Here is a 55,428-nt window from a genome sequence, read left to right on the forward strand (position 1 = left end):
CACGGTAGGCGCAGCTGGCCACGCTGAGTGACGTGAATCAGCAAACCGCCACCCCCATCCGCAGTTTCAGCGTCCTGCTGTCGCCCACCCCGCGCGGAGCGCGCCTGGTCCGGCTGCTGGCGACGGAACAACTGCGCGCCTGGGGGCTCCCGTTGGACCCGACGGCCCTCATCGTCGCCGAGCTCGCCAACAACGCCGCCACTCACGGCCGCGTATCCGGCCGGAACTTCCAACTCCTGCTCTACGTCGTCGGCGCCACCCTGCGCATCGAGGTCACGGACACCCGAGGCGACAGCCTGCCGCACACCCAACTCCCGGCTGCTGACGCCGAGTCGGGCCGCGGCCTCGTACTGATCGACGCGCCGGCAGACAAATGGGGAGTCACATCGGGACTACCGCCCCGCAAGACGGTCTGGGCGGAGTACACCGCGCACGGCATGTGAACAAGCGGTCACAGTAGGTCAGTTCAGCCGGTAGCATCGAGATGTGACGCACCCGATGGGTGCGTCCTCCCTTCACTCCGGGCCCCACCTGTTCGGGGCCCGGCCCGACGAGAGCGGTCCCGGGACTGTGTGTATGGCCGCCTCACGTCGAAGGGAGGACGCCCCCAGATGGGCGGTCACAAGGAGCAGAAGCCGACTCTCGTCATGCGTCTGATCCGGCTCGTGCCGGAGCGGACGGCGAAGCACGCGAGGAGGTGGCTGCTCTGGTGGCTCAGCAGGTAGCCGGATATCCCCACACACACTGGGGACATCCGACACGCTCCTGCTGAGCTTGGGCCTCCGCACGGATAACCGGTCCGGGCGGGGGCCCTCCTTGCGTCCAAGTACAGCACAGCCGACGCAGCGGCGGCACCCGGAATCACCGAAGCACAAGCCCCCGTGCTCCGGTCCGACCTGCGCTCCCTATGCACCACCCACCGGCGATAAAGCACCCCACCAAACCCCACCCCGCCCTCCCGCCGGGCAAACTCACTCCCGCGAGTGAACATGCCCAACTCGGCTGGATTTCGGACCGGTTGCCTGCCTTACGCTCACCGCAGCAAGACCGCAAGACCACGACACACAACCCCAGACATGCGACGGCCCCCGCCGGGACTGCCATCCCAGTGCGAGGGCCTGACCACCGAGGAAGACAGGACCTTCCCGATGGACACCGAAAACCCTAGCGCGCCCCCGCAAGGTGCTGCGCACGCCCCGCCGCGCGGCCCGCGTCGCCGTACTCGACCCCGACGGCGCGGTGTTCCTCTTCCGCTACGACAACCCCGAGGTCGGCATCCACTGGTCGCTGCCCGGCGGTGGCCTCGACGGGGACGAGACGCCACGCGAGGGCGCCCTGCGCGAGCTCCGCGAGGAGACCGGCTGGACCGACCTCGAACCCGGCCCCTTCCTCTGCACCTGGGAACACGGCTTCACCCGCATGGACATCCCCGTCCGCCAGCACGAAACCACTACGTCACCCACGGCCCCCGCCGCGAGCCCACCGGCCCCCACCTCGCCGCCGCCCACGCCGAGGACGGCATCCTGTCCTGGCGCTGGTGGACCCGCCGGGACCTCGCCGAGGAGCGTGAGCCGGTGTGGCCGCCCGGCCTCGCCGGGATGCTGGACGCCCTGGACGAGCGGGACGAGGCCTGACCGACCGTGGAGTGGACGACCCTCGCCGGCACCGGCCTCGGCGCACTGATCGGCGTCGGCTCGACCCTGCTCGCCGACCGGGTGCGCTGGCGCCGGGACGCGGCCGACCGCGACCAACGGGACCGCAGGGACATCTATGTCACCTGCCTGACGAAGTACCGGCTGGCCTACGAGGACATGCACGCGGCGGCCACCGAGCACCGGGACCGGGACACGCTCGACGCGGCCGTACGGCAGGCGTTCCGGACCTCGGGCTGCGACGAGGCCCGCGAGTCGGTCCTGATCCGCGCGCCCCAGGAGCTGGCCGACGTGCTGGAGGACGTCTACGCCACCCTGCGCGAGCTGCTGGAGGTGCTCGCCCTCGGCGTCCCGGCTCTCGACTCCCCCGAGTTCCAGGAACAGCGTCTGCGGCACGGGCGGGCGGTCTGGGCGGCCCGTGCCGCGATGCGCCGGGACCTCGAACGGCGGGTGTGACGGTGCCGTTCACGAGTGGGGCGGTTTGCCCTCGCCGTACAGCCACTGCTTCCAGACCGGGGCGAAGTCCTTGTCCGGGGCCGACTTCTCCACGTACGCTGTGAAGTCCGCCGTGTCCGCGTTGCCGTGGCGGTGGGCGGCGGCCCAGCCCTGGACGATGTCGTAGAAGGTGTCGTCGCCGACCGTCTCGCGGATCTTGTGCAGGACCATCGCGCCGCGTTCGTAGACCGGGGCGTCGGAGATGTGGGCGGCGCCGCTCGGCTCGGCGGGCGGGAAGGACCACAGGCCGGGGTGGTCGTCCTCGCCGTGGGCGTAGAGCGCGTCGAAGGTCTGCTGGGCCGTGCGGCCGCCGTGGTCCTCGTCCCACAGCCACTCGGCGTAGGTCGCGAAGCCCTCGTTGAGCCACATGTCCCGCCAGCTCTTCGGCGTCACGGAGTCGCCGTACCACTGATGGGCCAGCTCGTGGACGAGCGTGCCGGTGTCGGGGGCGGCGGGGAACACCGGCCGGTTCTGCGTCTCCAGGGCGTAGCCGACGTCCTTCGCGTCGTCGACGATCGCGCCGGTGGAGGAGAAGGGGTACGGGCCGAAGTTGTACTCCTCCCACTCGATGATCCCGGGCAGCCGCGCGAGCACCTCGCGGCTCGCCTTCGCCTGTGTCGGATCCACGGCGACGTACACGGGCAGACGGTCCTTGCCGATCGTGGAGCGGCTGATGTCGTAGTGGCCGACGACGACCGTGGCGAGGTAGCTCGCCATCGGTTCGGGCGTGTGCCAGGTGAAGGTCGTACGGTCCCCGGTGGTCGTCTCGCCGGTCAACTCCCCGTTGGACACGGCCTGCAGGCCCTTCGGCACAGTGACCGCGATGTCGTACGACGCCTTGTCGGACGGGTGGTCGTTGCCGGGGAACCACGCCATCGAGCCCGTCGGCTCGCCGAGGGCGAGGGCGCCGTCCGTGGTGGGCAGCCAGCCCTCCTGGGAGCCGTCCGGGTCGGTGATGGTCTGCGGGGTGCCGGAGTAGCGGACGGTGACGCGGAAGGTCTCCCCGTCGTCCAGATCGTCGTGCGGGCGGACGGTGAGCTCCTGGCCGGCCCGGTTGAAGCGGGCGCTGCGGCCCTCGACGGTGACCTTCTGGACGTCCAGGCCCTTGAGGTCCAGGTCGAACGCGGAGAGGTTCTGGGTGGCGCGGGCCGTGAGGGTCGCGGTGCCGGTCAGCCGGCCGGCGCCGTGCGGATCGTAGGCGAGCCGCAGGTCGTAGTGGCCGACGTCGTATCCGCCGTTGCCCGCCTTCGGGAAGTACGGGTCGTGCACACCCGGGCCGCCGGGGGTGCCGTGGACTCCGCCCGAGCACGCGGTCACGGTGAGTGAGAGGGCGAGGAGGGAAGCGGGGACGATACGCACGGATCGGGGCACCCCAGAGATCCTAAGGCGGCGTGACACCGATCCGGAGGCGGCGTGACACCATCTCGTACGTGCTCGACATCGGCTACGCCCTCTCCAACCGCTTTCCCGATCCGCCGCAGACGGACTACCGGCGTGCGGACGTCCACGCCCTGCGCCACGACCTGTTCTGCGGGGACGTCTACCTCGCCGACACCGACAAGGACCACGAACTGTCCACAGCCTGGGGATGGGTGCCGGTGCTGGACTTCGCGTGGGCGTTGTGCGACATCGTCGAGCGGCTCGACCGGGACCCGGCGGGTTCACGGGCGTCCCGGCCCCAGCACGCCGAGCTGGACTTCACCGAGTCCACCGACCGCATGCTCTTCGAGCGCCGCTTCGGCTGGGTGGACATCGAGGCCGACTGGATGCCGGCCGAGGAGCCCCCGCTGACCTTCTCCCACTCCGAACTGCGCCGTGAGGCACGGGACTTCCTCCACGACCTGATCGCCGACCTGGTCGACCTGCACGACGACCTCGGCGAGAACCCGGCGATCTGGACCCTGCAGGCCCGCTTCCCGAGGATCTCCTAGCCGATCGACAGCAGCTCCTCCGCCTTGGTCTCGTGCGGCAGCCCGCCCAGGGACAGATAGTGGTAGCCCGTGCTGAGCCGGCACGCGTTCAGGCCCAGGCAGAGCATCGCGTCGTAGTGCTGGGTGTTGGCGAAGACGTACCGCCCGTCCTCGCCGTCCCCCGGGTCGAGGGGCGTGCCCCGCAGCACGGACTCCAGCGCCTCCCGGTCCACCGGGCCGAAGGCCAGCGGGACGAAGGGCTCCGGATCGGCGCCGACAGGCTCGGAGTGTCCCCCGCCACCGTCGGGATCGTCGGCGGCGACCGGGTTCCCCTCCTCGTCGGTCTCCGTGTCACCGAAATACCCCGGCCACGAGTCGTACGCGTGCCTCAGCCGCCCGTCCTCGTACACCCGCATGATCAGTACGTCCGAGTCGAAGACGTACGCCCCCAGAGCCGGCGCCCCCAGCAGCCCGCTCAGCGGGCCCGCCACGTCGAGCGCGTCCGTCTCCGGGTCCGGGTACACGACGGTGTGTCCCGGCCCGACCGGCAGCGCGTACCCCCGGATGCCCGCCCCGCCGAGCCGCGGCACCACCTCGTCGCACGGCCGCGCCACCACCACGTTGCCGTAGAAACTCCCCACGTTCAGCCCTCCACCCGAATCCCCATCTGTGCCGCCAGCACCGGCGCCAGATCCATCAGTTGGGACGGACTGATCACCGCCCCCGCCAAGCGCTCCACCCCGGCCGAGATCCCCAGCTCGGCCGCCGCTCTCAGATCGACGTCCTTCAGCTCCACCCCCGTCAGGTCGGCGCCCTTGAGGACGCAGTCCACGAACTCCACGCGCTCGAGCCTGGCGCCCCCGAAGTCCGGCTCGACCAGGACGCAGCTCTCGAAGACGACGTCCTTGAGTCGGGCCGCGCGCAGGTTCAGGTAGTCGATCTTGCCGCCCCGGACCACCACCCGCTCCAGCACGGCGCCGTGCATCTGCGTCCCGCCCAGGCGCGCGTCGACCACCTCCACGTCCCGCAGCGTCGCCTCCGCGAGGTCCGTCCCCACGCCCCGCAGCCCCGTCAGCACGGAGTCCAGGACGCGCGCGTGGTGCAGCCGCGTCTCGTCCACCGCGCACCCGGTCAGCGCGCAGTCCATGAAGCGGGCGCCCCCACCGTCCTGCCCGGCCAGGTCCGCCACCCGGAACTCCAGGCCGTCGTAGTCCCCGTCCGGCTCCAGCTCCCCCTCCGCGAAGGGCTCCAGCGGGGGCAGCCGGATCTCCGGTCGCCGCGCGCCCTTCACCGCCGTACCGCCGGCCCCGCCCGTGCCACCAGCCGCTCGTCTCACCATGCCCCCCATGCTGCACCCCACCACTGACAACCGCCCTGACCTGCAAGAACCACCCTTCATGTCACATTCCGGGCCCGCGGACCGTCGTAGTCGCAGGAAACCGAGACGCGCAAACGCGTGACGCAGCGCGAGACCCCCGACAAGGAAGACGCAGAAAGGCGCCGCTTCCCTGACTCCGGTCCGACTCAGATCCGACTCCGATCCGAGGGAGAGCCCGAACCATGCACCGCCCCCGAACCACGCACCGCATCACCGTCATCGGCGGCGGCTTCGCCGGGCTGACCGCGGCGATCACCGCCGCCGAGGCGGGCGCCAAGGTGACCGTCCACGAAGCGCATCACACCCTCGGCGGCCGGGCGCGGACCGCCGAGGGGCCGTACCGCACGAACGAGGGGCCGCACGCCCTCTACAGCGGCGGCCCGCACTGGACGTGGCTCAGGCAGCGGGACCTGATCGGCCCGCTCGCCCCGATCCCGCCGCTGGAGGCGGCCCGGCTGCGGCTGCGGCACCACGGGGTCCTGCGCCGTACGCCGCCGTTCGCCATGCTCAAGCTGCTGCGCCCGGGGCTGCCGCAGGCGCCCGTCGACGTCGACTTCCTGAGCTGGGCGACCGGGGTCGCGGGCGAGGAGGGCGCGCGAGCCGCGGCCAACTACGCGGCCGTGGCGGTGTTCCACCACGATCCCGGTTCGCTGTCCGCCGCGTTCGTGCAGGAGCGGCTGCGGCGGGCCACCAAGCTGCCGCCCGAGGCGCACTACCCGCGCGGTGGCTGGGCGAGCGTGGTCGACCGGATGGCCGCGCGGGCGTGGAACCTCGGGGTGCGGATGGAGACCCTGTCCCGCGTCGACTCGCTGCCGACCGGTACGCCGGTCGTGGTGGCCACGTCCCTCGACGCCGCCCGGCGCCTGCTCGGCGACGACTCGCTGACCTGGACCGGCGGGCGTACGGCCCTGATCGACCTGGCGGTACGGACGCGGCGCGGGGACGCGTTCGCCGTGTCCGACCTGGACTCGCCCGGCTGGATCGAACGGTTCACGGCCCAGGACCGCTCGCTGGCCCCCGTCGGCGAGCAGCTGATCCAGGGGCAGGTTCCCATCGGGCCGCGGGAGGGCCGGGCGGACGGCATCGCCCGCGCCGAGCACCTCCTCGACCTGGCCTTCGGAGGCTGGCGCGGGCGCGTCACCTGGCGGCGCGAGGCGGTGGCGTACGGCCGTACCGGCGCCGTCGACCTGCCCGGCACCAGCTGGCGGGACCGGCCGGCCGTCGACCGCGGCGACGGCGTCTATCTGGCCGGCGACCAGGTCGCCGCCCCCGGCGTGCTCTCGGAGGTGTCCTTCAACAGCGCCCTCACCGCGGTGTCCCTGGCCCTCGGCCACCACCGCCTTGACCTCAAGCGCGCTTGAGGTCGAAGAGGGGGCGTCCGCCGGACAACCGGAAAGGTGGTACTGGAGCCAGGACCAGCCGTAAGCCGCTCCCAGATGCGATACATCCCGATACATGGTCTTCTGACCGGGAGGCCGTCACCCGAACAGGCGAACCCGTGGGCGCCGACCCCTGCCGCTGGTGGGGCCGAGACGCCGGTGCCGGAACCGGTGGCGTGACGGCGGGGGCACACAAGCGGGGAGGGGCCGCTCGGACCGCGGGCCCCTCCCCTTCGTGCCTCACCACATCAGTGGTTCACCCTTACTGGTTCACCGCAGACGCCGTACGTCGATCGCCCAGATCCCGCGGCCGTGCGTGGCCGCGTACAGGCGTCCGTCCGGGCCGGTGCGCAGTTGCATGACCGCTGTGGTCGGCAGGTTGTCGCCGGCCACCCGCCAGCCCTTCGAGCCCGGCGTCCGCACCAGCACCCCGAGGTCCGTGCCCAGGGCGATCGTGCCGCCCTTGAGCAGGGCGACGGAGTTGGCCGGTACGTCCGGCAGGTTCCCGGAGACGTCCTTCCAGGTCGCTCCGCCGTCCCGGGTCTCGAAGAGGTGGCCGACGCCCGCGCCGGGGCCCTCGGTCCACTTCCGGGAGAAGCCGTTGACGGCGAGCAGGACGTGGTCGGAGTTGTTCGGGTCGATGGCCAGCCCGGAGAGGTAGCGGTTGGGGACCGTCCCGTCGACGGGCAGGTTCAGCTGGTGCCAGCCGGTTCCGTCGGCGTTGCCGACCGCGATGCCGCGGGTGAAGCCCTGGTTGTTGCAGGGCCCGCACCAGGCGGCGTACACCCGGCCGCCGGAGGAGGCGACCGCCGTGGCGGTGTGCCCCTCGCCGAGGTCGTAGGCGTTGGTCCACTCGCTGCCGCTGCGGATCGCGTACCCCTTGGTGTTGATCCACACGTGCCGGCCGCCGGCGACCCAGGTGTCCGGGTTCTTGATGTCGGCGTTCAGCGGGGCGATGAAGCGGGCCTCGCCGGTGGCGTTGTCGGGCGGGGCGACCGAGTAGGTCGTCGCCTTCGACGGGTCTGTCACCCAACTTCCGTCGTTGACCGCACAGTTGTTGGTGACGGACACGGCGAGGTAGACGTACTCCTGGGCGATGTTGCAGCCGTTGGCGGGGTCCGTGATCGTGTCGCCGCCGTCGCCGCCGAAGTTGGAGCCCATCACCCGGTCGCCGGGCCGCAGTTGGGACTGCCCGTTGTCCTGCAGACCGCCGGTGATCGCGAGGCCCTTGCGGGACGGGTCGACGCCGACGCCGACCGAGTAGTACTGCAGGGCGTCCATCGTGCCGTCGTTGAGGGACCGCCAGTCGGTGGCGTGACCGGAGGCGTCCGCGCTGCCGTTGAGCGGGCGGCGGAAGGCTCCGCCGTCGTCGCCGACGACGACGTACGGCGCTCCGCCGTCGCTGCCGATCGCGACCGAGTGCTGGTCGGCGTGGACGGTCTGGTGGCAGTCACCGGTCTGCTTGCTCGGGTCGATGGACCAGCAGGGGAAACCGAAGTTCCAGTAAGGTCCGGGCACCGACCAGGACTTGCCGCCGTCCTTGGTCTCGAAGACCTCCTCCAGACCGGCGTAGACGTGGTCCGGGTTCTTCGGGTCGACGGTGAGGAACTGGTTGTACCAGGCCTGGATGCCGGGCTGGTATCCGGCGCCGGTGAGCGCCGAACCCGAGTCGCGCAGCTGCTGGTAGGTGGCGATGCGCGTCCACGGGCCGGTCGGCGAACCGGACTTGGAGACGAAGATGCCCTCCAGCCCGCTGTCCGGGTTGGTGTTGGTCATCTCCGGTGACTGGTCGATGGCGTAGTACCGCGAGCCGTCCGCGCTGCGCGCGAAGGTCACGTTGCCGACGTCCTCCGCGTTGCTCGGCAGGTCCCCGAGCCCGGTCAGCCGCTGCCAACTCCCGCCGGACTTCGCGTAGAAGCCGTTGTAGTCGTCGCCGCCGCGCCAGCCGACCGCGAGCACGACCTTGTCCGGGTTCTTCGGATCGACGGCGATGTCACTGGTGATGTTCTTGTACGGGGCGTCGGGATCGCTCGCCTTGGCGTGACCCGGCAGATAGTCCGGGTTGGGTGCGAACTCCAGCTTCCAGTGGCCCTTCAGCGTCCTGGTGCTGTGACTCCACACACCCTCGGTGGTCGCCGCCCACACCTTGTCCCCGGCGAACCGCAGCGCGTTGATCGACGTCGACTCCAGCTCGTCGCCGCCGACCCGGTCGTGCCGGCTGAAGCTGCCCTTGCGGGGATCGGCGAGCACGTAGACACCGGTCCCGAGGAAGGAGGTCGCGCTGGTGTTGGCCTCGCCGGTGGCGTACCAGAGCCGCCCCCGGCCGTCCAGCTCCAGGTCACCGGTGGACAGGGCGGGCAGCCCGTCGGAGATGTTCGTCCAGTGACCGCCGCCCGAACGGGACCGGAAGACACCGCCGTTGGCCGACCCGGCGTACACATACCCGTGGTTGTCGGCCGCGAGCCCGGTCACCCGCCCGGTCACCTTTCCGGCCCCGCCACTGGAGTTGGAGTTGATGTCCCGGTACCGCGGGTCGTCGGAGTCGTAGGGCAGCCGGGTCAGATCGCTCCAGCTCCCCTTGGTGTGCGGCAGGTCCGCCAGGGCGTCGTACGCCGCCCCGTACGCCCCCGGCGCCACGATCCCCGGCGAGGTGCGCGCCTCGGCGTACTGGTCGGCCTGCTCGGCCTCCTCCTGCGCCTCGCCGCCGTCATCGTCGTCCTTGGCCTCCGCGAAAGCCGACAGGCCCTTCTGCTGCTGATGCAGAAGGGCCTGATGCCGCAGTTCCCGGACGCCGAACGGCACCCCGCCACCCGAGGACGCCTGGGCCTGCGTGACCGTCAGACCCAGTGCCGCGGACGTCGCGAGCACCATCCATACCCGTCTTCTTCGCCAGCCGTTGGCCGCCATGAAGTGCCCTCCCCTGGGAGCGTGGCGTACATGTCACGGAGCTGTGGACCAGCTTTGAGGACAAGACAGGTGCGGGAGGTGGTGGAGACGGCAATGAGAGGGCAAAAACAAGCCATTTGGCTTACTGGACGGTTTACCGAGACCGGGCGTTTCACCGACGCCCGGCGGTTTACGACGGTCCGTCAGTGCCGCCCCGCCACCCGGTCCGCGAGGCGGGCCAGGCGGGAGGAGTCGGGGGTGTGGGTGGTCAGCTCGCGGCGGTCGGCGGCTCGGTAGGTGGCGTACATGCCGTGGACGCCCAGCCAGCGGAAGGGCTCCGGTTCCCACTTGCGGACCTTGTGGCCGACCCAGGGCAGTTCGGTGAGGTCGGTCCGGCCGGCCTGGCCGGAGTCCAGCTGGACCAGGTCGCGCAGGGTGCGGGCGGCGAGGTTGGTGGTGGCGACGCCCGAGCCGACGTAACCGCCCGCCCAGCCCAGGCCCGTCGAGCGGTCCAGGGTGACCGTCGCGCACCAGTCCCGCGGCACCCCGAGGACACCGGACCAGGCGTGCGCGATCCGCACACCGGCGAGGGAGGGGAAGAAGCCGACGAGGATGTCGCGCAGCGCCTCGATCGTCGTCTCCTGGGTGCGGCCGTCGTTGTCGGTGCGGGATCCGAAGCGGTACGGCGCCCCGCGACCGCCCAGCGCGATCCGGCCGTCGGCGGTGCGCTGCGCGTACATGTAGGCGTGCGCCATGTCGCCGAGGGTCTCGCGCCCCGCCCAGCCGACGGTCTCCCACTGCTCCTCGGTCAGCGGCTCGGTCGCGATCATCGAGGAGTTCATCGGCAGCCAGGTGCGCTTCTGCCCCTTGAGGTTCGCGGTGAAGCCCTCGGTGCAGCGCAGGACATAGGGCGCGCGCACGGTGCCGTACGGCGTGACCGCGTGCCGGGGGCGGATCTCCGTCACCGGCGTCGACTCGTGGATGGTCACCCCGAGCGCCTCGACGGCCGCCGCGAGCCCCTTCACCAGCTTCACCGGGTGCAGCCGCGCCCCGTGCGGGGTCCAGGTCGAACCGACGGCGCCCGCGACCCGGATCCGCTCGGCGGTCTCCTCGGCGCCGTACAGCTCCCGGTCCTTCTCGCCGTACGACAGCTCGTGCGCGTGGAAGTCCCTCAGCCGCGCCAACTGCGCGGGCGTACGCGCCACTTCGAGGACCCCGCCCTTGTGCAGATCGGCGTCGACGCCCTCCTCCTCGGCCACCCGTACGACCTCGTCGACGGTGTCGTTCATGGCCTTCTGCAGGCGTACGGCCGCCTCGTGCCCGTGCAGCCTCGCGTACCGGTCACGGCCCGCGATCCCGTTGTAGAGCCAGCCGCCGTTGCGCCCCGAGGCGCCGTAACCGCAGAACCTCTGCTCCAGGACGGTGATCCGCAGGAAGGGCGCCGCCTTCTTCAGGTAGTACGCGGTCCACAGTCCCGTGTACCCGCCGCCGACGATCACGACATCCGCCGACGCGTCACCGGACAGCGGCCCGCGCACCGCCGGAAGACCGTCGTCCGCGTACCAGAAGGAGATGCCACCGTTGACGACATCGCTTGCCGTAGGGCTCATGACCAGGACGTTAGCCCCTCAGAGCGGCCCATGTCTCCTTCGGATTCAGTGGTTCTCCGCGCCCTCTGGTGAGCGGATAACAGGCCAGCCCGATCAGCACGGAGGTGAAGTGGCCGAGGTCCGTGAAGGTCGGGGTGGAGGCCAGCGGAAGCCCGTACACGACGAACACGACGGCCAGATATCCGTACCGCCACGGCACCGCGATCCGGTACGCGAGCACCGCGACCACCCCCGCCAGCGCGTAACTCACCCCGATGTCCAGGGTTTCGGCCGCCGAGTGCGGCGCCATCCCGTCCCGGATCGCCCGCAGCAGCGCGCCCTCGCTGATCAGCGTCGCCAGCACGTGCGCCGCCACGCACACCATCAGCCAGCGCGCCGTCCCCAGCCAGCGCTCCGCCTGCGCGTGGAAGACCGTGTAGAGGACCACGTACGGCAGCCAGCGCCCGCCGTCGATCCACATCGCGCTCTGCAGCAGCACCCGCCCCGGGTCGTTCGACAGCTCGTGGATGTTGGTGGACCGCTGCCGCAGGAAATCCTGCTCGAACTCCGGCGACATGTGGTGCAGCGCGACGGTCGTCACGAACAGGACGCTCAGCCAGATGTACGTGCCGGGGGCGCCGCAGACATACCTCCACACCCTGTAGCCGATGCCCCGGTCCATTCGCATGAGGCGATTCACGCATGTGACTAACCTCGGACGGGTGATCGACATTCCGGACGCACTGATCGCCCGACACGAGCTGTACGGCGGGGAGGCGGGGCGTGCCTTCGTCGCGGGGCTGCCGGAGCGGGCCGAGCGGTTCCTCGACCACTGGGAGCTGCGGCTGGACGGGCCGTCGATGCACGGGCGGTGCGCGCTGGTGCTGCCCGTGCTGCGGGCCGACGGCACCCGGGCCGTGCTCAAGCTCCAGGACGTCGACGAGGAGACCGTCGGGGAGCCGGTCGCGCTGCGCGCCTGGGACGGCGACGGGGCCGCCCGGCTGCTGGCGTGCGACGGCGCGACGGGCACGCTGCTGCTGGAGCGGCTCGACGCGGGGCGCCTGCTGAACGACCTGGCGGACACCCGCGCGGCGACCCTGGTGGTCGCCCGGCTGCTGGCCCGGCTGACGGCAGCCCCCGCCCCGCCCGCCCTGCGCCGCCTCGGCGACCTCGTGCCACAGCTCCTGGACCGGGCCTCGGCGGTCCTTCCCCGGGTACCCGACCCGGCCGAGCGGCGGCTGCTCGCGGACTGCGCGGCGGCGGTGCGCGAGGTCGCCGACGAGCCCGGCGACCGGCTCCTCCACTGGGACCTGCACTTCGAGAACGTCCTCGGCGCCGACCGCGCCCCCTGGCTCGCCATCGACCCCAAGCCGCTCGCCGGCGACCCCGGCTTCGACCTCTTCCCGGCCCTGTGGAACCGCTTCGACGCGGACGAGGTGCGGTGGCGCTTCGACGCCATGACGGACACCCTGTCCCTGGACCGCGCCCGTGCCCGCGCCTGGACCCTGGCCCGGGTCCTGCAGAACTCGGTCTGGCAACTGGAGGAAACCCGCACCCCCGTCCCGGACCACCTGACCATCGCCCGCCGCCTACGGGATCACCCTGCGTAGGGGGTAGGGGGTGGCGGTGGGCGGTGGCGGTGGCGGTGGCGGTGCGCGGTGGCGGTGCGCGGTGGCGGTGCGCGGTGGCGGTGCGCGGTGGCGGTGGGCGGTGGCGGTGGCGGTGCGCGGTGGCGGTGCGCGGTGGCGGTGCGCGGTGGCGGTGGGCGGTGGCGGTGCGCGGTGGCGGTGGGCGGTGGCGGTGCGCGGTGGCGGTGGGCGGTTCCCAGCCCAGCCGCACTGCCAACCGAACACGCCCCCGGCCGCACGGAAGCACCGCCGCCCCGTCCACACGGGAGGCCACCACCCACCCCACCGCACGGGAAACCACCGCCGGCCCCCGCCGCCCGGAACACCGCCCACCGTCCCCGCGCCCCTGGGTGCCCGTGCCCCCGCGAGTTAGCCTCGCCGCATGATCCGTACCGCGACACCCGCCGACGTACCCGTCATCCGCGAGCTCATCCAGGAACTGGCCACCTACGAGAAGGTCCCCCACGAGGCCAGGGCAACCGATGCCCAGCTCCACGACGCCCTCTTCGGCGAGCGGCCCGCCGCGTACGCCCACATGGCGGTCGACGACAGCACGGGCGACCCCGTGGGCTTCGCGCTGTGGTTTCTGAACTTCTCCACCTGGCGCGGAGTCCACGGCATCTACCTGGAGGACCTCTACGTCCGCCCCACCGCCCGCGGCACCGGCCACGGCAAGGCCCTCCTCGCCGAACTCGCCCGCATCTGCGTCGAACGCGGCTACCAGCGCCTGGAGTGGGCCGTCCTCAACTGGAACACCCCGTCCATCGCCTTCTACGAGTCCCTCGGCGCCCGCCGCCAGGACGAGTGGTCGGTCTACCGCCTGACGGACGACGCCCTCACGACCCTCGGCACCGCCCTCGACACGAAGAAGCCCATGTCAGAACATCCCTGACCTGGGATGGCCACGTCGATCCGCCTGACCTGTCCCCCACCGAAGGGCCCCCGCGTGCCACAGTCCCTGTGGAGGCGCCACGGCCTGGCGCCGGCCGTCGGCGCCGCGTACATCCTCGTCAACGGCAAGGGCACAGGACCGTTATGGCTCCTCGCACTCACCCTGCTGGCGACAGGTCTGCTCATGCGGCAGGCGATGACACGAGCCCAGCGCCCGCCGAGCGAGGCCAGGCCACGGACCATGTGACCTGGACCTGGACCTGGACCTGAGAGAGCCCCCTGTCGGATTCCGACGACCTACGCATTACAAGTGCCTGCAAGATCATCCCGCTAGGTGCCAGCCAGTGCCACAGAATCCCGTTTCCCCAGTTCAGACGCCCATGACGCACAACCCCTCATGCCGACCTATCCACCTCATGCCACCCCGTCCGCTCACGCACCGCTCACGCACACTGGACGCGTCATCGCCCGCTCGCAGAGGTCCCGGAGTACCGGCGCCGTCGGTGTTCTGTAGCGTTCTCGCGCGGAAACCTGGGATGATGGCGCTCAACAGCACGTGGCCGGGAGGGGAGGGAGCAGATGGCGTACTCGACGCGTATGGCTGCCGCCCTCTCCGGGGCGACGGTCGGGCAACTGCGCACGTGGCGACAGGACCGGGGCAACGGACCGATCCTTCGGCCCGAGCTGGCGACCAGGCCGGCCCTTTACTCCTTCCGAGACGTACTCGGGCTACGCGCGTTCGCCCACCTCCGTCAGGACGTATCCCTCCAGAAGATCCGCGTGGCCCTGGCCACCCTGAAGAAGATCGGGGAGGTCGAGCACCTGTCCAGCTACTCCCTGGTGGCCGAGGGCGACTCGATCGTCCTCGCGGGCCACGATGACCACGGCACCGATCTGGTCAAACATCCTGGCCAACGAGTGATCGCCACCATGGCCGACATCCTCCAGGAGTTCGCCCCCCGAGCCGGCGTCGTGGTCCCACACCTCCTGCAGCCGAAACACCACGTCACGGTCGATCCCGAGACCCAGGGCGGACAGCCCGTGATCACGGGCACGAGGATCCCCTTCGACGCCGTCGCGGAGCTGGTCGAGGACGGCATCCCGCCGGAGCGGATCGCCGACTACTACCCCGGCGTCACCGCGGACGCCGCACGCGACGCGGCTTCCTTCGCTCTCTACGTGGACAGCTACAGCACGGGAGCGCGCGCCGCCTGATGCGGATCCTCATCGACGAGAACGTTCCCGTACAGGTGCTGGAGATGCTCAGACGGCTCCTGCCCGGCCACGAGGTCAAGCACGTCAGTGAGATCAGGTGGGCGGGTAAGAAAGATCTCGCCCTTCTCCCCGATGCCGCGAGAAAGGGCTTCGACGCCTTTTTGACCAGAGACGCCCGGCAACTGGAGGATCCGTCGGAGACGGAGGCCATCAAGAAGTCGGGCATGCACCACATCCGGTTCAGCCAGGCCCACAAGGGTATGGCGGGCCTCGGCCTGGCGATGGGCGCGGTGGTCGCGGCGATGCCGCTGATCGTCGGCGAGCTCGGTGAAGCAGACACACAGCAGCTGATCCACATCAAGGGCTTGAACCCAGTGAGCAAGCACCGGTTCGAGCGTGTGGACCCATCGGTCTCACCGCCGTCCTACTGGCCACGGTAGGCGAGCAACTCTTCCCAGGGCTTCGACGAAGACCCCGCTTCCCGCCACATACCGGACGCGGCGGAAAGCTGAGACGACTACCCGGTTCAGGGCCGGACGACGGTCCCTTGGGTGCGAAGCAGGAAGGAGGCTGCGTCAGTCGTCCGGCATATCTGGATGGTAGGAAGCTCACCCGCTCTTCTTGTCGCCTGGCTCGTCGTCCCCGAACAGACGGCGGGCTCGCTCGGCGATACAACTGGAGAGCTTCTCCGTCACCGATCCGGCCCGGTCGAGGGTCTCGTTGCCGAGGCTCATGGCGGCATCGACACCCTTCGCTCCTGTCTCGAGCGCCTTGTCCCTCGCCTCCGTGGCCGCGTCCACCCATCGCCTCGGCTGGGACGACTGATGACCGGACTCGATCCCGAGTCGCGTGTGGAAGCCGTGGACGCCGGCAGAGACGTGATTGATCGACGTGACCAGGGCCGGGGACTTGTTCGGGTTCAGCAACACCTTGGCGTTGGCCGTGCCGACAGCCGCGTTCATCCTGGCCACCAGACGCTCGGTGGTTCGCGAGATGTGTCCCAGTCGGGTCTGCCGGGCGGCCTTCAGCCCGAGACGGTGTCCGTTCAGCTCCTCCGGCGACGCGTCCAGCACCCGGTCGAGTTCGAGCACGGCAATCGCGTCCTGCAACTGGAAGCACCGGGCCAGAACGGCGAGCCACTCCCGAACCGTGGACTCAGCGTCCTTGGCCGTCGCGGCCAGGTCGCCGATCTTGGTCTTCTGTTCCATCTTCTCTGCGAGCGCGTCGAGTTGACGCAAGGCGTAAGCCTGAGTGTCCGCGATCGTCGTCGGCGCGTTCTGCACTTTCGACCACATGACGTCGTCGACCCTGCCTCTCCGCTCTCGAATGATCATGGTTTCCTCGATGACGAAGCCCACGCCGATCATGCGGGCCAACGCGGCATCCTTCTGGGCGCGAAGCACGTCGTCGACCTTCTCGTCGATCGTGGCGAGGTAGTCGGTGATCTCGGTCATGGTTTGCTGCATGGCGATCTGCGCCATGATCCCTGCCGCACCAGCAAGAATCTTCGGGTTGGTCAGAAGCGATCGCGGCGCCTTCGCGAATTCGACGAATCCTCTGATCTGGCCTTTCTGCCCCTTCAGCACACCTGTGCTACATCCTGTCTTCGCACTCTCCCTCAGCCCGTACTTCTTGACGACCTGCGCCGACTCCCGGGTCAGCTTCACCCAGCGGCCGGACTCAGCAGCGATCTCCGAGCCTGCCTGCGCGGCTGCAGCCCCGGTGCCGAAAACGGACTTGAGCCGCTGGAGTCCGAGGTCCTTCGACGGCAGCCCCTCCGAGACGAGGAAGCGTTCGACATCCGTCGGATCCCCGATGACCGCCAGTCCCTCACCGTCACTGATCAGCTGAATCTCGTTGCCCATCGCCCGCTCCCGAAGTGACTTCTCACAATTTGAAGGTGCACTGCCCTTGCACCGGCGTGGCCAGGTGTCTCAGCTGTCCGGTATACCGGTAGTGGACCACTCGTTGGCGAAGTGCTCCATCTGCTTCAAGACCAGGTCTACGGCCTCCAGGCGTCGGTCCGGCGGGTAGTTGTGCCGGGCCAGCAGGCGCTTGATGGCGCTGCGGAGGCCAGCGCGGACCGGTTCACGGGCGATCCAGTCCGGCTTGAGCTTCTTCTGCACCTCCGCGACGAGATCGCGGGCGATCCTCGCCAGGACCTCGTCACCCATGAGTTCCTGCGCCGTGCCGTGGTCGGCCACGGCGTCGTAGAAGGCGAGCTCGCGCCAGTTCAGCGGCGGGTCGAACTTCTCGCCGCGCCTGGCGTCCTCGCGTGATCACGGGCACCAATACGCAAGGAGCACACGCGCATGCAGACGGAGAGCCTGGGGGAGCGGACCCTCACCTTCTTTCCACAGTTCCTCGCCACGCTGCGCGAACGTGTGGCCCCTGATGCCACCGTCGCGGTCATCGGCGCGAGCGACGGCAAGTTCGTTCTGCCCCTCGCCGCCGCCGGCTACCACGTCGTCGCCATCGAGCGCGACGCGGTCGCCCTCCACGGAGCCGACATCCGCCTCCCGGGTGACAGCCAGGCACACGCGCTGGGTCTGATCGATCGACTGAAACTCGAAGAACTCCACTCACGCGTAGAAGTCGTTGAGGACGACTTCCTCGACGGCGCGCCCCTGGGCCTCCAGTGCGAGGCAGTCTGGACGAGCTGTTCGTGGCACTACAGTGCCAACCACCACCGCCCGCTCGCCGAGTTCGTCGACCGCATGCAGCGCCTGGTCCGCCCGGGCGGCGTGTTCGGCGCGGAGTTCATGATGCCCGTCGAAAGACGCCACCACATGATCGAGCACTACACCTCCCCCGAACGCCTGCGCCATCACTTCCTCGGCGACTGGGATGTCCTGCTCACCCTGCGCACGAGCGAGTTCACCGAGCGGCCACATGTCGGCCAGCCACGCGACCACACCCACCGCATGGGCCTGCTCATGGCAGCGCGCACATCCACCCTCACCAACCACCTCTGAGAGAAGCACCGATGAAGCACGAGTACGAGGCGAAGTTCCTGGCCGTCGACGCCGCCGGCCTCCAGGCCAAGCTGACCGCCCTCGGAGCCGTCCACGCATTCCCCCGCACCCTCCTCACCCGCAAGATCTTCGAAAACGACTCCCTGGACGGCGGTGCCTGGATCCGCCTGCGTGACGAGGGAACCCGCTCGACGCTCACCCTCAAGCAGGTCACCGACGCCACAACGATCGACGGCACCACGGAAATCGAGACCGAGGTCACCGACCTGCACGCCATGGCCGACATCCTCCGCCGGGTCGGCCTCACCGAGGTCCGCTACCAGGAGAACTACCGTGAGGAGTGGCGTCTGGGCGAGGTCGCCTTCGACTTCGACACCTGGCCCGACCTCCCCACCTTCCTGGAGATCGAAGGACCCGACGAGGCGTCGGTCCGGCAGGCCGCCGCGCTGCTGGACCTCGACTACTCCGAAGCCCGCTTCGGCAGCGTCGACGAGATCTACAAGAGCGAGGCCGGCCGCGACATCCTCGCCGAGCCCACCCTCCTGTTCTCAGACGCCGAGAAGCAGGAGGACACCGTTACGTCGGCCCTGAGCCGTTGATCACGGAGGCGCACGAGCAATGCTGACGGAAGTCGCCTCACAGCACAGCGTGATCCCCGAGGTCGCCGATTTCGCGCGGGGAGAACTGCCCGCACCGGCGGCCACCGACGACGGCAACGAGTGGATCGACGGATTCTGCTGGCTCTACTGCGGACAGCAGTGGACGCGTGTCTTGTGGATCGGTCCCGCCAGAGTCGCCGGCACCCAGGCACCGATGTACGCGTGCGGCCCCTGCATCCGCGAGCTGCAGGAACGTGTTTGGCAGTCCCTCCTCAGCAAGGACCGCCCGGCCCCCTCCCTGCGGCCGGGCGAAACCGCCGCGCCGGGACAGCCGGCCTCCGGCAGGAGGACCAGCAAGCACCGGAGCCAAGGCAGGTTCCTCCGCCGAGGGTGAGCCCCGCCCTGGTCACGCAGGTACCCGCCGTCCCCCGCGGCGAGACGCCCGTGACCAGGGCGGGTCTTGGCGTGCACGCTCTCGGCTGCGAACTGTCCGAGACGAAAGCCCGCCGCTTCCCGCTACCTGCGGCGCCGGAGACTCCGTGGTCCGCGAGGCTTTGACTACTGGGAGCGGGTGGCATCGAGCAGTAAGAGGAACCAAGGCCGGAGATAATCGGGAAGTAGATGGCATTAACCGGTAGACGCCTCACCTGTTGGTGCGTCAGAGTCAGACCTGTCGGCAGCCGATGGAGCTGGCGACGCACTCGGGGAGGAACTATGGGGCAGGATGCCCAGCAGCAATTCGTCTCGGTACCTGTGCCGAGCCAGTACGTAACGCAGGTGTACGCCTACCTTGCGGAGCTGACCGGAGTCACGGCCACTACTCCCACCGTCTCAACGTTTCCGCCGGTTAATTCCGTGACGGACGCGGCAGCGGACTTGCCTGAAGGCGACGCGCTCCCGGTCGTCGAGTGGACGGTGGAGGACTTCCGCAGGTTGGCGATCGAACCGCTGGGCTCGGTACAGACGGTCGTCCGCGTTCTCGACTTCCTGGCTGAGCAGCCCGAGACACGCGTGAGCTACACCTCGATCGCCAACCACCTGGGTGTGGAGAAGAAGAGCTTGCAGGGCAACCTCTCGGCATTCACTCGCGCCGTACGCAAGCACTACAAGCGTCGTAACTGGCCGATGACATGGGTGGAAGCTCTCACGAGCGAGCCGGGGCTCAAGTCGGAGTTCTTCTACACGATGAACGCCTCCGTCGCCGAGCGTTGGATCAGAGCTCGTGCCGCCCAGGGCTGACCCGGATGAACAAGCGGGGGAGTGAGATCAACTCACTCCCCCGCTCTCTTGTGCGCCCCTGCTAACGACGAGGCCGACCGGACTGGCTCGCACTCGGCGCAGGTGCGGCGGCTGGCAATGTGTTCCGGGTGGGCTGACCAGCGAGTGCCGTGCCGTTGGCGGTGCTGCGGCGACGGGCAGCTTCGGCCCGGCGGTTGGGCACAGAGTTCCGACTGGTGTGCTGGATGCGGGTAATCATGACGCGGGCGGGCTGGCGGGCCGTGGTCAGCTCGCGCTGAGCAGCGGCTTCGCCGAGGAGCTGGTGCGGTTGGTGACCGCGGGCCTCGGCGTCCGCGAGAACGGTAGCGAGGGCGGGCCAGGCCGGATCGGCCAGGATCCGCTCAGCCTGTTCGGGTACCGCTGCTCGTACGTCGTGGCCGGCCGCCAAGTGGCAGCAGACCGGCGAGAAGCCCTCCCCTGTCATGGTCTGGACGCCGGAACAGACCGGCGCCTTCCTCGACTTCGTCTCGGCGGACCGGCTGTACGCCATGTGGCACCTGATCGCCTTCCGCGGCCTGCGCCGAGGTGAGGCATGCGGCCAGCCATGGTCGGAGACCAACCTGGGCCGGCACTCCCTCACCGTCGCCGGTCAACTCGTCCAGGACGGGTGGGATGTCGAGGCGTCCGAACCGAAGACCGACAGCGGCTTCCGCGTCGTAGCCCTGGCCGAGGACACGGTCGGCGTCCTGGAACGGCACCGCAAGCAGCAGAAGGCGGACCGCGAGGAATGGGCATAGGCCTGGGTCGAGACCGGCCTCGTCTTCACGCAGGAAGACGGCTCCTGGCTGCACCCCGGCAAGGTCACCGACCTCTTCGAGCGACTCGTCGCAGCCTCCGGCCTCCCGCCGATCCGGCTGCACGACCTCCGCCACGGCGCGGCCACCCTCATGCTCGCCGCCGGCATCGACGTGAAAACCGTGTCGGACACCCTCGGGCACAGCGACACCCGGATCACCCGGGACATCTACCAGAGCGTCCTCCCCTACGTCGGCAAGACCGCAGCTGAGGCCACCGCCAAGCTGGTCCCGCTCCAGCGCAAGACCGAGGCCGAGAAGGCCCGCAAGGCTGCCGAGAAGGCCAGGGAGAAGGCGAAAGCCCGGGCCAAGGCGAAGAAGAAGAGCGGGCGGAAGAAGCCCAAGAGTAGGGCCCGGAGCCGCTCCTCTCACGCATCGCTCACGCAGACCGTTCCGACCGCGTCGCCATCACCCGATGCGGGCCGCCCACGCAAACCGAAAGGCCAGGTCACGCCCTATGTGACCTGGCTTCTTCGGGAGCCCCCTGTCGGATTCGAACCGACGACCTACGCATTACAAGTGCGTTGCTCTGGCCAGCTGAGCTAAGGAGGCCTGCGTCCGTGCGATCGCGGACGTGCCCGTGCAGTGTACCCAGGCCGCGGCGACCCCCTGTCGAAAATTTCCGCGAAGTTCACATGCCGCCAGGTACTGACATACGGGCGAACGGCAGGTACCGTCCTGTGCCAGTTCACTCTCGTGGACTACACCACCACCTTCCTACAACGGATCGTCCGGCACGTTCCTGCCGGTAGAAGGGGGCCCATTCACCATGGCCACTGTTACGTTCGACAAGGCGACCCGGATCTACCCGGGTTCCGAGAAGCCCGCCGTCGACGGCTTGAACATCGACATCGAGGACGGCGAGTTCCTCGTCCTGGTCGGCCCGTCCGGCTGCGGCAAGTCCACCTCGCTCCGGATGCTCGCCGGACTCGAGGACGTGAACGGCGGTGCCATCCGCATCGGTGACCGCGACGTCACGCACCTGCCGCCGAAGGACCGGGACATCGCCATGGTGTTCCAGAACTACGCGCTGTACCCGCACATGACCGTCGCCGACAACATGGGCTTCGCCCTGAAGATCGCCGGCGTCAACAAGGCGGAGATCCGCAAGAAGGTCGAGGAGGCCGCGAAGATCCTCGACCTCACCGAGTACCTGGACCGCAAGCCGAAGGCCCTCTCCGGTGGTCAGCGCCAGCGTGTCGCCATGGGCCGCGCCATCGTGCGTGAGCCGCAGGTCTTCCTCATGGACGAGCCGCTGTCGAACCTCGACGCCAAGCTCCGTGTGTCGACCCGTACGCAGATCGCCTCGCTGCAGCGCCGTCTCGGCATCACCACCGTCTACGTCACCCACGACCAGGTCGAGGCCATGACGATGGGCGACCGCGTGGCCGTCCTCAAGGACGGTCTGCTCCAGCAGGTCGACTCCCCGCGCAACATGTACGACCGCCCGGCCAACCTCTTCGTCGCCGGCTTCATCGGCTCCCCCGCCATGAACCTGGTCGAGGTCCCGATCACCGACGGCGGCGTGAAGTTCGGCAACAGCGTCGTCCCGGTCAACCGTGAGGCCCTGAAGGCCGCGACGGACAAGGGCGACAAGACGGTGACGGTCGGTGTCCGTCCGGAGCACTTCGACATCGTCGAGGAGAACGGCGGCGCCGCCAGCGCCCTGTCGAAGGACACGGAGGACAAGCCGGCCGGTCTCGCGGTCTCCGTGAACGTCGTCGAGGAGCTCGGCGCCGACGGCTACGTCTACGGCACCGCCGAGGTCGGCGGCACCACCAAGGACCTCGTCGTCCGCGTCGAGGGCCGCCGGGTGCCGGAGAAGGGCTCCACGCTGCACGTCGTGCCGCGGCCGGGCGAGACCCACGTGTTCTCGACCTCCACCGGTGAGCGCCTCACCGACTGAGACGACTGACGTCTCGCAAAACCACCAGCCCGGGTGAATTCGCCCAGGTTGACGCGAAGGGCCCCGCAACCTGCTGCGGGGCCTTTTTCGTTGTCGACAAATACCCCCGCAGACCGGTCATTTCGAGCGGTGTACGTCAACCCCGTACCCGGAAGGGGCCACCAGTTCATCCCCCGAACCGGTGACTAAATGTCGCCAAATCAGTACTGAACGCTACCCTCACTCGCGTGAAGCACTCCACTACCCCTCAGACGCGACGCGGCCGGGGCCCCGCCCGCCGGGTCGGCCGCACCCTCGCCCTCGTCCTGCCCGTCCTTCTGGTGCTGTCCGGGACCCTCGCGGTCACCCGGGTCAACTGGACGGGAAGCCCGTCCGGCTCGGTGCTCACCGCCTCCGACGCGATCGCCGACGCCAAGGGTGCCGCACCGGTCCACCGGGCCCCGCAGGACGTGCTGCGGGACCAGCTCCTCGCCGAACTGCAGGACAGGAACCCGGGCGTGGTCCTCACGCACCTCCAGGAGGCCGTGAACGGGCGCCCCTCGCTCGCCGGGCACTGCTACTCCATCGCCCGCGCCCTGGGCCGTGCCGCGGCCCGCATGTACGGGCCGGTGCGGGCACAGTCGTACGCCCGCCCGGTCTGTGACACGTCTTTCGCAACGGGAGTCGCAGCCCCCCAGAACTGACCCACCCACCACCCCACTTCCCCGCCCCCCACGCTGCCCGATCCGGCGTGGTCCCGACCCCACACCGACTGTTCCAGCAAGGGGTCCACAACGGCCGACCCGAGCATCACCGACCCCACGCCCGCGAACTCGGGACCGACTGGTCGCGCATCCGCCGGGCCCGCCCCCCGGGCCCGCATCGGCCGACCCACCATCGGCCGGGTTCACGCCCACCGTCCCACGCCCGCGGGTTCCGGGGTCTGCCGGTCCAGCGCTCCCGGGTCCGCACCGGCTGGTCCAGCGTCAGCCGGGCTCACGCCCGCGGGTTCGGGATGGGCCGGTCCCGCATTCACCGGCTCCGCCCCGGTTTCGCGCCCACCAGTCCAGCATCGACCGGCTTCACGGCGGCCAGTCCCGCACCCACCGGGCCCCGGCTCGGGGTCGGCCAGCCCCGCATCCGTCAGATTCGCCCCGGGCTCGCGCAGGCCAGTCCGCGCCCGCCGGTCCCACGCCCGCCGTATCCCCGGCGGCCCGTCCCGCACCCACCGGTCCCCGCCCGCGTCCGTCGCGTTCGGAGGACGGTAACGGGTGGTTAAGGAACGGTTCCCGGGGTCGGCCAGGGCCGGGAGGCCCCGTACAGTGCGGGCATGACCCATCCGAACGCCGCTTCCCGCCCCGTTCAAGCCGTCGTCCTGGCCGGAGGCCAGGGCTCGCGGCTGCGTCCGTACACCGATGACCGGCCCAAGCCGATGGTCGAGATCCCCGGCACGGGAACGCCGATCATCGGCCATCAGCTCGTCTGGCTGGCCGAGGAGGGCGTCACGGACGTCGTCGTCAGCTGCGGGCACCTCGCCGAGGTGCTGGAGAACTGGCTGAAGTCGGCGGATCTGCCGGTACGGGTGACGACGGTCGTGGAGAGCGTGCCGCTCGGCCGCGGCGGCGGCCTGAAGTACGCCGCCTCGCACCTCCCCCACCCCGACAAGCCCTGGTACGCCACCAACGGCGACATCTGGACCCGCTTCTCCCTGCGGGACATGGCCGACTTCCACACCGAGCGGGACGCGGTGGCCACCCTGGCCCTGGCGCGTCCGCGCATCCCCTGGGGCGCGGTGCAGACGGACGGCTTCGGCCACGTCACGGACTTCATCGAGGCCCCGCCCTCCACGTTCGAGATCAACGCGGGCGTGTACGTCTTCTCGCCGGAGTTCGCCGAGCTGCTGCCGGAGCGCGGGGACCACGAGCGGACGACCTTCCCCCACCTGGCCCGGGAACTGCGCCTGGCGGGCTTCCCGATCCCCCAGGGAGCCTACTGGCGGGCCATCGACACGGCGAAGGACCTGACGGAGGCGGCGAGGGAACTGGGCGACCTGGGACGCTGAGAACGCGTCCGCCGGCGCCGTACGACCGAGGGGTCCCGCACAGTCGTCTGTGCGGGACCCCTTCGCATGGGCCAGGAGGTTCAGCCGGTGGGCTCGCCCACAATGTCGCCCACCGGCCTGGTTACCCCAACAGGCCGCCGACCAGGCCCGGTTGGCCGGAGGAGCCGCCGGAGCCGGTGCCGCTGCCGGAGCCGGTGCCGCCGCCCGTCGAACCGCCCGACGTGGGACCGGAGCTGGTGCTGGGGGCGCCGCCGCCGGAGGGGGCGGAGTGGTGGGGCATGGTCTGGCCCGCCGTGCCCTGGGTCTGGCTGGGCACGCCGCCCGTCACGGTGCTGCTCGGGGTCGTCGCCGCGCCCGACGGCGTGGACCGGCTGGTCGCGCCGTGGGTGGGCGAGTGGGAGGCGGACGGTGACTGCTCGTGCCGCTCGCCCGGCTCCTGCGGGAGCGGGGAGCCCGGCAACTGGTTGCGCGGCGCCTCACCGGGGCCCGGCACGACCACCCGGCCGGCGTCACGGACCGCGCCGCCGAGCAGGGAGCCGACGAGGAGCGTGAGGCCGACGGTGACGGCCGTGACGAGCGCGCCGCGGCGCAGGACGTAACGGCGCAGCTCCCAGATGTCGGAGCGGGGTCCGAGACGGCGCCAGGCGCGGCCCGCGATGCGGCCGTCGACGGAGTAGACGGGGGCGCCGGCGATGATCAGCGGGGACCAGGCGGCGAGGTAGATGATGTCGGGGGCGTCGTAGGCGGGGACGGTCTTCCAGCTGACGGTGACGATGAGCGCGGCGGAGAGCAGCGCGCCGAGGACGGCGGCCACCCGCTGCCAGCAGCCGAGGACCGTCAGGACGCCGACGATCACCTGCGCGAAGGCGATGACCAGGCCCGAGCCGACGGGGTGGTGCAGGGCGAACTGGCGCAGTGGCTCGGCGACTTCCCAGGGGTGCAGGGTGTTGAGCCACTTGACCATGGAGCCGCGCTTGCCGCCGTCGAAGTAGACGGGGTCGCACAGCTTGCCCATGCCGGCGTAGATCGAGATGAAGCCGAGGAAGATGCGCAGCGGGAGGAGGACCACGCCCAGGTTCATGCGGCGGCCCGGGTAGTACGCGTGCCGGGCGGGGTCGTCGCCGTGCCGCCGGGAACGCTGCTCCTCGGCCTCGTCCGGCTCGAAGTCCGCGTCGCCGTACGGGGGTTCCTCGTCGTAGGCGCTGCCCACCGTGCGCATGGGGGGCAGCAGGCGCGTGCCGCCCGTGTCCTCGTAGCTGCGCTGGGCGCCGACCGTCGGGGTCGCGACGTTCCGGTCCAGCTCGTCGTAGATCCCGTCGTACGTGGGGCCGGTGTCGACGCGCGGGATGACCTGGGTGGCGCCGGCGTCGGCGGAGGGGTCCTCGTCGCGCCGGACGCCGGCCCGCACGGCCTGGAGCAGGCGGTGGGCGCCGGTGTCGTCGGGGGCGGACCTGCCGCTCCACACGACCGGCCGGCGGCGGGCCGCCGGCACGCCGCCCGCGGGCATCCGGGTCGTGTCCTCGCCGACGCTCAAGTGCCGTGCGATCCGCGGGTGTTGGGCGCGCGTCGACGCGCCGAGCTGCACGCGGAAGCTGGCGTGATTGACGATGATCTGCGCCGGATCGCTCGGCACCTTCACCATGCTCAGCGCGGGAGCGTCGTCGAATCCGGAATCGAATCGCGACGAGCGGTCCCCCGTGGGTGTGCGGGGTGTTCTGGTGTCCACACTCATCTAACCGAGTGACGTGTGCTTAGGACACTGCTTTGACCCGCCGGATGTGTCCGGACCCCGTCAAGCTTGCCCCGGACGCCCAGATTGACCCGCACGGGTGAAGACGGGCACGCGTGTTCAAGCCCGTCGGCGTGCGGCCTCGTAGAGCACAATCCCTGCGGCCACACCCGCGTTGAGCGACTCGGCCCCGCCCGGCATCGGGATCCGGACGCGGAAGTCGCAGGTTTCGCCGACCAGGCGGGACAGGCCCTTGCCCTCGCTGCCGACCACGATCACGACCGGGCCCTGAAGGGCCTCCAGCTCACCGATCTCGTGCTCGCCGTCGGCGGCGAGGCCGACGATCACGATGCCCGCCTTCTTGTACGCCTCCAGGGCGCGGGTCAGGTTCGTGGCGCGGGCGACGGGCGTACGGGCGGCCGTACCGGCCGACGTCTTCCACGCGCCGGCCGTCATCCCGGCCGCACGCCGCTCGGGTACGACGACGCCGTGGCCGCCGAACGCGGACACGGACCGGACGACGGCGCCGAGGTTGCGCGGGTCGGTGACCCCGTCGAGCGCGACGATCAGCGGGTCCTCGCCCTCGTCGTAGGCGGCGTCGGCCAGGTCCTCGGGGTGCGCGTACTCGTAGGGCGGGACCTGGAGCACGAGCCCCTGGTGGTTGAGCCCGTTGGTCATCCGGTCGAGCTCGGGGCGCGGGGCCTCCATGAGGTTGATGCCGCCGCGCTCTGCGGCGAGCTGCAGCGCCTCGCGCACGCGCTCGTCGTTGTCGATGAACTGCTGGACGTAGAGGGTGGAGGCCGGTACGCCCTCGCGCAGCGCCTCGACCACCGGGTTGCGGCCGACGACCAGCTCGGAGGACGACTTGCCGCCACGGCCGCGGGGCGCGGGACGGCGCGCGGTCTGCTTCGCCTTGGCCGTGGCGACGCGGTTCTTCTTGTGGCCCTTGCGCATCTCGGCGGGCGGGGTCGGTCCCTTGCCCTCGAGGCCCTTGCGACGCTGGCCGCCACTGCCGACCTGCGCGCCCTTCTTGCCGGACATGCGGCGGTTGTTCGCGGCCATGACCTACCTGTCTGTCGTGAAAGTCGTACGTACGTCTGTGAAGTGTGCCGCCCGGAGGGCCGGGCGGCACAATCGATCTTCTGCTCGGCGCCCCGGACTCAGCGCGGGCCGAGGCTCCAGCGCGGGCCCTGCGGGCTGTCCTCGATCGACAGTCCCGACTGGCCGAGCTGGTCGCGGATGGCGTCCGCGGTGGCCCAGTCCTTGCGGGACCGGGCGGCCTCGCGCTGGTCGAGGACCATACGGACCAGGGTGTCGACGACACCGTGCAGGTCCTCGCCCCGGTCCGCCTCACCGGCCCAGTGCGCCTCGAGCGGGTCCAGGCCGAGGACACCGAGCATGGCCCGGACCTCGGCGAGGCGGGCCACCGCGGCTTCCTTGTCGTCGGCCGCGAGCGCGGAGTTGCCCTGCCGGACGGTGGTGTGCACGACGGCGAGCGCCTGTGGGACGCCCAGGTCGTCGTCCATCGCCTCGGCGAAGGCGGGCGGCACCTCGGCGGACGGCTCCACCGGACCGGCCTTCTCCACGACCCGCTGGATGAAGCCCTCGATCCGCGCGAACGCCGACTCGGCCTCGCGCACCGCGTCCTCGCTGTACTCGATCATCGAGCGGTAGTGCGGGGTGCCGAGGTAGTAGCGCAGCACGATGGGCCGCCAGCGCTTGGTCATCTCGGAGACCAGCACGGAGTTGCCGAGCGACTTGGCCATCTTCTCGCCCGCGATGGTCACCCAGGCGTTGTGCAGCCAGTACCGCGCGAAGTCGTCGCCGTAGGCCTTGGCCTGGGCGATCTCGTTCTCGTGGTGGGGGAAGATCAGGTCGATGCCGCCGCCGTGGATGTCGAAGGCGCTGCCGAGGTACTTGTGCGCCATCGCCGAGCACTCCAGGTGCCAGCCGGGACGGCCCGGCCCCCAGGGCGTCGGCCAGGTCGGCTCGCCCGGCTTCGCCGTCTTCCACATCGCGAAGTCGCGCGGGTCCCGCTTGCCGGTCTCGCCCTCGCCCGACGGCTGGAGCAGGTTGTCCAGCTCCTGCCGGGACAGCTCCAGGTACTGCGGGAAGGACCGCACGTCGAAGTAGACGTTGCCGTCCGCCTCGTAGGCGTGACCGCGCTCGATGAGCCGCTGCATCATCTCGACCATCTCGGTCACGTGCCCGGTCGCCCGCGGTTCGTACGTGGGCGGCAGGCAGCCGAGCGCGGTGTAGCCGTCGTTGAACGCCCGCTCGTTCTCGTAGCCGATCGACCACCACGGGCGGTTCTGCTCGTGGCTCTTGGCGATGATCTTGTCGTCGATGTCCGTGACGTTCCTGATGAACGTCACGTCATAGCCGCGGTAGTCGAACCAGCGGCGCAGGATGTCGAAGTTGAGGCCCGAGCGGATGTGCCCGATGTGCGGTGCGGCCTGCACGGTGGCACCACAGAGGTAGATCGAGACACAGCCCGGCTTGAGCGGGGCGAAGTCACGGATCTGCCGGGCGCTGGTGTCGTACAGGCGAATAGTCACGAGACCTAGGGTAGTGGGCCGGAGGGTATGCGTGGAGCGGTCCCTTTGTTTACCCCTCCCGCACCACGAGCGCCGTCGCCACCGCCATGAGGCCTTCGCCCCGGCCGGGGAATCCCAGGCCGTCCGTCGTCGCTCCCGACACCGACACCGGGGCTCCGGCCGCCTCGGAAAGGATCTTCTGCGCCTCGTCGCGCCGCTTGCCGATCTTCGGGCGGGGGCCCACGACCTGGACGGCGATGTTGCCGATGCGGAAGCCCGCCCCGCGGACGATGCGGGCGGCCTCCGTCAGCAGGGTCACCCCGGACGCGCCGGACCACTCCGGGCGGCCGGTGCCGAAGTGCTGTCCCAGGTCACCGAGCCCGGCGGCGGAGAACAGGGCGTTGCACGCGGCGTGCGCGACGACGTCCGCGTCGGAGTGGCCGGCCAGGCCCGTCCCCTCGCCCTCCCACTTCAGGCCGGCGCACCACAGTTCGCGGCCCTCCTCGAAGGCGTGGATGTCGGTGCCGATGCCGACCCGGGGCAGGGGCGGAAAGGTCTCAGAAGCCATCGTTCAGCCTCCTGCGGGCCAGGACCGCCTCCGCGAGGACCAGGTCCAGCGGGCGGGTGACCTTGAAGGCCTCCTCGTGCCCTGGGACGAGGAGCACCGTGTGCCCGAGCCGCTCCACCATGCTCGCGTCGTCGGTGACGTCCTCGGTGACCTCCTCGTGGGCCCTGACCAGCGTGGCCCGGTCGAAACCCTGCGGTGTCTGCACGGCCCGCAGCCGCGCGCGGACCGGGGTGGCCACGACGGGCTCCGGGTCCCCGGCGACCGGCGCGGGCTCGACCTCCTTGACGGTGTCGGCGAGCGGCAGCGCCGGTACGACGGCCGGGGCGCCGTCCCGTACCGCCTCGATCACCGCGTCCACCGTGTCGACCGGCACCAGCGGCCGGGCGGCGTCGTGGACCAGCACGATGTCGTAGTCCGGCGGCAGCGCGTCGAGGCCGAGCCGCACGGACTCCTGACGGGAGTCGCCGCCGGGGACCACCAGGAAGTCCGTCCGCTCGGGCAGCGCGTGCGCGTCGAGGAGGGACTTGACCTCGGCGGCGCCGTCGGGCGGGGCCACGACGACGACCAGGGAGACCGCGCGGGACGCGGCCATCGCCCGCACCGCGTGGATGAGCATGGGGGTGCCCCCCAGCGCACGGAGCGCCTTGGGGGCGCCCGGCCCGAGGCGTACGCCCCGGCCGGCGGCCGGAATCACGGCCGCGGTGCGGGTTTCCGAGCGGGTATCCGAGCGGGCCTCCGTGCGGGCTTGGGCGGGCGAAGGGCGCGATTCGTCAGACATCGGTTCCTGTCAGGTTTGTGTGCTCGACCTACGTGGGTATGGCCTGGGAAGTGCCGGGCGCGACGCCTTGACCGGACCCTTCCGTGACACTGGTCGAGCCTGCTGCCCGGGCCCGGCACGCCAAGTATCGGGGGAACCCCCCGAGGTTTTACGTACGTACGGCGTCCGAGTACGAACATGCCGCAGCGCCCGGCGACAGTGGAGATGTCATCGGGCACCGCGGCATTTCGATGTACTGAGTGCTGAAGCGGGCTGGCACGCCTGCGTCAGTCGTTCAGGACGCGAGGACCTCGTCGAGCAGAGCCTCGGCCTTGTCCTCGTTCGTGTTCTCCGCGAGGGCGAGCTCGCTCACCAGGATCTGGCGGGCCTTGGCGAGCATGCGCTTCTCACCGGCGGAGAGTCCGCGCTCGCGCTCACGACGCCACAGGTCACGCACGACTTCCGCGACCTTGATGACATCGCCGGAGGCGAGCTTCTCCAGGTTTGCCTTGTATCGACGCGACCAGTTCGTGGGCTCCTCGGCGTACGGCGCGCGCAGCACCTCGAAGACCCGGTCCAGCCCGTCCTGACCGACCACATCACGTACGCCGACGAACTCCGCATTGTCCGCTGGCACACGTACCGTCAGGTCACCCTGGGCGACCTTCAGCACCAAGTAGGTCTTGTCCACGCCTTTGATCTGGCGAGTTTCGATGGCCTCGATCAGCGCGGCCCCGTGATGGGGATAGACCACGGTGTCGCCAACCTTGAACGTCATGTGACAGGTACCCCTTCCGTGGCTATCCAGGGTAACACGGAAACCGGCGGTTCTGAATGGCGTTTTCGCAGGTCAGGGCATATCTCGGGGCTTGACAACAGCAACAGGAACGTGCTTCGCCCACTCACTGGAAGAAGGTATTCGCAGGTCGGAGCCGCTCTCCGGCCGAGGTGAAACGCGTACGTTACACACATCCGGAGCCCCCTCCAAGCGGGCGAACGTCCGCATATGTCCGGTTCCGGATGTGCGACTTCCGCTACTCCGTTCGGTGGCGTGAGTCGCTTCCGTATCGATTCCGGAATTGATCACGGGGGCCGGCCGGGCGGCCCGTGATCCATTTCCGGGAACGGCTCCGCATTCCTTCACGCAAAATTTGCGCGCCCGTGCCTGGCGTATGCCGGACGCGGTTATGTGAATGCCGGACGAGCTCCCTCGACTACCCCCTGCCGAGGGAAGCGGAGGGCTTGGGGGAGGGTCGGGTGCGGTGGCCTGGGAACGGCTCGGTAACCTAAGGCCGCTGACAGACACTTAGGGCGGCTTTATGGCCGCCACGCTCGAGTCAAGGAGTTGCCGCCGCCGTGAGCAGCAGCCTTCGACGCGGCGCTCTCGCCGCCGCCGCCATCGCAGTCTCGATCGCCTCGCTCTCCGCGTGCGCCGCCGGCAGTGACGCCCAGACACTGCAGGTCAAGCCGGACAACGCGGCCGTCACGGTCGGTGACATCAAGGTCCAGAACGCGCTGGTCATCACCCAGCCCGACATCCAGGCGACCGGTCCCGCCGTGATCTCCGCGACCCTCTTCAACAACGGTGACACCGCGCAGACCGTGGACTCCATCACCCTCCCCAACGTCAACCAGACCGCCGAGCTCAGGCCGGCCAAGGGCAACGGCCAGCTCGTCGTCCCGGCGCACGGCTCCCTGATCATCGGCGGCAAGGGCAACGCCAGCGCCTCCCTGCCCAACGGGCGCGAGGCCGTCCAGGACGGCAGCGTCCGCAAGGTCACCTTCACCTTCAGCAAGACCGGTGACGTGAGCCTGCGCGCCTTCGTGGTCCCGGCGGCGAGCTACTTCAGCAAGTGGGGCCCGAGCGCGGTTCCGACGACCACGCCGTCCGCCAGCCCGAAGCCGACCAAGAGCACGACGGCGTCCCCGAACCCGTCCGCCTCGAAGACGACGACGCCGCCCACGGCCAACCCCACCAGCGCGGCCTCCGCGAGCGCGACGGCCACCGGCCACTGAGCAGTCGTACGCCGAAGGGCGGGACCTCTCCGAGAGGTCCCGCCCTTCGTCCGTATATACGGGCCATACGGTGGCTCAAGGCTCGAACGTACGGTGGCTTACGGCTCGAACTTGTAACCGAGACCCCGAACCGTCACCAGGTACCGCGGTGCGCCCGGGTCGGGCTCGATCTTGGCGCGCAGGCGCTTGACGTGGACGTCGAGGGTCTTGGTGTCGCCCACGTAGTCGGCGCCCCAGACGCGGTCGATCAGCTGCATACGGGTCAGGACGCGGCCGGCGTTGCGCAGCAGCATCTCGAGCAGGTCGAACTCCTTGAGGGGCAGGTCGACCTTGGAGCCGGAGACCGTGACCACATGGCGGTCCACGTCCATCCGGACCGGCCCGGCCTCCAGGGCGGCCGGGGTGACCTCCTCGGGCTCGCCGCGGCGGCGCAGGACGGCCCGGATACGGGCGACGAGCTCACGCGACGAGAAGGGCTTGGTGACATAGTCATCGGCTCCTATCTCCAGGCCGACGACCTTGTCGATCTCGCTGTCCTTGGCGGTCACCATGATCACCGGGACGTTGGAGCGGCCGCGCAGCTGGCGGCACACCTCCGTACCGGGCAGACCCGGCAGCATCAGGTCGAGGAGGACGAGGTCGGCGCCGTTGCGCTCGAACTCGTCGAGTCCGTCGGGGCCCGTGGCCGCGATGGCGACCTCGAAGCCCTCCTTGCGGAGCATGTACGACAGGGCGTCGGAGAAGGACTCCTCGTCCTCGACGACGAGCACTCGGGTCACGGAAGGACCTCCGGGGCGGGAAGCGGTTCGTACGGGGATGACTGGGGGGTGGATTCGCCGGCCTCGTCGTCGAGGTCGCCGAGATCGGGGTGCTGCTGGGCGCGGTCTCGGGCCGCGCCCGCCTCCGGCAGCCGCAGAGTGAACGTGGAGCCCTGGCCTTCGGCGCTCCACACCGTGACCTCCCCGCCGTGCGAGGCGGCCACATGCTTGACGATCGCGAGCCCCAGGCCCGTACCACCGGTGGCACGGGAGCGGGCGGGGTCGACGCGGTAGAAGCGCTCGAAGACGCGCTCCTTGTCCTTCTCGGAGATACCGATTCCCTGGTCGGTCACGGCGACCTCGATCAGGTCACCGCCGGGCGCGGTCACCCGACGGGCGGCTATGCCCACACGGGTACGGGCCGGCGAGTAGTTGACGGCGTTCTCGACGAGGTTGCCGAGCGCGGCCGCGAGCTGGCCGCGGTTGCCCCACACATGCAGGTCGGCGGTGCCGCCCGCGGCCATGGTGATCTGCTTGGTGCCGGCCTGGTGGCGGCAGCGGTCGATGGCCTCGGCGACCAGCTCGTCGACGCGGACGGGCTCGGCGTCCTCCAGCGGGTCGTCGTTCTGCACCCGGGAGAGGTCGATGAGCTCCTGGACCAGGTTGGTCAGGCGGGTGGCCTCTATCTGCATGCGTCCGGCGAAGCGCTCGACGGCCTCCGGGTCGTCGGAGGCGTCCATGACGGCCTCGGACAGCAGGGAGAGCGCGCCGACCGGTGTCTTCAGCTCATGGCTGACGTTCGCGACGAAGTCACGCCGCACCGCCTCGATCCGCCGGGCCTCGGTCAGGTCCTCGACCAGGAGCAGCACCAGCCGCGATCCGAGGGGCGCCACGCGCGCGGAGACGGCCAGTGCCTCGCCCCGTCCGGTGCCGCGCCGGGGCAGATCCAGCTCCACCTGCCGTATCTCCCCGTCCCTGCGGGTGTCCCGGGCCATCTGCAGCATCGGCTCGACGGAGAGCCGGCCGCCGCGCACCAGTCCCAGGGCGTACGCCGCCGAGCTGGCCTTGACCACGGTGTCCGCCTCGTCCAGTACGACGGCCGAGGACCGGAGCACCGACAGGACGGTGTCCACACCCGGCGGAAGCACCGGGTCGGTGTGCAGGGAGGTGCGGGTGGGGCGCTTCTGCTCCCGCTCGCTCCAGCGGAACGCCAGCATGGCGATGACGCCGGTGAGCACCCCGGCGATCGCTGCCGCTGCGGCGACCGCCGCGTTCACGTCCATGCAAACAGGTTAAGCAGGGGGTACGACATCCCCACAGCCGTCGAGGTGCGAGCTCGAACACTCGTCGCCCAGAGTTCACCTTGGAGCCAGGGATGGTTCATTTGGGGTGACGGAAACCGACGCGTTCGAGCCGGATCGTGGGAGCGTGGGGTTCACAGGACCGGTTTCGCGGCCGGTTCTCATCCCCGGAATCCCCGAGGCAGACGTGCAGACGTGCATACGTAAGAGAGGGACCCCTGATGCGGGACGCGTACCACGAGGAACTTGACTCGATCGGTGACGGTCTGGTGGACATGGCCCGGCTGGTCGGGTCGGCGATCGGACGCGCCACGACCGCCATCCTCGACACCGACCTCAAGCTGGCCGAGAGCGTGATCGAGGGCGACCAGAAGGTCGACGAACTGCAGCACGACCTGGAGGCGCGGGCCATAGCCCTCCTCGCCCGTCAGCAGCCGGTGGCGACCGACCTGCGGATCGTCGTGACCTCGCTGAGGATGTCCGCGGACCTGGAGCGCTCGGGCGACCTGGCCCAGCACGTGGCGAAGCTCGCCCGGCTGCGCTTCCCGGAGCGGGCGATTCCGCACGACCTGCACGCGACCATCCTGGAGATGGGCCAGCTCGCGCAGCGGCTGATGGCGAAGGCGGCGGAGGTGATCATCACCAAGGACGTCGACCTCGCGATGCAGCTGGAGCAGGACGACGACGAGATGGACCTCCTGCACCGCACGCTCTTCCAGCACCTGCTGGACGACCGCTGGAAGCACGGCATCGAGACGGCGGTGGACGTCACCCTCCTCGGCCGCTACTACGAGCGCTTCGCCGACCACGCGGTGGCCGTCGCCAAGCGCGTGGTGTTCCTGGTCACGGGCGAACACGCCGACGACCTCCAGACCGACATCCAGCCGGAGATCCAGCCGGTGGCGGGGGTCGAGGGGGCGTAGGCGCCGGAGGCCCTGGCGTGTGACGGGGGTCGAGGGAGCCCGGGTGGTCGAAGTCCTGGCCGGTGGCGGGGGCCCAGGAGGTTCCAGGCCACCGGGGAGCCGGGCAGCCCGGAGCGAGGGGGCGTATGCGGCGGTGTTCGATGGAGTGCGGGGGCTTCGGGGGGCGTGGTGGCGCCTCCGTGCGCCGTTGATGCGACCGCCGCGGTGGGCATGCAATGGGTGAGGCAGCAGTCCTGCCCAGGCCCGAGCCTCCAGGAGGACCCATGGCCGAAGCCCCTACCACGCCCGACCCGACGCAGGAGCGCGAGACGGAGCAGCCCGCCGACATCAAGAGCCTCCCGCTCGTCGGCGCGTGCGGCTGCGGCTCGGGCTGCGGCTGCGGGTGCCAGTCGGGCGGCCCCTGTCAGTGCGGTTGAGGCGTACATCCACGTAGGCCCCGGTGCCCCCGCGCCCCGGGGCCCGCGTCATGGTCGAGGCCCCCTCCGCGGAAGCGGTCCAACGCATCCGCACCCCGCAGACGAAGGGACCCCAGAGGCCGAGTCCCCATTCTTTGACCATCGTTGACCCCCTTTTGCCCCTGCCGTCACCCCCGTCACTTACGCTCGGGCAATTCCCCAGTTCAGGGGCTCTTTTCGTTCCGGGGGTTCGAAACCACCGTGCGCATACGCACTCTTCCGGCCGCGACGGCGCTCGCGGTCCTCTTCAGCTCCGCCGCGCTCGCGCTGACATCCGCCGCGCCCGCGCTGGCCGACTCCAGCACCATCCTGCCGGTCACCTCGACCGGCGACGTCGTCGTGGACGGCGTACACCAGCGGGTCTTCATCAGCGACCCGAAGGACGGAAAGGTCGTCGCGACCGACTACAGCGGCCAGGTCGTCGGCACGATCGGCTCGCTGCCCGGCGTCCGAGGCCTCGAACTGTCCGCCGACTCCGGCACCTTGTACGCGGCCGTCGAGGACGCCGACGCGATCGTCTCCATCGACACCGCGACCGCCACCGAGGCCCACCGCTACCCGACGGGCACCGGCAGCCAGCCCGAGTACCCGGCGCTGGCCGGCGGCAAGCTCTGGTTCGGCTACGCCGGCCAGGGCACCGGCAACATCGGTTCGCTCGATCTGAGCGGCACCGACCCGGTCGTCACGCTCCACCAGGACACCACCAGGAACTGGAGCTACGCCCCGATCCTGGGCTCCTCGGCCGGCGCCCCGAACACGATCGTCGCGGGTGCCCCGAGCCAGAGCCCGGTGGAACTCGCCGTGTACGACGTCTCGTCGGGCTCCGCGGACCGCACCGCCTACGCCTTCGACCCGGGCAACAGCAGCAACCTCAGCGACCTCGCCGTCACACCGGACGGCAAGGACGTCGTCACGGCCAGCGGGTCCCCGGGCGAGCACGAGGCGTTCAGGCTCTCCGACCTCTCGCAGGACGGCGGCTATCCCACCACCTCCTACCCGAACGCGGTCGACATCGCCCCGGACGGCACGGTCGCCGCGGGCACCTTCTCCTGGTACGCGCCCGACGTCCACGTCTTCGAGCCGGGCGCCTCCACGCCGGTACGGGAGTACGACTTCCCCAACACCGGTACCAGCAGCGGCGCCGACACCCTCGCCGCGGCGGGGCTGGCCTGGGCGCCGGACGGGAGCAGGCTGTTCGCGGTGTCGTACAACGACGCGGACGTCTACTCCCTCCGCGTCCTCGACGACCCGACCAAGGCGGCGACCACCCTCACCGCGACCGCGCCGGCCACCGCGCCCCGCGCCAAGTCCCTCTCGGTCACGGGCACGTTGACCTCGGACACGGCCTTCCCGTCCGGTACGACGGTCTCCGTCAGCCGCACCGACGACGAGTCCCCGGCCGGGAAGCCGCTCGGTACGGCGACGGTGGCCGCCGACGGCTCGTACGCCTTCGCCGACGCCCCTCCTGCGGGCGGCAAGGTGACGTACACCGTCACCTACGCGGGCGACGCCGACCACGCGGGCGCCACGGCCACGAGCACGGTGGACGTCACCAAGACGGCGACGTCGCTGACGCTGAACAACAACGGCAAGGTGTACGCGTACGACACCGCGGTGAAGTTCACCGCGCACCTGGGGACGACGTACAAGAACCGCACGGTCGCCCTGTACGCGGACCCGTACGGCGCCGACAAGCCCAACAAGCTGATCAAAACGGGGACGGTCGACTCGTCGGGAAACCTCTCCGCCACGCTCACCCTGACCCGGGACACCAAGCTGACGGCCAGGTTCACCGGCGACACCCGCACCGCCGCCGCGACGGCCACCAGCACGGTCGGCACCCAGGTCCACGTCTCGACCGCGCTGAGCGGCTACTACAAGAGCCGGTCGGCCTGGGGACAGACGTACCGCGTCTACCACAAGTCCAAGGATCCGGCCTTCGCCACGGCCATGACCGCCTACCCCGGCCGCAAGTACGAGGTGGAGGTCCAGGGCTTCTACCAGGGCGCCTGGCGCACGACCCACACGGAGTTCCTCGCCCTGGACTCCTCCGGCAAGGACACCCTGGTCCTCACCGGCACCCCACCCACAGGCATCCGCTTCCGCATCCGCTCGTCCTACGTCGACACAAAGTCAGGCGACAACGTCAACTCGACGACCCACGGCTCCTGGAAGTACCTGATCTTCACCACCTGACCTGACCCCCGTCACACGGAACAAGCCCCCTGCCCGCGCGAAATCCGCAGGCAGGGGGCTTCTTCGTGGGCGGTTACTTCTTCTTGCCCTGGTTCTTCACTGCCTCGATCGCCGCTGCCGCCGCCTCCGGGTCGAGGTAGGTGCCGCCCGGGGTCAGGGGCTTGAAGTCGGGGTCGAGTTCGTAGGAGAGGGGGATGCCGGTCGGGATGTTCAGGCCCGCGATGTCCGCGTCCGAGATGCCGTCCAGGTGCTTGACCAGGGCGCGGAGGCTGTTGCCGTGGGCGGCGACGAGGACCGTGCGGCCGGCGAGGAGGTCGGGGACGATGCCGTCGTACCAGTACGGGAGCATGCGGATGACGACGTCCTTCAGGCACTCCGTGCGGGGGCGGAGCTCCGGCGGGATCGTCGCGTAGCGGGGGTCGGCGGACTGGGAGAACTCCGTGCCGTCCTCGAGCGGCGGCGGCGGGGTGTCGTAGGAGCGGCGCCACAGCATGAACTGCTCCTCGCCGAACTCGGCGAGGGTCTGCGCCTTGTCCTTGCCCTGGAGGGCGCCGTAGTGGCGCTCGTTCAGGCGCCAGCTGCGGTGGACCGGGATCCAGTGGCGGTCGGCGGCCTCGAGGGCCAGCTGTGCCGTGCGGATCGCCCGCTTCTGGAGGGACGTGTGGACCACGTCGGGGAGAAGGTCGGCGTCCTTCAGGAGCTCGCCACCGCGGACTGCCTCCTTCTCGCCCTTCTCGTTGAGGTTGACGTCCACCCAGCCGGTGAACAGGTTCTTCGCGTTCCACTCGCTCTCGCCGTGGCGGAGGAGGATCAGCTTGTACGGTGCGTCGGCCATGGGTCAGAGCGTAATCCACGGGTTCGTCCCGCCGTGTGGCTGCCCGAAGGCCGGACAGTTGACCGCATCTGCTAATTGAGTGGCTCGCGCCCGCCCGGCACTCGTAAGTTGTCCTTGCCGTCAGTGACACTTACATCCGTGGGGGATCCGCCATGCCCGTCGCCAGTCTGAGACGTGCCGCCCGTGAGACCGTCTCGGGACTCCCCCGCGAGTTCTGGTGGCTGTGGACCAGCACCCTCGTCAACCGGCTCGGCTCCTTCGTCGCCACCTTCATGGCGCTGTACCTGACACTCGACCGCGGGTACTCCGCCTCCTACGCCGGTCTCGTCGCCTCGCTGCACGGCCTCGGCGGGGTCGTCTCGTCGCTGGGCGGCGGGGTGATGGCCGACCGGCTCGGGCGGCGGCCCACCCTGCTCGTCGCCCAGTCCGCCACCGCCGCCTCCGTCGCCCTGCTCGGCTTCGTGCACGACCCGGTCGCGATCGCCGCCGTCGCCTTTCTCGTCGGCATGGCCTCCAACGCCTCCCGGCCCGCCGTGCAGGCGATGATGGCCGACATCGTGCGGCCCGAGGACCGGATACGGGCCTTCTCACTGAACTACTGGGCCATCAACCTCGGCTTCGCCGTCTCCTCCATGGCCGCCGGGTTCATCGCCGAGTTCAGCTACCTCGCCGGGTTCCTGATCGAGGCCGGGATGACGGCCCTGTGCGCGGTGGTCGTGTTCCTGAAGCTGCCCGAGTCGCGGCCCGAGCGGACGGCGACCCAGAAGGCGGCCGAGGAGGGAATCGGCCTCGGGACCGTGCTGCGCGACAGGCGGTACATGGGGGTCGTCGGGCTGTCCTTCCTCGTCGCCCTCGTCTTCCAGCAGGGCTCGGTCGGGCTGCCGGTCGCCATGGGCGAGGCCGGGTTCACACCCGCCGACTACGGTCTCGCGATCGCCGTCAACGGCATCCTGGTCGTCGCGCTGCAGATCCCGCTCACCCGGTTCATCCAGGACCGCGACCCGCGTCGGCTGCTCGTCGTCTCGTCGGTCCTCGCGGGATACGGCTTCGGGCTCACCTCCTTCGCCGGGTCGGTCGGCGTCTTCGCGCTGATCGTGTGCGTGTGGACCCTGGGCGAGATGATCAACGCCCCCACGCAGACGGGGATCGTCGTACGGCTCTCTCCGGTGCACGGGCGCGGCCGCTACCAAGGCGTCTACACCCTGTCCTGGTCGCTGGCCGCGCTCGTCGCGCCGCTGATGTCCGGCCTGGTCATCGACCGGTTCGGTGCCGAGTGGCTGTGGGGGCTGTGCACGGCCGTCGGGACGGCAGCGGCGATCGGGTACGGCGTGCTCATGCGGCGGATGCCGGAGGAGGAGAGGGAGCAGCGGTCAAAGACGGAGACGGAGACGTCCGTGCCCGCCGCCGCGGAGGCGGCCGGCGGCTGACCTCCCCTCCGCCCCCGGTGGCCACACGCGAGCGAGCCCCCCGCCCGCACTTCTCCTGCGGCAGGGGGCTCGTGTCGTGTGCGGCCGTCAGGGGCCGACGCCCGTCAGAAGCTGACGTTCACGCCGATCTGGTGGGGCAGCGCGGCGAGGGCGCCGTCGACGGCGCCCAGGGCCGTCGCCTTGACCGAGTCCACCTCGGCCAGGATGCCCGCGCTGCTCAGGGTGGTCGAGCCGACGGCGACACCGATCTGCGGGCTCAGGCCGCCGGAGACGGCGTCGAGCTCGGCGTCGGAGATCTCGAGGGTCTGGACCTGGGGAGCGGAGTTCATGAGGGGACTGCCCTTCGCATGGATGTACCAGGGGAAACGGCTCGGCTGAGGGGACAGACGACGGGCCGCGGTGCGCAGGATCAAACCACGGAGCGTGCCCGGCATCCAGTCGACCGGCCTGCGGGGCACGGCGGTTGGACGCCTCGGCGAACGAACCGTGAGGGGACGTACACCAATTGGGGCCGGGTTCTCCACGCGGAGGGCCGCACAGGGCATGGACGGGCGGTGTCCCGGTCGCGCCGAACAGGGACAACCCGGCACCAACGCCCCGTGACCGCACGGCGGTTGCGCACGCCTTGTGCAGATTCCGTCCACCTTCCCTCACGGATGCATCCGCGCCCCCTTCAGCACCTTGTCGACCGCGTTCCTCGGCCCGTACACCGCGAGCCCGACCAGATCCAGCTCGGCCGTCCCGACGGCCCGTACGGCCGCCCGGTTGTCCGCGTCGTGGCCGGTCGCGAAGAGGTCGGAGGTGAACAGGGCGCGCGGGAGCGCCCGGGACAGGGCGCGCGCGTGGGCCGCCGTCAGGGTCTCCTTCGTGCCCTCGAAGACCAGGACCGGCTGGCGGAACATCGGCAGGTACTGCACGTCGTCCGCGTCCTCGTACGGCTCGCCGATCACCTCGGGGACCGTGCTGCCGAGGCCGCTGACCAGGAACGCGGTGACGTTCAGGCGCTGCCAGGTCTCCAGGTCCTCGCGCAGCAGGACGGCGATCTTGGTGTCGAACCGGATGGGTGTGTCGCTCATACTCCGAGACTGCCGATCCGCTCACGGCCCCGTCTTGTACGTTTTTTGCATGGCCGCTCAGCGCTCCCGACCGGAGGTCTCCGCCTGGCGCCCCCGGGTGCGGGGCGTGGTGGAGGTCTTCCACGCGCACTTCACCGAGTACGCCTACCCCATGCACGTCCATGAGGCGTGGACGCTGCTCATCGTGGACGACGGGGCCGTACGGTACGACCTCGACCGGCACGAGCACGGCACCCCGCACGACACGGTCACCCTGCTGCCGCCGCACGTCCCGCACAACGGCTCACCGGCCACCCCGCACGGCTTCCGCAAGCGGGTCGTCTACCTCGACGACACCCGGCTCGGCGACGACCTCATCGGGGCCGCCGTCGACGGCCCCGACCTGCGCGATCCGACGCTGCGCCGGCGGGTCGGGCAGCTGCACACCGCGCTCGGGCGGCCGGGCGAGGAGCTGGAGGCCGAGAGCCGGCTGACGCTGATCGGCGACCGGCTGCGGGACCTGCTGCGGCCGGGACAGGGGACTCGGCCCGCGCGGCCCGACCCCGTCCTCGCCCGCCGGCTGCGGGAACTCCTCGACGAGCACGTCGTCGACGGGCTCGGCCTGGACGCCGCCGCGGAGCTCCTGCACGCCCATCCCGCCCATCTGGTACGGGCGTTCAGCACCGCGTACGGCATCGCCCCGCACCAGTACCTCACCTCCCGCCGTGTCGACCGGGCCCGCCGCCTCCTGCTGGACGGGCGGGCGCCGGGCGAGGTGGCGGCGGCGACGGGATTCTTCGACCAGTCCCATCTCACGCGCCACTTCCGGAAGTTGGTGGGGGTGCCGCCGGGGCGCTACCGGATCGCCGCGCGCTGAGCCTCGTGCAGGTTGCGCGGTCGTACGGTGTCGGTCGTGGGGTACAGCTCCAGCCGCGCGTGCAGATCGCCGGTGAAGTCGGGGACGTCGATCTGGTCGAACTCCGAGCACTCGTCGAGGCCGACGGTCGCGCTCCACGGGGCCAGACCGTCGATCTTCACCAGGCCCGCCCGGTGGTTGGTGTCGCGGATGTTCCAGTGGGTGAAGCGGGCGCCGTACAGCGGACCGGCAATCGCGTCGCCGCCGTGGCGGCCGTTGTTGTTGACGGTGATGTCGGTGCGGACGTTGGCGAACGGCAGTCCGCGGTGGGAGTCGAAGGTGCCCATCTGCATGTCCCCGCGCGACCACACGTTGTACGAGGACAGGCCCTCGACGTTGATGCCGTGCAGCTGGGTGTCGGACCGGGCCGGGACCGTGCGCTGCTCGATGGTGAAGTCCTCGATCAGGTTGTCGTGCGAGCCCTCACGGCAGAAGTACGGGTGGTGTTCGCCCCGGCCGCCCACGCGCGTGCGGCGCAGGGTGCAGGAGGAGGCGGCGACCAGGCCGAAGCCGTTGTCGACGTTGCGGACCGTCACGTCGTCCACCCAGCAGTCGTACGCGCATTGGAGGACGACGCCGTTGTAGCCCTTGTCGAGGAGGTGCGGGGACTGGGGGGTCTCCATCACGTCCAGGGTGAGGCCCTCGACGCCGGAGCCGGTCAACTCGCTTACGTGCGTGGTGAGTTGTGGGTTCCATTCGGGGCGCAGGTCCAGGGGCAGGGGGCGTTCGAGGGTGACTCTGCGGCCTCGGACGCGGGCGATGCGGACCGGCCACTCGTAGGGGACGTAGGAGAGGAGCTTGGTCTTGTCCTCCCAGTAGTACGCCGCCGGGCCGGGGCCGCCGCCCGACATGTGCTGGAGCAGGGTGTGGGTGGCGTCGTCGGCGATGCGCAGGAGGACCAGGGCGCCGGGGCGGAGGTGGTTGGGGTCGGCGACGGTGACCGTCCAGTCGCCCTGGCGGGCGGGTTCGACGGGGGTCAGGGTGCGCCACTCGTCCCGTTTGTTGCCGGTCCAGCCCTCGAAGGGCCAGGCCTGGGCCCTGATCGCGGCCACCAGGGAGTCCCAACGGGCCTTGGGCGCCAGCCAGATGAGGCCGCCCGCCCAGGACCAGGCCGACTTGGTGCCGCCGTAGCGGGAGCCGTACACGCCGATCAGTTCGGTGAGGTTCTTGGTGACGTGGAGGGTGGTGCGGGCGCTTCCGGCGCCGCGCAGCACGACGTTGTCGTAGCCGATCTGGATCAGGCCGTCGATGCGGAAGGTGCCGGGTGGGATGGAGACCGTGCCACCGCCGGCCCGTCCGGCGGCGGCGATGGCACGGTTGATCGCGGGGGCGCAGTCGGTCGTGCCGTCCGCCACGGCTCCGTAGCGGCGCACGTCGACGACGGCGGGGCGGCGGGGGAAGCGCTCCGCCCCGCCTCGGTAGCCGGCCCTTCCGATGTAGGGGATCTGGGGGTGCGTGAAGGGGGTTCGGACGAACTCCCGCCAGAGGGCGGGGACTTGGCCGGCTGTTGACCGGGGCGCGGCGAGCGCCGGTGTGGTGGTGATCGCGGCTGCCGCCACCGCCGTGGTTCCGGCCAGCAGGCTCCGTCTGGTCATGCCGTGGTGCGCGGTGCTCATTCCGTACGTCCTTCCATGCGGCTCTTCATGGATGTGAACGACGTTCAGATCTGCGTCGGCCGTGAGCATGCCACGGCGATCCCTTGCCGGGAAGGGGGCGCGCAGAGGTTGCTCAGAGGTGGATTAGGGGTTTCTCAGGTACGGACCTGAATTCAGTCAGCGGGGCGCTGGGTCAGGTGGGTGAACGCGTCGAGATTGCGCGTCGATTCGCCCCGGGACACCCGCCAGGCGTACTCCTTGCGGATCGCCGAGGCGAAACCCAGCTCCAGGAGCGTGTTGAAGCTGCCGTCCGCCGCTTCCAGGATCTGGCCGAGCAGACGGTCGATCTCCTCCGGGGTGACCGCGGAGAGGGGGAGTTTCGCGGTGACGTAGACGTCGCCGAGGTGGTCCACCGCGTAACTCACGCCGTAGAGCTTGAGGTTGCGTTCCAGGAGCCAGCGGTGGACGCCGGGCTCGTTCTCGTCGGGGTGGCGGATGACGAAGGCGTTGACGGAGAGGGAGTGACGGCCGACGAGGAGGGAGACCGTCGTCTTCAGCTTGCGGGTGCCGGGGAGTTGCGCCACGTAGTTGCCGGGGGCGGGGCTCTCCCACTCGACCTCGGCGTCCTTCAGCGCGTCCTCGACGACCTGCGCCACCCTCGCTTCGTCAGCCATGCTGCGAGCGTACGCGACGGCGGTGCGCCTGCATCGCGGCCGTGTAGACGTCCGCAGTGGCGGCAGCCGCGGTGTCCCAGCCGAAGCTCTGCGCGTGCGCGGCCGCCGCCGCGCCCAGGCGGGGGGTGAGGGTGGGGTCGTCGGCGAAGGAGCGGAGTACGCGGGCGTAGTCGGTGGGGTTGTGGCCTCGGACCAGGAAACCGGTCTCCTCGTTTCGGACGGCCACCGGGAGGCCGCCCACCGCTGCCGCGAGGACCGGGGTGCCGGCCGCCTGTGCCTCTATGGCCACCAGGCCGAAGGACTCGCTGTACGACGGCATGACCAGGACGGACGCGGCCCTGAACCAGTCCGCCAGCTGCTCCTGGCCGACGGGCGGGCGGAACCGTACGACGTCCGCGATGCCCAGGCGGGCGGCGAGCTTCTGCAGGCCCTCCGGCTTGGCGAGGCCGCTGCCGCTGGGGCCGCCGACCACGGGGACGACGATGCGGGAGCGGAGGTCGGGGCGCTCGTCGAGGAGCGCCGCCACCGCGCGGAGGAGGATGTCCGGGGCCTTGAGGGGCTGGATGCGGCCGGCGAAGAGCGGGATCAGGGCGTCCTGGGGGAGGTCGAGGCGGGCCCGGGCCGCGGCTCGGCCGTCCGCGGGGCGGAAGCGGTCGAGGTTGACGCCGGGGTGGACCGCCGCGACCTTGGCGGGGTCGGCGCTGTAGTGGTCGATCAGCTCGGTCGCCTCTTCGGCGGTGTTCGCGATGAGGCGGTCGGCCGCGTCCACGATCTGGGTCTCGCCGATGACCCTGGCCGCGGGTTCGGGGGTGTCGCCTTCGGCGAGGTTGGCGTTCTTGACCTTGGCCATGGTGTGCATGGCGTGCACGAGGGGGACGCCCCAGCGCTGGGCCGCGAGCCAGCCGACGTGGCCGGAGAGCCAGTAGTGGGAGTGGACGAGGTCGTAGTGGCCGGGGCGGTGGCCGGCCCATGCCTGCATCACGCCGTGGGTGAAGGCGCAGAGCTGGGCGGGGAGGTCCTCCTTGGCCAGGCCCTCGTAGGGGCCGGCGTCGACGTGGCGGACCAGGACGCCGGGGGCCAGCTCGACGGTGGGGGGGAGGGCGGCGGCGGTGGCTCGGGTGAAGATCTCCACCTCGATGTTGATGGCCGCGAGACGCTGGGCGAGTTCGACGATGTAGACGTTCATGCCGCCCGCGTCGCCGGTGCCGGGCTGGTGGAGTGGGGAGGTGTGGACCGAGAGCATGGCTACGCGGCGGGGGCGGCGGTGGAGCCTCAGGCGTGTGGGCGGGGCCGGGGAGCGTCGCCCGAGCCTGCTGACGTACTGGCTCACTTGGCGGTCCTCCTTGCAGCGGGCATGCCTTGGTGGAGGGTGGGTGAACCCCTCCAAGGGGGTGCAACAGCGGAGGGGCGGGTTCCCATTCCTGGGGGTGCGGATTTTGCCTGGGTATTACCGGGGGTCGCTCAACCGTTCGGGTGGTCGGTGCTGGTGCCTGCGGCGGGCTGCGGGGGTTGGGTGGGGGCGAGCGCCTGCGGCGGCCTGCGGGGGTCGGGAGGGGGCGAGTGCCCGCGGCGGCCTGCGCGGGCCGGGAGGGGGCGAGTGCCCGCGGCGGCCTGCGCGGGCCGGGAGGGGGCGAGTGCCCGCGGCGGCCTGCGCCGGTCGGGAGGGGGCGAGTGCCCGCGGCGGCCTGCGCCGGTCGGGAGGGGGCGAGTGCCCGCGGCGGCCTGCGGGGGTTGAGTGGGGGCTTGCGTTGCGCACTGCTCGCCGTTGGGGGTCAGTGCCGCGCCGGGGGGGTGTCCGTCCCCGGTCGGGCGGTGCCGTTCGTTGGGCGGTGCGCGGTGTCGGACGCCCGACGCCGCGGGCGGACACCCCCTCCCACGTCCCCTTCTCGCCGTTGCGCCGGTGCGGGCGCATACCCTCTCGGTATGAGCAGCCGCGCCGCCGTGTCCCGTCCTGTGGGCAGCGTCACTCGCGGGACCACGAATCCCAATCGGCTGCGGCGAATGGATCGGTGGATCGCCCATGTGGTGGGGGGCGAGCTGCGGCGGGTGGGGGATCCCGTCGCGGTTGACCTTGGGTACGGGGCCTCGCCGTGGACCGCTGTGGAGTTGCTGGAGCGGCTGCGGGGCGTTGCGCCGGGTGTGCGGGTGGTGGGGGTCGAGATCGAGCCGGCTCGCGTGGCGGCTGCCAAGCCGTATGAGCGGGACGGGCTCGTGTTTGTGCATGGCGGGTTTGAGATTCCGGTGAGTGGGCGGGTTTCGCTGATTCGTGCCGCCAACGTGTTGCGGCAGTACGACGAGGAAGAGGTGGCCGGCGTCTGGGAGCGGTTGCGCGGGCGGCTTGCTCCCGGGGGGCTGCTTGTCGAGGGGACCTGTGACGAGGTGGGGCGGCGGCATGTGTGGGTCGCTCTGGGGGTGGAGGGGCCGCGGACCGTCACCTTTGCGGCCCATCTGGGGTCGTTGGAGCGTCCGTCCGAGCTGGCGGCGCGGTTGCCGAAGGTTCTCATCCATCGCAATGTGCCGGGACAGGCGGTTTTTGAGTTTTTGCGGGACTTCGATCGTGCGTGGGCTACCGCCGCTCCTCTGGCTTCTTATGGCGCTCGGCAGCGGTGGATTCAGGCGGTGCGGTATCTGGCCGGTGACTGGCCGCTCGTGGATGGGGTCGGGCGGTGGCGGCAGGGTGAAGTGACGGTGGAGTGGGGGGCGTTGGCTCCGCGCTGAACCGGGGGGAACGATCTGTGGGGGTGGTTCGTCACAGGGGCGGGGAGATCGTCGGGAGCCTGGGTCTGTCGTTTTGTGCTTGATCGTGGCACGATCCTCCAGGCTCGTATGTTACTGACGGTAAATCAGGTGGGGGGAAGCGGTATGGGTGCGGCCAAGCGTCGGTTGCTGGCCACGGCCGTGGCGTGTGTGGTTGCCGTACTGGCCGTACCGGGGGTCGCGTTCGCCAGTCCGGAGCCGACGCCTTCGGTCTCCGCGCCGGGCAAGGACCTTGAGGCCGTCCGGGAGCAGCTCGATGGGCTGTACCACGACGCCGCCGTTGCCACGGACTCCTACAACGCCGCCGAGGAGCGGGCGCGGAAGCAGTCCGCCGCGATCGTCGATCTGGCGAAGAAGATCGTCGAAGGGCAGAAGAAGCTCGACGAGTTGAAGAAGCGGGCGGGGGCCGCGGCTGCCGCGCAGTACCGGAGCGGGGGACTGCCCGACGAGGCGCAGTTGCTGCTCAGCGACAATCCGCAGCAGTTCCTGGACGGGGCCGGGCGGGTGCTGCAGGGCGAGCGGGCGGCCAAGGGGCTCATCGGCGAACTGACCCGTACACAGGAGGACTTGCAGCAGTACGCGACGGACGCCTCCGCTCAGTGGCAGAAGCTGGAGGCCGACAGGAAGGCCAAGGAGTCCGCCCGCAAGCAGATCAAGAAGCAGATCGCGGCCGCCGAGAAGCTCGAGTCCCGGCTGGAGGAGAAGGAGAAGGAGCGGCTCGCCGAGTTGGAGCGGGAAGCCGCCTACAAGGCGCAGAGCGCCTGGCTCGGCACCGGGGTGTTGGACGAGATCAAGGGGTCCGCTTCCGAGGCGGGGAAGAAGGCCGTCGCCTTCGCCACCCAGCAGATCGGGAAGCCCTATGAGTGGGGCGCCGAGGGGCCCAAGTCGTACGACTGCTCGGGGCTCACGTCGCAGGCCTGGCTGGATGCCGGGCATCCCATTCCGCGGACCTCGCAGGAGCAGTGGAAGCAGCTCAAGCACGTGGACATCAAGGACATGCGTCCGGGGGATCTGATCATTTACTTCGACGACGCCAGTCATGTCGCCCTGTACATAGGTGACGGGACCATCGTGCACGCCCCGCGGCCGGGGCGGACGGTGACGATCGCGGGGGCCGGGTCCATGCCGATCCTGGGCGTGGTGCGGCCGGACGCCTGAGACCGCGGTCACGTGACACAGGGCACCCCGGGTCGGTTTCAAACCCCCAGCGGACGTGACCTTCGTCATTCCGCCTGGTGGGGTGTGCTGTCCAACTGCGGTACGGAACGCGGCATATGACGGTGGCCGGTGTACGGGCGACGTGGCTCACACCATTCCGCTCAGCCGCCGACTACCGCTATGGTCCCCGTCGGTGGATCGAGGTCCCTCGCCCCACCGCGCCCTCGGGGGGAGGGAAGGAAGTCAGGACGATGCCCGTACCCATACCGCGGCAGCGAGCGATCCCGGCCGCGGAGAGCGGTCGGGCGCAGGCCGCGCCCCACGGCGGTCCCTCCACGCACCGGTCCCCGCACAAGGAAGCCACGGTCGACAACAACGCCACCACCCACCTCACGCTGCTGCTGATCGAGAACGATCCCGGCGGCTCCGCTGTCGTGCCCGAACCGCAGGACCCGGCCGACAAGCCGATCCGCGTCCGCCACGCCCGCAACCTCACCGAGGCGGAGCGGCTGCTGACCGACGACGTCCACTGCATCCTGCTGGACCTCGCGCTGCCGGGGCGTGGCGACGACGAGGACGAACTCGCCGTGCTCAAGCACGTGCTGCGCCTCGCCCCCCGGCACGCCGTGCTGGCCCTGGCCCCGTCCGGTGACGCCGAGCGCGGCGCGGAGGCCGTGCGGGTGGGCGCCCAGGACTATCTCTTCCGGGACGAGCTGGACGGGCGGCTGCTGAGCCGGGCGGTGCGGTACGCCGTGGAGCGGAAACGTTCCGACACGGCCGAGCGGCGGCTGGCCGAGGGGCGGGTACGGGCGCAGGAGAACCGGCGCCTGGAGCGCGGGCTGCTGCCGACCCCGCTGCTGGAGGGTTCGTCGCTGCGGTTCGCCGCGCGCTACCGGCCCGGGCGCTCGCGCGCGCTGCTCGGCGGGGACTTCTACGACGTCGTACGGACCCCGGACGGGACCGTGCACGCCATGATCGGTGACGTCTGCGGGCACGGCCCCGACGAGGCCGCGCTCGGGGTGGAACTGCGGATCGCCTGGCGCGCGCTGACGCTCGCGGGGCTGAGCGGGGACCAGTTGCTGAACACGCTCCAGCAAGTGCTCGAACACGAGCGGTCCGACGACGAGATCTTCGCGACCCTGTGCACGGTGGACATCGCCCCGGACGGGCGGCGGGCCGGGCTGTGTCTCGCCGGGCACCCCTCGCCGCTGGTCGCCCGGCCGGGACGGGCTCCGAAGCTGCTGCCGTACGACAACAACGGGCCGGCTCTCGGTCTGCTGCCCGGGGCCCGGTGGCCGCGGATGCAGGTGGAGCTGGGGCCGGAGTGGAGCCTGATGCTCTACACCGACGGGCTCATCGAGGGGCATGTCGGTCAGGGGCGGGAGCGGCTCGGGCAGGACGGCATGGTGGAGATCGTGCGCCGGCTGCTCGCCGAGGGACTGGGCGGCGAGGAGCTGTTGCGGGCCGCGGTGAACGAGGTGCGCGAGCTCAACGGGGGCGAGCTGACGGACGACGTCGCGGTGCTGCTGCTGGACCGGGAGGGCTGAGCGCGGTCGCCGGACCCTTGATGGGCGCGGGCGCCGGGCCTCTGAGGGGCGCGGTCGCCGGGCCCCTGAGGGTTGTTGTCGTGCCCCTGAGGGGCGCGCTTGTCCTCCGGGGAGTCTCAGCGGCCGCCGTTCCAGGGGCCGTAAGGGCCGTCGCTGCTGCTGCCGCCGCCCCTTCTGCGGCCGAAGCCACCACCCGAGACCTGCCTGAGGGCGGGGCGGACGTCCACGAAGAAGACGATGGAGGCGACCAGGCCGGCGAGCTGGAGGAAGAGCATCGGGATCAACAGGTTCACCGCCACCGCGATACCCAGGATGATCAGCCAGAAGCCCTTGTTCTGCTTGTCGGCGGCGCGGTAGGCGTCGTCGCGGAAGAGGGCCGCCATGAGGAGCGCCACCACGGCGAGGACCAGCATGGCGAGGTAGAGCAGCCACATGAACCCTGCGAAGCCCGACATCAGCACAACGTCCACCACCCGAATCGGCTAGTCCTTACGCGGTCACCGTACCCGTTCAGGCGTTCCCGCTACACAGAGAACGGGCCGGGCACTCCAGGAGTGCCCGGCCTGTTCTTCGTCACCCGTTCGTGTCACTTGGCGGGCGGGGTGGTCTTCTTCGCGGTGGTGGTGGGCTTGCGGACCGGCGCCTTCTTGGCGGGGGCCTTCTTGGCCGCGGCGGCAGCGGGCTGGGCCGCGGCGGGCTCGTCCTTGACGGCGGCCGGCTCGGGCTTCGGCTCGACGGCGATCGCGAGTTCCTCGACGTCCTCGGCGACGGACTCGATGCCCTCGGCGGCCTCGCCGCGCCAGGTGCGCACGGCCTGCTCGCCGTGCTCGGCGACCTTCTCGTAGGTCTCACGGGCCTTGACGGCGTACTCGGCGGCCACGCCGACACCGCGCAGCGCGAAGTCCTGGGCGGACTCGCCGAACTTCTTCAGGTCGGCGTCGATCGTGGAGCCGAGCTTCTTGATGTCACCGTCGAGGGAGGCGATGAACTCGGTGACCTTGGCCTGGAAGGACTCCTGCGTCTCCCTGACGCGGGCCTGCGCCTCCTTGGCACGGGCCTGGGCCTTCTCCTGGACGGCCTTCGGGTCGGTGCTGCGGACGGCCTCGATACGGGCCGGGGCCTCGGCGCGCAGCTGCTCCACCAGACCGGGCACCTTCTTGGCCTGCTGGAAGGCCAGGTCGGCGGTGCCGGCCGCGAAGTAGAGCGGCGTGGGGTCGCTGAGGGTCTTGCGGAGGTCGTCGGTGATGGCCATGGTGATGGTCCTCCCGGATCACATGCGGCTGAGGGTTTTGGGTGCCGCAGCGGCCTCGCTCAACTGGCGGGCTGCTGCGGGTCGTACGGTGCGGCGTCGCTGCCGTCGGCTGTGCGGGTGCGGCGCGCGGCGGACTCACGTCCACCGGCCGCGCGGTTCTCGGCCGCCTCGGTGCCCTTGCGGGCGGGGCGTCGTACGGCGGTGTCGTCGCCCTCGGTGTCCACCGCGCCGTCGCCGGACGCCACGGCCTCGGCGACCGCGGCGTTCGCCCGGGCCACCGCGTCTGCCTCGCCGTCCTCGGCCCCGAAGCCGTTCTCTTTTCTGAACGACTCGTAGATCTGCAGCAGGACCTGCTTCTGCCGCTCGGTGAGCGTGGGGTCGGCGAGTATGACCGCGCGCGTCTCCACCTCGTCGCGGTCGCGCTCCGCGTCGAGTATTCCGGCCCGCACATACAGCGTCTCGGCGGAGATCCGCAGCGCCTTGGCTACTTGCTGCAACACCTCCGCGCTCGGCTTGCGCAGCCCGCGCTCGATCTGGCTCAGATACGGATTGGACACCCCGGCGGCATCGGCGAGCTGCCTGAGCGACAGCTGCGCGTTGCGCCGCTGTTCACGCAGGTACTCACCGAGATTGCCGACGTTGAGCGTTGCCATGCCTCCACTGTGCAACACCGTCGCTAACTATTGCAAGCACATGCTTGCAATAGTGCGCCACACCACTCGGACGGATGCGCGTGACTGAGTGTCCTGTCTGTCCTTGACCTGTCTCGCTGAAGGCGGCCCAATCTCGGTCTATCCAGGCCATCTGGCTGTGTGTCTCAGTCAACCTTGGCCATCTTCTGTTCGGTCTCGCTCTTTCTGAGCCGCTGCCACGCTTGGCTGTCTACGGTCGTCGTACGTGGACAGCGCCGGGTGGGGGTGGCTGGTGGAGGAGGAGGACTTCCGGCTGGAGTACGTCGACGCTCGCGGTGACCTGCATGCGGGGCCGCTTGAAGTGATGTGGCCGGCGCGTTTCGAGGCGGCCGGGCAGGTGCGGACGTTCCCGTCGTACCCCGGTCAACGCAATTTTCCCGGCTGGTACTGGGCTGCTACGGGTGCCGAGTTGGTGGGTTACGAGTCGTGGGTGGAACTCGGTCAGCTGATGCGGCTGGACTGTGATCCGGATGTGGTGGCGATGGCGTCACAGCCGTTCCGGTTCTCGTGGCGGTCCGGTGGCCGGGCTCGGCGGACCAGCCATACGCCGGACTACTTCGTGCGCCGTCGGGACGGCACCGGTGTGGTGCTGGACGTGCGTCCCGACGACGGGATCGAGCCCGAGGACGCGGTGAAGTTCGAGGTCACGGCGGCGGCCTGCGCGCGGGTGGGCTGGGGTTTTGAGCGGGTGGGTGTGCTCGATCCGGTACTGGCGGCGAATCTGCGCTGGTTGTCGGGCTACCGGCATCCGCGGGTGCGGCGAGAGCCGGTGGCAGTGGAGTTGCGGGCGGCTTTCGCCCGGCCTCGGGGTCTTCTGGCGGGGGTCCGTGCGGTGGGTGATCCGATCGCCGTGCTCCCGGTGCTCTTCCATCTGATCTGGCGCCGGGAGTTGGCGGTGGAACTGGAAGCCGGACTGCTGTCGGCGGCCACGCAGGTTCGCCCGGTGGCCGGGGTCGCGGAGTGCGTCCCTCACCGCCTCTGGATCGGCCGGGCCGTCGAGTCCCCTGCCACCCAGTTCGACCTCGCCGACCTCCCCGAGATCGTCGCCGCCCAACAGCGCCACTACCGGCTCCTTCGCCGCCACGGTCCCCACGTGCTCAACCCGTGCTACGCGCAGTGCTCACTGTTCTGGCACGTCCTCATGCAGCACGGCTACCGGATCAGCGACCTCTCCCGCCGCCTCGTCCGGCTCCAGCCCCGCCCTACCCGCAGCGTCCGGCCCTGGGACCCCAAACGCTATGCCGCGTTCTATCCGGAGATCGTCACGAGCATGGCCCTCTACGCCTCTCCGTACTGGCGCCGTCTGGCCATGTACACCGACGAGGAAGACTTCCGGGCCTTCCACGCGGAGTTCACACGACGGCTCCCCAACGAGAGCACTCTGCGCACAACGGCCAAGCCCTGGTTCATCCAACAGCTCCGCGTCATCGCGCACACCATCCAGGACGCCGCTGAGAAGAACGCCCTTGCCGACGCGGCCCACAGCTCTCTCGAAGCTGCAGCCGCTGCACTGAAATCGGGATGAGTCGGGCCACAGTTGTGTGACATGGTCAGGTGCATGAAGAGGATCACGAAAGCATCGCTCGTCACCCTCTCGGCTGCCGTCGTGGCCTTGGGACAGACGGGAGCCGCGCACGCCGACACCCCCCACTGGAACAAGACCAAGAAGTGCCAGCAGAAGGACTTGGACGGGCGGAACGTACCCACCCGTATCGGGAACAGTGAACTGGGTTGGGCCCACTTTTCCAGCAACCACAACATCCGTACCTGCCGCATCGTCAACGCTCCCCTGAACGGCAAGGCGGACAAGAACGACGGCAAGGGGGGCCTGGAATACTGGGGTTACGCCTTTGACGGCACGCACCCCCAAGTGAAGATCATCGTCAAAGCGCAGGTCACCCGCCGTACTCAGGACAAGCGGTACGACGCCGGAAGTGGGCAGATGATCGGCGTCATCACCGCCTACTGCAAGGGCATGAGGAAGTGCCCGAACTGGATGAACCAGTCCGCCACCAAGTTCAAGCGCTGAACAGGGAGACGCCCGCAATGACGCCGTGGGAAGTGGCCGTGGCACAGGCCGACGTGACCGGCCACTTGATCCTCTACACGCAGGCACCGATCGTGAAGAAGATGCGTGTCCGCGGCGTCCTCCCCGGCCCCGACGGGGCGCCGACCGTGCGGATCGCGCTCGGCGACCGCAAGGCGACCGTCGGTGATCTCCTCACCATCTACGAGATCCCGCTCTTCCAGCCGGACGAGGTGTTGCTCCCATGGGAGGCGGTCAGCCGTGTACGGCACGAGGCGGGTGAGGTGCGGTTCTACTCCGGTGGTCAAGTGGGCACCGTCCTCGATACGCCGCTGATCAGGCTCTCGGAGGAGGTGCCCGGCGAGGAGCGACTGGAGGACCGGGCGCACGCGTTGCTCACCGCACTGAACTGTCCGGCTCCGGGCTACGAGGAGCGAAAGAAGGCCGAGTCACTGCTGGTCGGCTTCCTGTATCTGAGCGAGGGCCGGATGCGGCTGTACGTACGTCATCAGGGTGATCCCGACGTCGTGGGCTGCGATGTCCGGCTTACGGAGGCCGGACCAGCCGTGATCGCGGAGGTGTTCTCCCGGTCGCAGGAGCGGGAACTGTTGGAGGAGCCGGAGGACGATCCGCACTGTACGGCCGTACTCGATCTGACGCACTGAGCAAGGATCGCGAACCGCGATCTTCATAGGACAGGGCCAGCCTGAGACTCCTCGGCGGTCCCGAATGGCGCCGCCCTGGCCGGGCGACACCTCAGTTTGAGCGAGACAGCCGACCCGCCCCCGTCTCACTCAAACTGAGGCACCCCAGGTCAAGCACTCACGCTGCCTCACCTTCAGCGAGACCGGACAGTCCTGTCTCTACCCGGCCGCACATGCCTACAGAAGAGCGGGACTGAGGTGCCGGCGGAGGTCCTCGAGCTGGAGTACGTCAGCACAGCCGGGGTGCGCGAGCGGGGGCCTTTGAGCCGGTTGTGGCCGGTGCGGTTCGAGTCGGTGCGGCCATAGCGCCGGTTTCCGGCGTTTCGTGGTCAGGGCAACTGGTGCGGCTGGTACTGGTCGGCGACCTGCGGCGGGCATGTGGGCTATGAGTCGTGGCTGGAGCGCGACCGTCTGATGCTGCTCGACTTTGGTCCGCTGGTGACGGGCATGGCTTCGCAGCCGTTCCGGCTGCCGTGGACCCGCGCGAATGGGAAGCGGGTGCGGCCGTCCGCCGCGCCGACGGCACGGGCCTGGTGGTGGATGTGCGTCCGGATGAGCGGATCGAGCCGGATGACGCGGCGAAGTTCGCCGTGACGGCGGCGGCTTGCCGAGCGGTGGGCTGGGATTTCCAACGGGTGGGCACGCCGGAGGCGGTGCTGATGGCGAACGTGCGGTGGCTGGGCGGCTACCGGCATCCGCGAGTGCACCGCCCGGCGGTCGCTGCGCGCTTGGTGGAGGTGTTCGCCGACGGCGGCGGGGTTGCTGGCCGGGGCTACCCGAGGCATCACGCTCCCATGGCTCCGCAACGGCCTTGTCGGCCTGGTGGAAGTCGTCGCAGATCTGACTCACGACGGTGAACCCGAGGAGACCTCGTCCTGACTGCCCCTCACGAAGCATCCCCATCATGATCGATGAGGGACGCCCGGATGCCAGA

Annotated in this window: 52 protein-coding genes, 1 tRNA gene and 4 pseudogenes; 30 read left to right on the forward strand and 27 right to left on the reverse strand. The window is 70.3% G+C overall.

Annotated elements, in window-relative coordinates:
• Nucleotides 1-32: 32 nt before the first annotated feature.
• From MKW14_RS23215 to MKW14_RS23225, 3 genes and pseudogenes are all read left to right on the forward strand, one after another.
• Nucleotides 33-443, forward strand: a complete 411-nt coding sequence (locus MKW14_RS23215; protein ID WP_240865063.1) for an ATP-binding protein — start codon at nt 33-35, stop codon at nt 441-443.
• Between the two features lie 733 nt (nt 444-1,176).
• Nucleotides 1,177-1,634, forward strand: a pseudogene (locus tag MKW14_RS23220) (NUDIX hydrolase); the annotation flags it as partial.
• A 6-nt stretch (nt 1,635-1,640) separates the two neighbouring features.
• On the forward strand, nt 1,641-2,108 hold the full coding sequence (locus MKW14_RS23225) for a hypothetical protein (RefSeq protein ID WP_240865065.1): 468 nt from the start codon (nt 1,641-1,643) through the stop codon (nt 2,106-2,108).
• A gap of 9 nt (nt 2,109-2,117) precedes the next feature.
• On the opposite strand, the gene MKW14_RS23230 is transcribed toward MKW14_RS23225, so the two are convergent.
• Nucleotides 2,118-3,518 (reverse strand): M1 family metallopeptidase, encoded by a 1,401-nt coding sequence (locus tag MKW14_RS23230; RefSeq protein WP_240865067.1) that lies wholly within the window; start codon nt 3,516-3,518, stop codon nt 2,118-2,120.
• Between the two features lie 59 nt (nt 3,519-3,577).
• Here MKW14_RS23230 and MKW14_RS23235 point away from each other — a divergent pair, with 59 nt between their 5' ends.
• Nucleotides 3,578-4,078 (forward strand): hypothetical protein, encoded by a 501-nt coding sequence (locus MKW14_RS23235; RefSeq protein ID WP_240865224.1) that lies wholly within the window; start codon nt 3,578-3,580, stop codon nt 4,076-4,078.
• Here the strand turns inward: MKW14_RS23235 and MKW14_RS23240 are convergent.
• Together MKW14_RS23240 and MKW14_RS23245 are read right to left on the reverse strand one after the other, a co-directional pair.
• A complete protein-coding gene (locus MKW14_RS23240; protein ID WP_240865070.1) occupies nt 4,075-4,698 on the reverse strand; it encodes a hypothetical protein in 624 nt (207 codons plus the stop codon). The genes MKW14_RS23235 and MKW14_RS23240 overlap by 4 nt on opposite strands.
• Before the next feature lie 2 nt (nt 4,699-4,700).
• Nucleotides 4,701-5,396, reverse strand: coding sequence for a pentapeptide repeat-containing protein (locus MKW14_RS23245; protein ID WP_240865072.1), 696 nt, complete (start codon nt 5,394-5,396; stop codon nt 4,701-4,703).
• 221 nt (nt 5,397-5,617) lie between these two features.
• On the opposite strand from MKW14_RS23245, the gene MKW14_RS23250 reads away from it, so the two are divergent.
• Complete coding sequence (locus MKW14_RS23250) at nt 5,618-6,796, forward strand: NAD(P)-binding protein (protein WP_240865074.1); 1,179 nt, start codon at nt 5,618-5,620, stop codon at nt 6,794-6,796.
• A gap of 288 nt (nt 6,797-7,084) precedes the next feature.
• On the opposite strand, the gene MKW14_RS23255 is transcribed toward MKW14_RS23250, so the two are convergent.
• The 3 genes from MKW14_RS23255 to MKW14_RS23265 form a co-directional block, all read right to left on the reverse strand.
• A complete protein-coding gene (locus MKW14_RS23255) occupies nt 7,085-9,685 on the reverse strand; it encodes a glycosyl hydrolase (protein ID WP_240865075.1) in 2,601 nt (866 codons plus the stop codon).
• A gap of 218 nt (nt 9,686-9,903) precedes the next feature.
• Complete coding sequence (locus MKW14_RS23260; RefSeq protein ID WP_240865077.1) at nt 9,904-11,310, reverse strand: NAD(P)/FAD-dependent oxidoreductase; 1,407 nt, start codon at nt 11,308-11,310, stop codon at nt 9,904-9,906.
• A 10-nt stretch (nt 11,311-11,320) separates the two neighbouring features.
• Nucleotides 11,321-11,977: a rhomboid-like protein gene (locus MKW14_RS23265; protein WP_240865078.1), complete on the reverse strand. Its 657-nt coding sequence runs from the start codon at nt 11,975-11,977 to the stop codon at nt 11,321-11,323.
• Between MKW14_RS23265 and MKW14_RS23270 the strand changes: the two genes are divergently transcribed.
• The 5 genes from MKW14_RS23270 (at nt 11,976) to MKW14_RS23290 (ending at nt 15,463) form a co-directional block, all read left to right on the forward strand.
• Entirely contained in the window at nt 11,976-12,899 is a 924-nt protein-coding gene (locus tag MKW14_RS23270; RefSeq protein ID WP_276621564.1) for an aminoglycoside phosphotransferase family protein, read from the forward strand. The two genes, MKW14_RS23265 and MKW14_RS23270, sit on opposite strands and share 2 nt — an antisense overlap.
• Before the next feature lie 400 nt (nt 12,900-13,299).
• The gene (locus MKW14_RS23275; protein WP_240865080.1) at nt 13,300-13,809 is read left to right on the forward strand and encodes a GNAT family N-acetyltransferase; all 510 of its coding nucleotides are present in this window, start codon (nt 13,300-13,302) and stop codon (nt 13,807-13,809) included.
• 54 nt (nt 13,810-13,863) lie between these two features.
• Nucleotides 13,864-14,055 (forward strand): hypothetical protein, encoded by a 192-nt coding sequence (locus MKW14_RS23280; protein WP_240865081.1) that lies wholly within the window; start codon nt 13,864-13,866, stop codon nt 14,053-14,055.
• A gap of 332 nt (nt 14,056-14,387) precedes the next feature.
• Nucleotides 14,388-15,023, forward strand: coding sequence for a DUF433 domain-containing protein (locus MKW14_RS23285; RefSeq protein WP_240865082.1), 636 nt, complete (start codon nt 14,388-14,390; stop codon nt 15,021-15,023).
• Nucleotides 15,023-15,463, forward strand: coding sequence for a DUF5615 family PIN-like protein (locus MKW14_RS23290; protein WP_240865084.1), 441 nt, complete (start codon nt 15,023-15,025; stop codon nt 15,461-15,463). Before MKW14_RS23285 ends, MKW14_RS23290 begins: the two co-directional genes overlap by 1 nt.
• Before the next feature lie 168 nt (nt 15,464-15,631).
• Here MKW14_RS23290 and MKW14_RS23295 read toward each other — a convergent pair whose 3' ends face one another.
• Together MKW14_RS23295 and MKW14_RS23300 are read right to left on the reverse strand one after the other, a co-directional pair.
• Nucleotides 15,632-16,888, reverse strand: coding sequence for a hypothetical protein (locus MKW14_RS23295; RefSeq protein ID WP_240865086.1), 1,257 nt, complete (start codon nt 16,886-16,888; stop codon nt 15,632-15,634).
• Between the two features lie 69 nt (nt 16,889-16,957).
• Nucleotides 16,958-17,287: pseudogene (locus MKW14_RS23300) on the reverse strand (type I restriction enzyme endonuclease domain-containing protein); the annotation flags it as partial.
• Between the two features lie 48 nt (nt 17,288-17,335).
• Here MKW14_RS23300 and MKW14_RS23305 point away from each other — a divergent pair.
• From MKW14_RS23305 to MKW14_RS23320, 4 genes are all read left to right on the forward strand, one after another.
• On the forward strand, nt 17,336-17,998 hold the full coding sequence (locus MKW14_RS23305; RefSeq protein WP_240865088.1) for a class I SAM-dependent methyltransferase: 663 nt from the start codon (nt 17,336-17,338) through the stop codon (nt 17,996-17,998).
• Between the two features lie 11 nt (nt 17,999-18,009).
• Nucleotides 18,010-18,597 carry a class IV adenylate cyclase gene (locus tag MKW14_RS23310; RefSeq protein ID WP_240865089.1) on the forward strand — a complete coding sequence of 196 codons (588 nt, stop codon included), beginning with the start codon at nt 18,010-18,012 and terminating at the stop codon, nt 18,595-18,597.
• Between the two features lie 19 nt (nt 18,598-18,616).
• Nucleotides 18,617-18,991 (forward strand): hypothetical protein, encoded by a 375-nt coding sequence (locus tag MKW14_RS23315; protein WP_240865090.1) that lies wholly within the window; start codon nt 18,617-18,619, stop codon nt 18,989-18,991.
• A 320-nt stretch (nt 18,992-19,311) separates the two neighbouring features.
• The gene (locus MKW14_RS23320; protein WP_240865091.1) at nt 19,312-19,836 is read left to right on the forward strand and encodes a hypothetical protein; all 525 of its coding nucleotides are present in this window, start codon (nt 19,312-19,314) and stop codon (nt 19,834-19,836) included.
• Nucleotides 19,837-19,897: 61 nt separating this feature from the next.
• On the opposite strand, the pseudogene MKW14_RS23325 reads toward MKW14_RS23320, so the two are convergent.
• A pseudogene (locus MKW14_RS23325) lies at nt 19,898-20,248 on the reverse strand (mobilization protein); the annotation flags it as partial.
• Nucleotides 20,249-20,258: 10 nt separating this feature from the next.
• Here MKW14_RS23325 and MKW14_RS23330 point away from each other — a divergent pair.
• Nucleotides 20,259-21,014: pseudogene (locus tag MKW14_RS23330) on the forward strand (site-specific integrase); the annotation flags it as partial.
• Nucleotides 21,015-21,147: 133 nt separating this feature from the next.
• Here MKW14_RS23330 and MKW14_RS23335 read toward each other — a convergent pair.
• Nucleotides 21,148-21,221: transfer RNA gene (locus MKW14_RS23335), tRNA-Thr, on the reverse strand.
• Nucleotides 21,222-21,438: 217 nt separating this feature from the next.
• On the opposite strand from MKW14_RS23335, the gene MKW14_RS23340 reads away from it, so the two are divergent.
• The 3 genes from MKW14_RS23340 (at nt 21,439) to MKW14_RS23350 (ending at nt 24,616) form a co-directional block, all read left to right on the forward strand.
• A complete protein-coding gene (locus tag MKW14_RS23340; RefSeq protein ID WP_240865092.1) occupies nt 21,439-22,575 on the forward strand; it encodes an ABC transporter ATP-binding protein in 1,137 nt (378 codons plus the stop codon).
• Between the two features lie 227 nt (nt 22,576-22,802).
• Nucleotides 22,803-23,258, forward strand: coding sequence for a hypothetical protein (locus MKW14_RS23345; protein ID WP_240865093.1), 456 nt, complete (start codon nt 22,803-22,805; stop codon nt 23,256-23,258).
• A 626-nt stretch (nt 23,259-23,884) separates the two neighbouring features.
• Nucleotides 23,885-24,616 carry a nucleotidyltransferase family protein gene (locus MKW14_RS23350; protein WP_240865094.1) on the forward strand — a complete coding sequence of 244 codons (732 nt, stop codon included), beginning with the start codon at nt 23,885-23,887 and terminating at the stop codon, nt 24,614-24,616.
• A gap of 121 nt (nt 24,617-24,737) precedes the next feature.
• Here the strand turns inward: MKW14_RS23350 and MKW14_RS23355 are convergent, their stop codons facing one another.
• The 6 genes from MKW14_RS23355 to MKW14_RS23380 all read right to left on the reverse strand — a co-directional run bounded on the left by MKW14_RS23355 (nt 24,738) and on the right by MKW14_RS23380 (nt 30,985).
• Complete coding sequence (locus MKW14_RS23355) at nt 24,738-26,348, reverse strand: DoxX family protein (protein WP_240865097.1); 1,611 nt, start codon at nt 26,346-26,348, stop codon at nt 24,738-24,740.
• A gap of 117 nt (nt 26,349-26,465) precedes the next feature.
• A complete protein-coding gene (rlmB, locus tag MKW14_RS23360; RefSeq protein WP_240865099.1) occupies nt 26,466-27,407 on the reverse strand; it encodes a 23S rRNA (guanosine(2251)-2'-O)-methyltransferase RlmB in 942 nt (313 codons plus the stop codon).
• 98 nt (nt 27,408-27,505) lie between these two features.
• Nucleotides 27,506-28,903, reverse strand: coding sequence for a cysteine--tRNA ligase (gene cysS / locus MKW14_RS23365; protein ID WP_240865100.1), 1,398 nt, complete (start codon nt 28,901-28,903; stop codon nt 27,506-27,508).
• Nucleotides 28,904-28,952: 49 nt separating this feature from the next.
• Complete coding sequence (gene ispF, locus MKW14_RS23370) at nt 28,953-29,450, reverse strand: 2-C-methyl-D-erythritol 2,4-cyclodiphosphate synthase (protein WP_240865103.1); 498 nt, start codon at nt 29,448-29,450, stop codon at nt 28,953-28,955.
• Nucleotides 29,440-30,228, reverse strand: coding sequence for a 2-C-methyl-D-erythritol 4-phosphate cytidylyltransferase (ispD, locus tag MKW14_RS23375; protein WP_240865104.1), 789 nt, complete (start codon nt 30,226-30,228; stop codon nt 29,440-29,442). Before ispD ends, ispF begins: the two co-directional genes overlap by 11 nt.
• Nucleotides 30,229-30,502: 274 nt before the next feature.
• A complete protein-coding gene (locus MKW14_RS23380; RefSeq protein WP_003953493.1) occupies nt 30,503-30,985 on the reverse strand; it encodes a CarD family transcriptional regulator in 483 nt (160 codons plus the stop codon).
• A 578-nt stretch (nt 30,986-31,563) separates the two neighbouring features.
• Here MKW14_RS23380 and MKW14_RS23385 point away from each other — a divergent pair.
• Nucleotides 31,564-32,223: a copper chaperone PCu(A)C domain-containing protein gene (locus MKW14_RS23385; protein ID WP_240865105.1), complete on the forward strand. Its 660-nt coding sequence runs from the start codon at nt 31,564-31,566 to the stop codon at nt 32,221-32,223.
• A 98-nt stretch (nt 32,224-32,321) separates the two neighbouring features.
• Here MKW14_RS23385 and phoP read toward each other — a convergent pair whose 3' ends face one another.
• Together phoP and phoR are read right to left on the reverse strand one after the other, a co-directional pair.
• Entirely contained in the window at nt 32,322-32,993 is a 672-nt protein-coding gene (phoP, locus tag MKW14_RS23390; protein ID WP_005476807.1) for a two-component system response regulator PhoP, read from the reverse strand.
• Nucleotides 32,994-32,998: 5 nt separating this feature from the next.
• Nucleotides 32,999-34,264, reverse strand: a complete 1,266-nt coding sequence (gene phoR / locus MKW14_RS23395) for a two-component system sensor histidine kinase PhoR (protein ID WP_240865106.1) — start codon at nt 34,262-34,264, stop codon at nt 32,999-33,001.
• A gap of 239 nt (nt 34,265-34,503) precedes the next feature.
• On the opposite strand from phoR, the gene phoU reads away from it, so the two are divergent.
• The 3 genes from phoU (at nt 34,504) to MKW14_RS23410 (ending at nt 37,856) form a co-directional block, all read left to right on the forward strand.
• Nucleotides 34,504-35,205, forward strand: a complete 702-nt coding sequence (gene phoU / locus MKW14_RS23400) for a phosphate signaling complex protein PhoU (RefSeq protein ID WP_240865107.1) — start codon at nt 34,504-34,506, stop codon at nt 35,203-35,205.
• Between the two features lie 263 nt (nt 35,206-35,468).
• Nucleotides 35,469-35,621, forward strand: a complete 153-nt coding sequence (locus tag MKW14_RS23405) for a hypothetical protein (RefSeq protein WP_240865109.1) — start codon at nt 35,469-35,471, stop codon at nt 35,619-35,621.
• A 240-nt stretch (nt 35,622-35,861) separates the two neighbouring features.
• A complete protein-coding gene (locus MKW14_RS23410) occupies nt 35,862-37,856 on the forward strand; it encodes an Ig-like domain repeat protein (RefSeq protein WP_240865111.1) in 1,995 nt (664 codons plus the stop codon).
• Nucleotides 37,857-37,929: 73 nt separating this feature from the next.
• Here the strand turns inward: MKW14_RS23410 and MKW14_RS23415 are convergent, their stop codons facing one another.
• Nucleotides 37,930-38,691 carry a phosphoglyceromutase gene (locus tag MKW14_RS23415; RefSeq protein WP_240865114.1) on the reverse strand — a complete coding sequence of 254 codons (762 nt, stop codon included), beginning with the start codon at nt 38,689-38,691 and terminating at the stop codon, nt 37,930-37,932.
• 152 nt (nt 38,692-38,843) lie between these two features.
• Here MKW14_RS23415 and MKW14_RS23420 point away from each other — a divergent pair, with 152 nt between their 5' ends.
• Entirely contained in the window at nt 38,844-40,118 is a 1,275-nt protein-coding gene (locus MKW14_RS23420; protein ID WP_240865116.1) for an MDR family MFS transporter, read from the forward strand.
• 104 nt (nt 40,119-40,222) lie between these two features.
• Here MKW14_RS23420 and MKW14_RS23425 read toward each other — a convergent pair whose 3' ends face one another.
• Together MKW14_RS23425 and MKW14_RS23430 are read right to left on the reverse strand one after the other, a co-directional pair.
• Nucleotides 40,223-40,447: a hypothetical protein gene (locus MKW14_RS23425; protein ID WP_240865118.1), complete on the reverse strand. Its 225-nt coding sequence runs from the start codon at nt 40,445-40,447 to the stop codon at nt 40,223-40,225.
• Nucleotides 40,448-40,768: 321 nt separating this feature from the next.
• Complete coding sequence (locus MKW14_RS23430) at nt 40,769-41,194, reverse strand: DUF2000 family protein (RefSeq protein WP_240865119.1); 426 nt, start codon at nt 41,192-41,194, stop codon at nt 40,769-40,771.
• Nucleotides 41,195-41,243: 49 nt separating this feature from the next.
• On the opposite strand from MKW14_RS23430, the gene MKW14_RS23435 reads away from it, so the two are divergent.
• Nucleotides 41,244-42,050, forward strand: coding sequence for a helix-turn-helix transcriptional regulator (locus MKW14_RS23435; protein ID WP_240865121.1), 807 nt, complete (start codon nt 41,244-41,246; stop codon nt 42,048-42,050).
• On the opposite strand, the gene MKW14_RS23440 is transcribed toward MKW14_RS23435, so the two are convergent.
• The 3 genes from MKW14_RS23440 to mshA all read right to left on the reverse strand — a co-directional run bounded on the left by MKW14_RS23440 (nt 42,029) and on the right by mshA (nt 45,688).
• A complete protein-coding gene (locus tag MKW14_RS23440; protein ID WP_240865123.1) occupies nt 42,029-43,705 on the reverse strand; it encodes a glycosyl hydrolase family 28-related protein in 1,677 nt (558 codons plus the stop codon). The two genes, MKW14_RS23435 and MKW14_RS23440, sit on opposite strands and share 22 nt — an antisense overlap.
• Before the next feature lie 152 nt (nt 43,706-43,857).
• Nucleotides 43,858-44,358, reverse strand: coding sequence for a type III secretion system chaperone family protein (locus MKW14_RS23445; RefSeq protein ID WP_240865125.1), 501 nt, complete (start codon nt 44,356-44,358; stop codon nt 43,858-43,860).
• On the reverse strand, nt 44,351-45,688 hold the full coding sequence (gene mshA / locus MKW14_RS23450) for a D-inositol-3-phosphate glycosyltransferase (RefSeq protein ID WP_240865127.1): 1,338 nt from the start codon (nt 45,686-45,688) through the stop codon (nt 44,351-44,353). Before mshA ends, MKW14_RS23445 begins: the two co-directional genes overlap by 8 nt.
• 593 nt (nt 45,689-46,281) lie before the next feature.
• Between mshA and MKW14_RS23455 the strand changes: the two genes are divergently transcribed.
• From MKW14_RS23455 to MKW14_RS23465, 3 genes are all read left to right on the forward strand, one after another.
• Complete coding sequence (locus MKW14_RS23455) at nt 46,282-47,076, forward strand: class I SAM-dependent methyltransferase (protein WP_240865128.1); 795 nt, start codon at nt 46,282-46,284, stop codon at nt 47,074-47,076.
• A 144-nt stretch (nt 47,077-47,220) separates the two neighbouring features.
• A complete protein-coding gene (locus tag MKW14_RS23460) occupies nt 47,221-48,273 on the forward strand; it encodes a C40 family peptidase (protein WP_240865129.1) in 1,053 nt (350 codons plus the stop codon).
• 251 nt (nt 48,274-48,524) lie between these two features.
• Nucleotides 48,525-49,820, forward strand: coding sequence for a PP2C family protein-serine/threonine phosphatase (locus MKW14_RS23465; protein WP_240865130.1), 1,296 nt, complete (start codon nt 48,525-48,527; stop codon nt 49,818-49,820).
• A 116-nt stretch (nt 49,821-49,936) separates the two neighbouring features.
• Here MKW14_RS23465 and MKW14_RS23470 read toward each other — a convergent pair whose 3' ends face one another.
• The 3 genes from MKW14_RS23470 to MKW14_RS23480 form a co-directional block, all read right to left on the reverse strand.
• Nucleotides 49,937-50,275 carry a DUF2516 family protein gene (locus MKW14_RS23470; RefSeq protein ID WP_276621570.1) on the reverse strand — a complete coding sequence of 113 codons (339 nt, stop codon included), beginning with the start codon at nt 50,273-50,275 and terminating at the stop codon, nt 49,937-49,939.
• Between the two features lie 131 nt (nt 50,276-50,406).
• The gene (locus MKW14_RS23475) at nt 50,407-51,072 is read right to left on the reverse strand and encodes a hypothetical protein (protein WP_240865131.1); all 666 of its coding nucleotides are present in this window, start codon (nt 51,070-51,072) and stop codon (nt 50,407-50,409) included.
• A 59-nt stretch (nt 51,073-51,131) separates the two neighbouring features.
• On the reverse strand, nt 51,132-51,725 hold the full coding sequence (locus MKW14_RS23480) for a helix-turn-helix domain-containing protein (protein WP_240865132.1): 594 nt from the start codon (nt 51,723-51,725) through the stop codon (nt 51,132-51,134).
• A 244-nt stretch (nt 51,726-51,969) separates the two neighbouring features.
• Here MKW14_RS23480 and MKW14_RS23485 point away from each other — a divergent pair, with 244 nt between their 5' ends.
• Genes MKW14_RS23485 through MKW14_RS23495 form a run of 3 tightly spaced genes read left to right on the forward strand, consistent with a single transcriptional unit; the run spans nt 51,970 to nt 54,455 of the window.
• The gene (locus tag MKW14_RS23485) at nt 51,970-53,289 is read left to right on the forward strand and encodes a TnsA-like heteromeric transposase endonuclease subunit (protein ID WP_240865134.1); all 1,320 of its coding nucleotides are present in this window, start codon (nt 51,970-51,972) and stop codon (nt 53,287-53,289) included.
• A 33-nt stretch (nt 53,290-53,322) separates the two neighbouring features.
• Complete coding sequence (locus MKW14_RS23490; RefSeq protein ID WP_240865135.1) at nt 53,323-53,793, forward strand: hypothetical protein; 471 nt, start codon at nt 53,323-53,325, stop codon at nt 53,791-53,793.
• 17 nt (nt 53,794-53,810) lie between these two features.
• Nucleotides 53,811-54,455: a hypothetical protein gene (locus MKW14_RS23495; protein WP_240865137.1), complete on the forward strand. Its 645-nt coding sequence runs from the start codon at nt 53,811-53,813 to the stop codon at nt 54,453-54,455.
• Nucleotides 54,456-55,428 lie beyond the last annotated feature (973 nt).

This window comes from Streptomyces gilvus (assembly GCF_022513565.1).
Taxonomy (GTDB): domain Bacteria; phylum Actinomycetota; class Actinomycetes; order Streptomycetales; family Streptomycetaceae; genus Streptomyces; species Streptomyces gilvus.

Bases quoted from the DNA above. Each gene is read 5' to 3' on its own strand.
- MKW14_RS23245 (WP_240865072.1), bottom strand. From the start codon at position 5,396: ATGGTGAGACGAGCGGCTGGTGGCACGGGCGGGGCCGGCGGTACGGCG.
- MKW14_RS23250 (WP_240865074.1), top strand. From the start codon at position 5,618: ATGCACCGCCCCCGAACCACGCACCGCATCACCGTCATCGGCGGCGGC.
- MKW14_RS23255 (WP_240865075.1), bottom strand. From the start codon at position 9,685: ATGGTGCTCGCGACGTCCGCGGCACTGGGTCTGACGGTCACGCAGGCC.
- MKW14_RS23260 (WP_240865077.1), bottom strand. From the start codon at position 11,310: ATGAGCCCTACGGCAAGCGATGTCGTCAACGGTGGCATCTCCTTCTGG.
- MKW14_RS23270 (WP_276621564.1), top strand. From the start codon at position 11,976: ATGAGGCGATTCACGCATGTGACTAACCTCGGACGGGTGATCGACATT.
- MKW14_RS23265 (WP_240865078.1), bottom strand. From the start codon at position 11,977: ATGCGAATGGACCGGGGCATCGGCTACAGGGTGTGGAGGTATGTCTGC.
- MKW14_RS23275 (WP_240865080.1), top strand. From the start codon at position 13,300: ATGATCCGTACCGCGACACCCGCCGACGTACCCGTCATCCGCGAGCTC.
- MKW14_RS23285 (WP_240865082.1), top strand. From the start codon at position 14,388: ATGGCGTACTCGACGCGTATGGCTGCCGCCCTCTCCGGGGCGACGGTC.
- MKW14_RS23290 (WP_240865084.1), top strand. From the start codon at position 15,023: ATGCGGATCCTCATCGACGAGAACGTTCCCGTACAGGTGCTGGAGATG.
- MKW14_RS23295 (WP_240865086.1), bottom strand. From the start codon at position 16,888: ATGGGCAACGAGATTCAGCTGATCAGTGACGGTGAGGGACTGGCGGTC.
- MKW14_RS23305 (WP_240865088.1), top strand. From the start codon at position 17,336: ATGCAGACGGAGAGCCTGGGGGAGCGGACCCTCACCTTCTTTCCACAG.
- MKW14_RS23310 (WP_240865089.1), top strand. From the start codon at position 18,010: ATGAAGCACGAGTACGAGGCGAAGTTCCTGGCCGTCGACGCCGCCGGC.
- MKW14_RS23315 (WP_240865090.1), top strand. From the start codon at position 18,617: ATGCTGACGGAAGTCGCCTCACAGCACAGCGTGATCCCCGAGGTCGCC.
- MKW14_RS23320 (WP_240865091.1), top strand. From the start codon at position 19,312: ATGGGGCAGGATGCCCAGCAGCAATTCGTCTCGGTACCTGTGCCGAGC.
- MKW14_RS23340 (WP_240865092.1), top strand. From the start codon at position 21,439: ATGGCCACTGTTACGTTCGACAAGGCGACCCGGATCTACCCGGGTTCC.
- MKW14_RS23350 (WP_240865094.1), top strand. From the start codon at position 23,885: ATGACCCATCCGAACGCCGCTTCCCGCCCCGTTCAAGCCGTCGTCCTG.
- MKW14_RS23355 (WP_240865097.1), bottom strand. From the start codon at position 26,348: ATGAGTGTGGACACCAGAACACCCCGCACACCCACGGGGGACCGCTCG.
- rlmB (WP_240865099.1), bottom strand. From the start codon at position 27,407: ATGGCCGCGAACAACCGCCGCATGTCCGGCAAGAAGGGCGCGCAGGTC.
- ispF (WP_240865103.1), bottom strand. From the start codon at position 29,450: ATGGCTTCTGAGACCTTTCCGCCCCTGCCCCGGGTCGGCATCGGCACC.
- ispD (WP_240865104.1), bottom strand. From the start codon at position 30,228: ATGTCTGACGAATCGCGCCCTTCGCCCGCCCAAGCCCGCACGGAGGCC.
- MKW14_RS23380 (WP_003953493.1), bottom strand. From the start codon at position 30,985: ATGACGTTCAAGGTTGGCGACACCGTGGTCTATCCCCATCACGGGGCC.
- phoR (WP_240865106.1), bottom strand. From the start codon at position 34,264: ATGGACGTGAACGCGGCGGTCGCCGCAGCGGCAGCGATCGCCGGGGTG.
- phoU (WP_240865107.1), top strand. From the start codon at position 34,504: ATGCGGGACGCGTACCACGAGGAACTTGACTCGATCGGTGACGGTCTG.
- MKW14_RS23405 (WP_240865109.1), top strand. From the start codon at position 35,469: ATGGCCGAAGCCCCTACCACGCCCGACCCGACGCAGGAGCGCGAGACG.
- MKW14_RS23415 (WP_240865114.1), bottom strand. From the start codon at position 38,691: ATGGCCGACGCACCGTACAAGCTGATCCTCCTCCGCCACGGCGAGAGC.
- MKW14_RS23420 (WP_240865116.1), top strand. From the start codon at position 38,844: ATGCCCGTCGCCAGTCTGAGACGTGCCGCCCGTGAGACCGTCTCGGGA.
- MKW14_RS23425 (WP_240865118.1), bottom strand. From the start codon at position 40,447: ATGAACTCCGCTCCCCAGGTCCAGACCCTCGAGATCTCCGACGCCGAG.
- MKW14_RS23430 (WP_240865119.1), bottom strand. From the start codon at position 41,194: ATGAGCGACACACCCATCCGGTTCGACACCAAGATCGCCGTCCTGCTG.
- MKW14_RS23435 (WP_240865121.1), top strand. From the start codon at position 41,244: ATGGCCGCTCAGCGCTCCCGACCGGAGGTCTCCGCCTGGCGCCCCCGG.
- MKW14_RS23440 (WP_240865123.1), bottom strand. From the start codon at position 43,705: ATGAGCACCGCGCACCACGGCATGACCAGACGGAGCCTGCTGGCCGGA.
- MKW14_RS23445 (WP_240865125.1), bottom strand. From the start codon at position 44,358: ATGGCTGACGAAGCGAGGGTGGCGCAGGTCGTCGAGGACGCGCTGAAG.
- MKW14_RS23455 (WP_240865128.1), top strand. From the start codon at position 46,282: ATGAGCAGCCGCGCCGCCGTGTCCCGTCCTGTGGGCAGCGTCACTCGC.
- MKW14_RS23460 (WP_240865129.1), top strand. From the start codon at position 47,221: ATGGGTGCGGCCAAGCGTCGGTTGCTGGCCACGGCCGTGGCGTGTGTG.
- MKW14_RS23465 (WP_240865130.1), top strand. From the start codon at position 48,525: ATGCCCGTACCCATACCGCGGCAGCGAGCGATCCCGGCCGCGGAGAGC.
- MKW14_RS23470 (WP_276621570.1), bottom strand. From the start codon at position 50,275: ATGTCGGGCTTCGCAGGGTTCATGTGGCTGCTCTACCTCGCCATGCTG.
- MKW14_RS23475 (WP_240865131.1), bottom strand. From the start codon at position 51,072: ATGGCCATCACCGACGACCTCCGCAAGACCCTCAGCGACCCCACGCCG.
- MKW14_RS23480 (WP_240865132.1), bottom strand. From the start codon at position 51,725: ATGGCAACGCTCAACGTCGGCAATCTCGGTGAGTACCTGCGTGAACAG.
- MKW14_RS23490 (WP_240865135.1), top strand. From the start codon at position 53,323: ATGAAGAGGATCACGAAAGCATCGCTCGTCACCCTCTCGGCTGCCGTC.
- MKW14_RS23495 (WP_240865137.1), top strand. From the start codon at position 53,811: ATGACGCCGTGGGAAGTGGCCGTGGCACAGGCCGACGTGACCGGCCAC.